This window comes from Streptomyces sp. NPDC044106, from assembly GCF_056433985.1.
Genome location: NZ_JBWKFZ010000011.1, coordinates 226385 through 284055, shown reverse-complemented (window position 1 = coordinate 284055; position 57671 = coordinate 226385). Strand labels below are relative to the sequence as shown.

At 71.2% G+C, this 57671-nt stretch carries 52 protein-coding genes (2 of these 52 running past the window's edge); 37 read left to right on the top strand and 15 right to left on the bottom strand.

All coding sequences use genetic code 11. The annotated features are described in order from the left end of the window. From AC07DI_RS22035 to AC07DI_RS22020, 4 genes are all read right to left on the bottom strand, one after another. Positions 1-1230: the 5' portion of a transglutaminase TgpA family protein gene (locus AC07DI_RS22035; protein ID WP_478905740.1), read on the bottom strand. The gene continues 1197 nt to the left of window position 1, outside the view; the window shows 1230 of its 2427 coding nt (coding positions 1-1230); its start codon is at positions 1228-1230; its stop codon lies off the left edge, out of view. A 79-nt stretch (positions 1231-1309) separates the two neighbouring features. Further along, positions 1310-2677, bottom strand: a complete 1368-nt coding sequence (locus AC07DI_RS22030; RefSeq protein WP_478905739.1) for a DUF58 domain-containing protein — start codon at positions 2675-2677, stop codon at positions 1310-1312. Next, positions 2677-3699, bottom strand: a complete 1023-nt coding sequence (locus tag AC07DI_RS22025) for an AAA family ATPase (RefSeq protein ID WP_384263092.1) — start codon at positions 3697-3699, stop codon at positions 2677-2679. The genes AC07DI_RS22030 and AC07DI_RS22025 overlap by 1 nt, the downstream gene beginning before the upstream one ends. A 222-nt stretch (positions 3700-3921) precedes the next feature. Beyond that, entirely contained in the window at positions 3922-4479 is a 558-nt protein-coding gene (locus tag AC07DI_RS22020) for a beta-class carbonic anhydrase (protein ID WP_384263090.1), read from the bottom strand. Positions 4480-4894: 415 nt separating this feature from the next. Between AC07DI_RS22020 and rsmH the strand changes: the two genes are divergently transcribed. The 16 genes from rsmH (at position 4895) to AC07DI_RS21940 (ending at position 22662) form a co-directional block, all read left to right on the top strand. Continuing rightward, on the top strand, positions 4895-5854 hold the full coding sequence (gene rsmH / locus AC07DI_RS22015; RefSeq protein ID WP_384263087.1) for a 16S rRNA (cytosine(1402)-N(4))-methyltransferase RsmH: 960 nt from the start codon (positions 4895-4897) through the stop codon (positions 5852-5854). A gap of 89 nt (positions 5855-5943) precedes the next feature. After that, positions 5944-6576 (top strand): cell division protein FtsL, encoded by a 633-nt coding sequence (ftsL, locus tag AC07DI_RS22010; protein WP_478905738.1) that lies wholly within the window; start codon positions 5944-5946, stop codon positions 6574-6576. A 5-nt stretch (positions 6577-6581) separates the two neighbouring features. Next, positions 6582-8540, top strand: a complete 1959-nt coding sequence (locus AC07DI_RS22005; RefSeq protein WP_478905737.1) for a peptidoglycan D,D-transpeptidase FtsI family protein — start codon at positions 6582-6584, stop codon at positions 8538-8540. Between the two features lie 19 nt (positions 8541-8559). Next, positions 8560-10248, top strand: a complete 1689-nt coding sequence (locus AC07DI_RS22000; protein WP_384263078.1) for a UDP-N-acetylmuramoyl-L-alanyl-D-glutamate--2,6-diaminopimelate ligase — start codon at positions 8560-8562, stop codon at positions 10246-10248. A gap of 4 nt (positions 10249-10252) precedes the next feature. After that, the gene (locus AC07DI_RS21995; protein ID WP_384263075.1) at positions 10253-11659 is read left to right on the top strand and encodes a UDP-N-acetylmuramoyl-tripeptide--D-alanyl-D-alanine ligase; all 1407 of its coding nucleotides are present in this window, start codon (positions 10253-10255) and stop codon (positions 11657-11659) included. Continuing rightward, positions 11656-12726, top strand: coding sequence for a phospho-N-acetylmuramoyl-pentapeptide-transferase (gene mraY / locus AC07DI_RS21990; RefSeq protein ID WP_384263072.1), 1071 nt, complete (start codon positions 11656-11658; stop codon positions 12724-12726). Before AC07DI_RS21995 ends, mraY begins: the two co-directional genes overlap by 4 nt. Further along, the gene (gene murD, locus AC07DI_RS21985) at positions 12723-14147 is read left to right on the top strand and encodes a UDP-N-acetylmuramoyl-L-alanine--D-glutamate ligase (protein WP_478905736.1); all 1425 of its coding nucleotides are present in this window, start codon (positions 12723-12725) and stop codon (positions 14145-14147) included. Before mraY ends, murD begins: the two co-directional genes overlap by 4 nt. 48 nt (positions 14148-14195) lie before the next feature. Continuing rightward, a complete protein-coding gene (gene ftsW, locus AC07DI_RS21980; RefSeq protein ID WP_384263066.1) occupies positions 14196-15506 on the top strand; it encodes a putative lipid II flippase FtsW in 1311 nt (436 codons plus the stop codon). Positions 15507-15512: 6 nt separating this feature from the next. Beyond that, positions 15513-16607, top strand: coding sequence for an undecaprenyldiphospho-muramoylpentapeptide beta-N-acetylglucosaminyltransferase (murG, locus tag AC07DI_RS21975; protein WP_384263063.1), 1095 nt, complete (start codon positions 15513-15515; stop codon positions 16605-16607). A gap of 14 nt (positions 16608-16621) precedes the next feature. After that, entirely contained in the window at positions 16622-17413 is a 792-nt protein-coding gene (locus tag AC07DI_RS21970; RefSeq protein WP_478905735.1) for a cell division protein FtsQ/DivIB, read from the top strand. Between the two features lie 275 nt (positions 17414-17688). After that, entirely contained in the window at positions 17689-18924 is a 1236-nt protein-coding gene (ftsZ, locus tag AC07DI_RS21965) for a cell division protein FtsZ (protein WP_478905734.1), read from the top strand. 17 nt (positions 18925-18941) lie between these two features. After that, complete coding sequence (pgeF, locus tag AC07DI_RS21960; RefSeq protein ID WP_384263055.1) at positions 18942-19652, top strand: peptidoglycan editing factor PgeF; 711 nt, start codon at positions 18942-18944, stop codon at positions 19650-19652. A gap of 6 nt (positions 19653-19658) precedes the next feature. After that, entirely contained in the window at positions 19659-20378 is a 720-nt protein-coding gene (locus tag AC07DI_RS21955) for a YggS family pyridoxal phosphate-dependent enzyme (protein WP_478905733.1), read from the top strand. A gap of 124 nt (positions 20379-20502) precedes the next feature. Further along, positions 20503-21129, top strand: coding sequence for a cell division protein SepF (locus AC07DI_RS21950; RefSeq protein ID WP_384263050.1), 627 nt, complete (start codon positions 20503-20505; stop codon positions 21127-21129). Between the two features lie 80 nt (positions 21130-21209). Beyond that, a complete protein-coding gene (locus tag AC07DI_RS21945) occupies positions 21210-21494 on the top strand; it encodes a YggT family protein (protein ID WP_150166801.1) in 285 nt (94 codons plus the stop codon). 55 nt (positions 21495-21549) lie between these two features. Next, a complete protein-coding gene (locus AC07DI_RS21940) occupies positions 21550-22662 on the top strand; it encodes a DivIVA domain-containing protein (protein ID WP_384263047.1) in 1113 nt (370 codons plus the stop codon). Between the two features lie 141 nt (positions 22663-22803). Here the strand turns inward: AC07DI_RS21940 and ileS are convergent, their stop codons facing one another. Continuing rightward, a complete protein-coding gene (gene ileS, locus AC07DI_RS21935) occupies positions 22804-25950 on the bottom strand; it encodes an isoleucine--tRNA ligase (protein WP_478905732.1) in 3147 nt (1048 codons plus the stop codon). Between the two features lie 592 nt (positions 25951-26542). Between ileS and AC07DI_RS21930 the strand changes: the two genes are divergently transcribed. From AC07DI_RS21930 to AC07DI_RS21910, 5 genes are all read left to right on the top strand, one after another. Then, the gene (locus AC07DI_RS21930; protein WP_478905731.1) at positions 26543-27580 is read left to right on the top strand and encodes a TraR/DksA family transcriptional regulator; all 1038 of its coding nucleotides are present in this window, start codon (positions 26543-26545) and stop codon (positions 27578-27580) included. A 79-nt stretch (positions 27581-27659) separates the two neighbouring features. Continuing rightward, entirely contained in the window at positions 27660-28295 is a 636-nt protein-coding gene (gene lspA, locus AC07DI_RS21925; RefSeq protein ID WP_478905730.1) for a signal peptidase II, read from the top strand. 64 nt (positions 28296-28359) lie between these two features. Then, positions 28360-29301 (top strand): RluA family pseudouridine synthase, encoded by a 942-nt coding sequence (locus AC07DI_RS21920; RefSeq protein ID WP_478905729.1) that lies wholly within the window; start codon positions 28360-28362, stop codon positions 29299-29301. After that, positions 29298-29768: a GNAT family N-acetyltransferase gene (locus AC07DI_RS21915; RefSeq protein ID WP_478905728.1), complete on the top strand. Its 471-nt coding sequence runs from the start codon at positions 29298-29300 to the stop codon at positions 29766-29768. Before AC07DI_RS21920 ends, AC07DI_RS21915 begins: the two co-directional genes overlap by 4 nt. Positions 29769-29927: 159 nt before the next feature. Further along, a complete protein-coding gene (locus AC07DI_RS21910; protein WP_478905727.1) occupies positions 29928-31514 on the top strand; it encodes a Na+/H+ antiporter in 1587 nt (528 codons plus the stop codon). An 18-nt stretch (positions 31515-31532) separates the two neighbouring features. On the opposite strand, the gene AC07DI_RS21905 is transcribed toward AC07DI_RS21910, so the two are convergent. Then, entirely contained in the window at positions 31533-32642 is a 1110-nt protein-coding gene (locus AC07DI_RS21905) for a mechanosensitive ion channel family protein (RefSeq protein WP_478905726.1), read from the bottom strand. Between the two features lie 43 nt (positions 32643-32685). Here AC07DI_RS21905 and AC07DI_RS21900 point away from each other — a divergent pair, with 43 nt between their 5' ends. Continuing rightward, positions 32686-33255, top strand: a complete 570-nt coding sequence (locus AC07DI_RS21900) for a dienelactone hydrolase family protein (RefSeq protein ID WP_478905725.1) — start codon at positions 32686-32688, stop codon at positions 33253-33255. A 13-nt stretch (positions 33256-33268) separates the two neighbouring features. On the opposite strand, the gene AC07DI_RS21895 is transcribed toward AC07DI_RS21900, so the two are convergent. The 4 genes from AC07DI_RS21895 to AC07DI_RS21880 form a co-directional block, all read right to left on the bottom strand. Then, positions 33269-34936, bottom strand: a complete 1668-nt coding sequence (locus AC07DI_RS21895; protein WP_478905724.1) for an alkaline phosphatase D family protein — start codon at positions 34934-34936, stop codon at positions 33269-33271. Positions 34937-35019: 83 nt separating this feature from the next. Continuing rightward, on the bottom strand, positions 35020-35820 hold the full coding sequence (locus AC07DI_RS21890; RefSeq protein WP_478905723.1) for a DsbA family protein: 801 nt from the start codon (positions 35818-35820) through the stop codon (positions 35020-35022). Between the two features lie 42 nt (positions 35821-35862). Then, positions 35863-36549, bottom strand: a complete 687-nt coding sequence (locus tag AC07DI_RS21885) for a hypothetical protein (RefSeq protein WP_384255931.1) — start codon at positions 36547-36549, stop codon at positions 35863-35865. 76 nt (positions 36550-36625) lie between these two features. Continuing rightward, positions 36626-37954, bottom strand: coding sequence for a DUF2252 domain-containing protein (locus tag AC07DI_RS21880; RefSeq protein ID WP_478905722.1), 1329 nt, complete (start codon positions 37952-37954; stop codon positions 36626-36628). A 201-nt stretch (positions 37955-38155) separates the two neighbouring features. On the opposite strand from AC07DI_RS21880, the gene dnaE reads away from it, so the two are divergent. Further along, a complete protein-coding gene (gene dnaE, locus AC07DI_RS21875; RefSeq protein ID WP_384255884.1) occupies positions 38156-41698 on the top strand; it encodes a DNA polymerase III subunit alpha in 3543 nt (1180 codons plus the stop codon). A 144-nt stretch (positions 41699-41842) separates the two neighbouring features. Here dnaE and AC07DI_RS21870 read toward each other — a convergent pair whose 3' ends face one another. Beyond that, positions 41843-42022: a hypothetical protein gene (locus tag AC07DI_RS21870; RefSeq protein ID WP_384255881.1), complete on the bottom strand. Its 180-nt coding sequence runs from the start codon at positions 42020-42022 to the stop codon at positions 41843-41845. Between the two features lie 359 nt (positions 42023-42381). On the opposite strand from AC07DI_RS21870, the gene AC07DI_RS21865 reads away from it, so the two are divergent. The 4 genes from AC07DI_RS21865 (at position 42382) to AC07DI_RS21850 (ending at position 46391) form a co-directional block, all read left to right on the top strand. Beyond that, complete coding sequence (locus tag AC07DI_RS21865; RefSeq protein WP_478905721.1) at positions 42382-43626, top strand: NYN domain-containing protein; 1245 nt, start codon at positions 42382-42384, stop codon at positions 43624-43626. A gap of 63 nt (positions 43627-43689) precedes the next feature. Then, positions 43690-44724, top strand: a complete 1035-nt coding sequence (locus tag AC07DI_RS21860) for an ABC transporter ATP-binding protein (RefSeq protein ID WP_384255875.1) — start codon at positions 43690-43692, stop codon at positions 44722-44724. An 85-nt stretch (positions 44725-44809) separates the two neighbouring features. Continuing rightward, positions 44810-45634 carry an ABC transporter permease gene (locus AC07DI_RS21855; protein WP_478905720.1) on the top strand — a complete coding sequence of 275 codons (825 nt, stop codon included), beginning with the start codon at positions 44810-44812 and terminating at the stop codon, positions 45632-45634. A gap of 34 nt (positions 45635-45668) precedes the next feature. Further along, entirely contained in the window at positions 45669-46391 is a 723-nt protein-coding gene (locus AC07DI_RS21850) for a DUF2567 domain-containing protein (RefSeq protein WP_478905719.1), read from the top strand. Positions 46392-46548: 157 nt separating this feature from the next. On the opposite strand, the gene ybaK is transcribed toward AC07DI_RS21850, so the two are convergent. From ybaK to AC07DI_RS21830, 4 genes are all read right to left on the bottom strand, one after another. Next, on the bottom strand, positions 46549-47049 hold the full coding sequence (ybaK, locus tag AC07DI_RS21845; RefSeq protein WP_384255866.1) for a Cys-tRNA(Pro) deacylase: 501 nt from the start codon (positions 47047-47049) through the stop codon (positions 46549-46551). A 54-nt stretch (positions 47050-47103) separates the two neighbouring features. Beyond that, on the bottom strand, positions 47104-47850 hold the full coding sequence (locus AC07DI_RS21840) for an LON peptidase substrate-binding domain-containing protein (protein ID WP_384255863.1): 747 nt from the start codon (positions 47848-47850) through the stop codon (positions 47104-47106). A gap of 2 nt (positions 47851-47852) precedes the next feature. Beyond that, positions 47853-48824 carry a hypothetical protein gene (locus AC07DI_RS21835; protein WP_384255929.1) on the bottom strand — a complete coding sequence of 324 codons (972 nt, stop codon included), beginning with the start codon at positions 48822-48824 and terminating at the stop codon, positions 47853-47855. Between the two features lie 226 nt (positions 48825-49050). Next, positions 49051-50565 carry an oxidoreductase gene (locus AC07DI_RS21830; protein ID WP_478905778.1) on the bottom strand — a complete coding sequence of 505 codons (1515 nt, stop codon included), beginning with the start codon at positions 50563-50565 and terminating at the stop codon, positions 49051-49053. A gap of 217 nt (positions 50566-50782) precedes the next feature. Here AC07DI_RS21830 and hisD point away from each other — a divergent pair, with 217 nt between their 5' ends. The 10 genes from hisD to AC07DI_RS21780 form a co-directional block, all read left to right on the top strand. After that, positions 50783-52114 carry a histidinol dehydrogenase gene (gene hisD / locus AC07DI_RS21825; protein ID WP_384255860.1) on the top strand — a complete coding sequence of 444 codons (1332 nt, stop codon included), beginning with the start codon at positions 50783-50785 and terminating at the stop codon, positions 52112-52114. Beyond that, positions 52111-53232 (top strand): histidinol-phosphate transaminase, encoded by a 1122-nt coding sequence (locus AC07DI_RS21820; protein WP_478905718.1) that lies wholly within the window; start codon positions 52111-52113, stop codon positions 53230-53232. The genes hisD and AC07DI_RS21820 overlap by 4 nt, the downstream gene beginning before the upstream one ends. Then, a complete protein-coding gene (gene hisB / locus AC07DI_RS21815; RefSeq protein ID WP_384255855.1) occupies positions 53229-53822 on the top strand; it encodes an imidazoleglycerol-phosphate dehydratase HisB in 594 nt (197 codons plus the stop codon). The genes AC07DI_RS21820 and hisB overlap by 4 nt, the downstream gene beginning before the upstream one ends. 3 nt (positions 53823-53825) lie before the next feature. Then, the gene (locus AC07DI_RS21810; protein ID WP_384255852.1) at positions 53826-53990 is read left to right on the top strand and encodes a hypothetical protein; all 165 of its coding nucleotides are present in this window, start codon (positions 53826-53828) and stop codon (positions 53988-53990) included. A 17-nt stretch (positions 53991-54007) separates the two neighbouring features. Then, the gene (hisH, locus tag AC07DI_RS21805) at positions 54008-54652 is read left to right on the top strand and encodes an imidazole glycerol phosphate synthase subunit HisH (protein ID WP_478905717.1); all 645 of its coding nucleotides are present in this window, start codon (positions 54008-54010) and stop codon (positions 54650-54652) included. Next, positions 54649-55386, top strand: coding sequence for a bifunctional 1-(5-phosphoribosyl)-5-((5-phosphoribosylamino)methylideneamino)imidazole-4-carboxamide isomerase/phosphoribosylanthranilate isomerase PriA (gene priA / locus AC07DI_RS21800; protein WP_478905716.1), 738 nt, complete (start codon positions 54649-54651; stop codon positions 55384-55386). Before hisH ends, priA begins: the two co-directional genes overlap by 4 nt. Then, a complete protein-coding gene (locus AC07DI_RS21795) occupies positions 55383-55784 on the top strand; it encodes a RidA family protein (RefSeq protein WP_384255843.1) in 402 nt (133 codons plus the stop codon). Before priA ends, AC07DI_RS21795 begins: the two co-directional genes overlap by 4 nt. Continuing rightward, on the top strand, positions 55781-56536 hold the full coding sequence (hisF, locus tag AC07DI_RS21790; RefSeq protein ID WP_384255841.1) for an imidazole glycerol phosphate synthase subunit HisF: 756 nt from the start codon (positions 55781-55783) through the stop codon (positions 56534-56536). The genes AC07DI_RS21795 and hisF overlap by 4 nt, the downstream gene beginning before the upstream one ends. A 116-nt stretch (positions 56537-56652) precedes the next feature. Continuing rightward, positions 56653-57234 (top strand): ArsR/SmtB family transcription factor, encoded by a 582-nt coding sequence (locus tag AC07DI_RS21785; RefSeq protein WP_384255838.1) that lies wholly within the window; start codon positions 56653-56655, stop codon positions 57232-57234. Positions 57235-57245: 11 nt separating this feature from the next. Continuing rightward, positions 57246-57671, top strand: the start of a protein-coding gene (locus AC07DI_RS21780) for an MFS transporter (RefSeq protein WP_478905715.1). 846 nt of this gene lie beyond the right edge of the window; only the first 426 of its 1272 coding nucleotides appear in the window; it begins with the start codon at positions 57246-57248; the stop codon falls past the right edge of the window.

Sequence of the window (57671 nt, the reverse complement as noted above, 5' to 3'; positions counted from 1 at the left end):
GAGCTGCTCGGCCGTCGGCTCCACGATCAGGCTCTTGACCTGGTACTGCGCACCGCGCGTGGTCTGGCCCCTGTCGCCGACGACGGAGCGGCCCACCGGCTCGTACCGCCAGCGCCCGTCGATCTTCACCTGGCTGGCCGGGAAGGGCATCGGCAGCCAGTTCTGCGCGTAGCTCTCGGCGGCCGCGAGGTTGGTCTGGATCTCGGTCCTGCGGACGTCGGGGCTCAGCCCCCTGGGGCTTGGCAGCGGTGTCTCCACGTCCTGGATGTGCCGGACGGTGGTCTTCCACGTGGTGCCGTCGAACTGGTCGAGCGAGACGATCCGCAGGTAGAGGTCGTCGGTGCCGTCGGCGTTCGTGCGGTACGACAGGACCTCGCGGTCCTCCGGCTGGTTCAGGCTGTCTTGGAGCGCGACCAGCGGATTGACCGCCGAGATCGTTCCGCCGCCGCCCGAGCCGTCGCCGCCGGGACCGCCGGAGCCGTGCAGCAGGCCGCCGTCCAGGGCGGGCAGCGCCAGCGGCACCACCAGGGCGATGCCGAGGGCGACCGCGCCGATGCGCCGTCCCGTACGGACCGGCGCGAGCGCCCCGCTGTTGCTCTCCAGGCCGCCGGAGACCCGCCCCGGCGCGCGCGCCGCGCCGCCGAACACCCGGCCCCACTGGGAGAGCCGGTCCCGCCCCTCCGCCAGGAGCAGCAGCAGGTAGCCGGCCGCCGCCAGCAGGAACCACAGCCAGCCGGCGCCGCCCTCGGAGAGCCCCGCCGCGACCGAGTACAGGGCGAGCAGCGGAAGCCCGGCCGGGGCCGCCGTACGGAACGTCACCGCGAGCGCGTCCACCGCGAGACCGACCACCAGGACGCCGCCGACCAGCATCAGCCGGATGCCGTCGCTGAGCGGCGCCGGGATCATGTACCGGCTGACGTCGTCGCCGCCCGCCTCGAGGAGCAGGCCGAACCGGCGGAACACGTCGGGGCCCGGCACGATCCCGGCGATGGCCTGCTCGCGGGCGAAGACCAGCGTGAGCAGGAGCAGCGTCACCAGTGCCTGCACCACCACGGTGACCGGCCTGGCCAGCGGCGCCCGCCGGGTCAGCGCGCCCACCCCGCTCTGGAGCACGAGCAGGATCACCGCCTGCAGGAACCACGTCGCCGGATCGACGAGCGGCAGCAGCGAGCCCGACGCCATCAGCGTGGCCGCGGTGGCGCACACCGCGAGCCGCGCGCGTCCGCTCATGACCGTCCCCCTGCTGTCTTGAAGCCCCACGTCGTCGTGCGCCCGCCCGGCCATCGCCCCGTGCCGCCGTCCCGGCCGTTCATGCCCATCCCCCGGTCGTCGTGCCCGCGGTGGGCGCGGGGCCCGCGCTCGTACGGGCGTGGTCCGCCTGCCGCCACAGTTCCTCAAGGCGCGCCCCCGGGACCACCACAAGCGCCGTCCAGCCCGCTTCGCGGAGCATCCGCGCACGCGCCTCCCCGGCTCCGGAGGGGCCGGCTCCGGGGCCCTGCGCCCAGGCCGCGCCGTCCAGCACGAAGGCGACAGCGGAACCGCTGCGCTGGCGCATCTTGGCGGCCACCGTCGCCTGCTCCTCGTCGAGGTCGCCGAGGAAGGCGACGAGGAGGCCTTCGTTCCCGCCGCGCAGCACGTCGTACGCCCGGGAGAGCCCGGTGCCGTCCGAGTGGTCGATCACCGCGAGGGTGTCCATCATCAGCCCGGCGGCGTCCGCCGACTCCTGGCTGGCGCCCGCGAAGCCGTCCGAGCCCTCGCCAGGCACGGAGGTGCCGGTATCGGTCAGCAGCCGCACCGAGAAGCCCCGTTCGAGCATGTGCACCAGGGCTGAGGCGGTGCCCGACACCGCCCACTCGAAGGCCGAGTCGGGCCCGGCGCCCCGGAAGCCGATGCCCCGGGTGTCCAGGAGCACCGTGCAGCGGGCCCGCTGCGGCTGCTCCTCGCGGCGCACCATCAGCTCGCCGTAGCGCGCGGTGGAGCGCCAGTGGACCCGGCGCAGGTCGTCGCCGTGACGGTACCCGCGCGGGATGACGTCGTCCTCGCCGGCCAGCGCCAGCGAGCGGTTGCGCCCGTCGCCGTACCCCTTGGCCTCGCCCGTGAGCCGCACCGGGGGCAGCGCCTCCACGCGCGGGATGACCGTCAGGGTGTCGTACGTCGAGAAGGACCGCGTCAGCTCGCACATCCCGAACGGGTCGGTCAGGCGCAGTTGCAGGGGCCCCAGCGGATAGCGCCCGCGCAGGTCGGAGCGGACGCGGTAGGAGACCTCGCGCCGTCCGCCCGCCTCGACCCGGTCGAGCACGAACCGGGGCCGCGGCCCCAGCACGTAGGGCACCCGGTCCTGGAGCATCAGGAGGCCGGTGGGCAGCCGCGAGATGTTGTCCATCCGCAGGTGGACGCGGGCCTCCGCGCCGGCGGGCACGCGCGAGGGGGAGAGCCTGCGGCTGCCCGCGACGCGGTAGCGGGTGCGGAACAGGACGGTGGCGCACACCAGCGGCAGCACGGCGAGCAGTAACCCGACGCGCAGCAGGTCGCCCTGGCCGAGGACGTAGGCGCAGATGGCGGCGGCCACACCGGCCGCGAGGAAGGAACGTCCGCGGGTGGTCAGGCCCGCGAGAGCCGTGCGAAGGCCGCCCTTCTCGTCCTCGGCGGGGCCCGGCGGCTGCCCCCCGGCCGTCATCAAAGCCTCCGGGCGCCGGGCGGCTGCTGGTTGAAGTAGGAGTTGGTGTTCGGCTGCGCCGCGGCGGGCACCGGGGTGCGCTGGAGGATCTCCAGGACGACGGATTCGGCCGTACGGCGGTTCAACTGGGCCTGCGCCGTGGGCAGCAGCCGGTGGGCGAGGACCGCGACGGCCAGAGCCTGCACATCGTCCGGCAGGGCGTACTCCCGGCCGCTGAGCGCGGCGGAGGCCTTGGCGGCGCGCAGCAGGTGCAGGGTCGCGCGCGGGGAGGCACCGAGCCTGAGGTCGGGGTGGTTGCGGGTCGAGGAGACCAGGTCCACCGCGTACCGCCGGACGGGGTCGGCCACGTGGACCGTGCGCACGGCGTCGATGAGCTTCACGATCTCGTGCGCGTGCGCCACCGGCTGGAGGTCGTCCAGGGGCGAGACGCCGCCGTGGATGTCGAGCATCTGCAGCTCGGCCTCCGGGCCCGGGTAGCCGATGGAGACGCGCGCCATGAAGCGGTCGCGCTGCGCCTCGGGCAGCGGGTAGGTCCCCTCCATCTCGACGGGGTTCTGGGTGGCCACCACCATGAACGGACTGGGCAGTTCGTAGGTCTGCCCGTCGATGGTGACCTGGCGCTCCTCCATGGACTCCAGAAGCGCGGACTGCGTCTTCGGAGAGGCGCGGTTGATCTCGTCACCGATGACGATCTGCGCGAAGATCGCGCCCGGCTTGAACTCGAAGTCCCTGCGCTGCTGATCGAAGATGGACACCCCGGTGATGTCCGACGGCAGCAGGTCCGGCGTGAACTGGATGCGTCGCACGGAGCAGTCGATGGACCGCGCCAGCGCCTTGGCGAGCATGGTCTTGCCCACGCCGGGCACGTCCTCGATGAGCAGATGCCCCTCCGCGAGGAGCACCGTCAGCGAAAGCCGTACGACCTCTGGCTTGCCCTCGATCACACCCTCCACCGACCTGCGGACACGCTCCGCTGTGGTGGTCAGATCTGTGAGGCTCGCTCGATCGTCATAGGTCGTCACCCGGCCCTCCTCGGCCCTTCCCCACACTCCAGAGGAGCGGGAAATACCCCATTCCCGGGCCGCCACTCAAGCGCACGGCCCGGTACACCCCAAATTCACGGACATCACGCCACAATGCTTCCGCGTGATGTCACTCCCGCATTGTTGTTGGGCATACCGGGTCGTGTCACTCGCCTGTGGATAACTGGCGCCGATTTGTCGGGTCTTACGCCTTTATGTCAGTCACGCAGGGTCGATCTCCCGCAGCAGACCCGAGGTCACGTCGAACACGAAGCCGCGGACGTCGTGGGTGTGCGGCAGGAACGGCGAGGTCCGCACGCGTGCCATGGACTGCCGCACGTCCTGGTCGACGTCGGCGAAGGACTCCACCGCCCAGGAGGGGCGCTGTCCGACCTCCATCTCCAGGTCGTGCCGGAACTCCTCGGTGAGGGTCTCCATGCCGCAGTTGGTGTGGTGGATCAGGACGACGCTGCGCGTGCCCAGCGCCCGCTGGCTGATGGCCAGGGAGCGGATCACGTCGTCGGTGACCACGCCGCCCGCGTTGCGGATGGTGTGGCAGTCGCCCAGTTCGAGGCCGAGCGCGCGGTGCAGGTCGAGGCGGGCGTCCATGCAGGCGACGACGGCGACCTGCAGGACGGGACGGGCGTCCATGCCGGGGTCGGTGAAGGCCGAGGCGTACTTCTCGTTCGCTTCGACGAGGCGGTCGGTGACCGTGCCGTCGGCTATGCCGCCGGTGGTCTCTGCGCGGGTGCGGTCCGAGGAGGCTGCGGATGTCGACATAGCCAAGACGTTAGTAGCCACTGACCGTCCGGGCTCGCTGTGAGAAGGGACAAAGAACGTCAAAGACCTTTGTTGTGAGCTAACCCACAGACGGCTGCGACCTGCGGCTGAACGGGTGACCGCGGCGGATTCCCGACCCGCGCGGGACCGGCCCACGACGCGCAGGCCGGTTGATTGACCGGGCCGGACCGTCGACTAAAGTGACGCGGAGCGGGAGACGACCTGCTCCCTGCTGGACCGCACATCCCGGAGATTCCCGGAATCTCCACCACGTGCGCGGCGCGAACGTACGGCTCGGCCTCCTCCCGCTCCCGGTCGGCTGACGCCACCTTCCCGGCGCCGGCAGCCCATTCCCCTTCACGGAGCGGGCGGGGACCCGGCGGTGCGTACGCCGCGCCGGACCTGAGAGGGCCCCTTGAGCGACAACAGCCGACACGTCCCGGTGATGCTCCAGCGGTGCCTGGACATGCTGGCCCCCGCGCTCGCCGAGCCGGGCGCCGTCGTCGTCGACTGCACCCTCGGACTCGGCGGCCACAGCGAGGCCCTCCTCGCCACCTTCCCGGCCGCCCGCCTCGTCGCCCTGGACCGCGACAAGGAAGCGCTGCGCCTGTCCGGCGAGCGGCTCGCCCCCTACGGCGACCGGGCCACCCTGGTGCACGCGGTCTACGACGAACTCCCCGACGTCCTCGAGCGCCTCGGCATCCCGCGCGTCCAGGGCGTCCTCTTCGACCTCGGCGTCTCCTCCATGCAACTGGACGAGGCCGACCGGGGGTTCGCGTACGCCCAGGACGCCCCCCTGGACATGCGCATGGACCAGACGACCGGCATCAGCGCCGCCGAGGTCCTCAACACCTACGCGCCCGGCGAACTGGTGCGGATCCTGCGGGCGTACGGCGAGGAGAAGCAGGCCAAGCGGATCGTCAGTGCCGTCGTCCGCGAGCGCGAGAAGGAGCCGTTCAGCAACAGCGCGCGGCTCGTCGAGTTGATCCGCGACTCGCTGCCGCAGGCCGCCAAGCGCACCGGCGGCAACCCCGCCAAGCGCACCTTCCAGGCCCTGCGCATCGAGGTCAACGGCGAGCTGAGCGTCCTGGAGCGGGCCATCCCCTCGGCCGTGCGGGCGCTCGCCGTCGGTGGCCGGATCGCCGTCCTGTCGTACCAGTCCCTCGAAGACCGGCTGGTCAAGCAGGTGTTCGCGGCCGGCGCCGCGACGACGGCGCCGCCCGGCCTGCCCGTCGTCCCCGAGCGCTACCAGCCGCGGCTCAAGCTCCTGACGCGCGGTGCCGAACTCCCCACAGAGGAGGAGATCGCCGAGAACCGCAGGGCGGCGCCCGCGCGGCTGCGGGGGGCGCAGCGCATCCGCGAGGACGTCGGGTGACGCCTCGCCCGGGCGCCGGCCCTGAGCAGAACCCGCTGAGCAGTATCCGCTGAGCAGAGTCCGCTGAGCAGAGTCCGCGAGGAGGCTCCATGAGAAAGAAGCCCGAACTGCGGGGGAGGGCCGCCCGCCTCGCGCGCCTGCTGCCCCAGGGCGCGAGCCAGGCCGCGCGCACCCCCTTCGTCCTCCTCGTCGTCCTGCTCCTCGGCGGTGGCCTGATCGCCCTGCTCATCCTGAACTCCTCCCTCAACGAGGGCTCGTTCCAGCTGAGCGAGTTGAAGAAGCAGACGAAGGACCTCACCGAGGAGAAGCAGGAGCTCCAGCGCGACGTGGACGGGTACGCGGCCCCCGAGGCCCTCCAGCGCCGCGCCCAGGAGCTCGGCATGGTCCCCGGCGGCGATCCGGCCTTCCTCTCCCCCGACGGCACCGTACGCGGCGTGCCGGGACCCGCGGCCGCCCGGCCCTCGGCGCTGAGCTACCTCGCGCCACGCCCGCAGGAGGTGGCGTCCCCGGCCGCCACCGCCTCGGTCCCCGCCGTGCCGTCGGTCCCGCCCCCGGCCTCGCCCCGGACCCCGGCCGCCGGCGCCCCCGCCGCGCAGCCCTCCGCCCAGGCCCCGGCCGATCCCGCCGCCCCGGCCCCCGCAGCCCCCACAGCCCCCGCGATCCCTCGGCCCGCCGACCCCGGCCCGTTGAACCCCGGCCCCACGACGACCTCCGGCAGGTGACGCAAGTGTCCGACAGGGAACCCCCGCGGCGCCGGGTGCCAGGACCCGCGAAGCCCACCGGCTCCGCACGGTCCGGCCCGTCCCGCCGCCCGGCGCCGGGCGCCCGCCCCGCCAACCGCCGCCCCGCGGCCGGGGGCAGGAACCGCACCATCCGCCTGGGCAGCCCCCGGCCGCGCCTGCGCATGGTCACCCTCGGCCTGACGCTGGTGATGCTGGCCTTCGTCGTACGGCTGCTTCAGGTGCAGGCCGTCGACGCGAGCGCGTACGCGGCCAAGGCCGAGAAGAACCGCTACTTCACGCACACCCTGGCCGCCGAGCGCGGACGCATCACCGACCGCGGCGGCGTCGAACTGGCCGCCAGCGTGGACGCGTACGACATCACGGCGGACCCCACGCTGTTCACGCCGAAGGAGACGAAGACCGAGGACGCGCCCGAACAGGCCGCCGCGCTCCTCGCCCCGATCCTCGGCAAGGACGTCGCCGAGCTGACCGGGAAGCTCAAGAAGGCCGACACGCGGTACGTCCTGCTCGCCCGCCGCCAGACCCCCCAGGTGTGGAAGCAGATCAAGGACCTGCGCGGCGCGCTCGGCGAGAAGGCCGCCGCGGACCCGAGCTCCCCGAACGTACTGGCCGGCGTCCTCGCGGACCCGAGCAGCAAGCGGGTCTACCCGAACGACGAACTGGCCGCCGGGATACTGGGCTGGGTCAACTCCGACGGCAAGGGCGCGGGCGGCCTGGAGCAGCAGCTCAACAAGAAGCTGGCGGGCGAGGACGGCAAGATCAAGTACGCCCAGTCCGGCGGCCGCCAGGTGCCGACCGCGGGCTCCACGGAGACGCCCGCCGTGCCCGGCTCCGACGTCGAACTCACCATCAACCGCGACATCCAGTGGGCCGCGCAGAGCGCCATCACCGAACAGGTCAGGAAGTCGAAGGCCGACCGCGGCTACGTCATAGTGCAGGACACCCGGACCGGTGAGGTCCTCGCGATGGCCAACGCCCCCGGCTTTGACCCCAACGACCTCACCCGGGCCGACGGCGCGGCGCTCGGCAACGCCTCCCTCCAGGACGCCTTCGAGCCCGGCTCCACCGCCAAGGTCATGTCGATGGCCGCCGTCCTCGAGGAGAACGCGGCCACGCCCGGCACCCATGTCACGGTGCCCAACCGGCTGCACCGCGGCGACCGGCTCTTTCAGGACGACATCGACCACCCGACCTGGCAGCTGACGCTCAACGGCGTGCTCGCCAAGTCCTCCAACATCGGCACGATCCTCGCCACCGGCGAGCTGGGCAAGACGCAGAAGGAGACCAACCGGATCCTCTACTCGTACCTGCGCAAGTTCGGCATCGGCGAGGAGACCGGACTCGGCTTCCCCGGCGAGACCCCCGGCATCTTCGCGCCCGCCGCCAAATGGTCGACCTCGCAGCAGTTCACCATCCCGTTCGGCCAGGGCTTCTCGATCAACGCCATGCAGGCGGCCTCGGTCTACTCGACCATCGCCAACGGCGGCGTACGCGTCGAACCCACGCTGGTGCGCGGCACGAAGGGCCCGGACGGCCGCTTCACGCCCGCGCCCAGGCCCAAGAAGACCCGGGTGGTCAGCGACAGGACCGCAAGGACCGTGTCGCGGATGCTCGAATCCGTCGTCGACGACGAAGAGGGCACCGGAGCCAAGGCCCGCATCCCCGGCTACCGCGTCGCGGGCAAGACAGGTACGGCCAACCGGGTCGACCCCGCGACCGGCCGCTACAAGGGCTACACCTCTTCCTTCGCCGGCTTCGCGCCCGCGGACAAGCCGCGCGTCACCGTCTACTGCGCGATCCAGAACGCCACAAGCGGCAGCTACTTCGGCGGCCAGATCTGCGGCCCCATCTACAAGGAAGTCATGGAGTTCGCCCTCAAGACGCTCCAGGTCCCGCCCACCGGCAGCGCCCCGGCCCGCCTCCCGGTGACCTTCAAGCCCTGAGACCCACCAGGAACCACGCGTGACAACGATCACCCCGGGCGCGGGGAACCACCCCGCGCCACGCCCCTCACTTCGCCCTGAGCCGGGTGCGCCCGGTACGCTCACCGCCGTGCCACACGCTGATCAGTCCCAAACCACCCAGAAGGGCGCTCCCGTGACATATCCGGGACCGCCGCGGCCCGTCCAGGTCTCACCGGCCTCCCTGACGGAGCTCGCAGCGCAGCTGGGCGTCGCCGAACCAGGAGAACCGGGCACCCCGGACACCTCGGGGAACGCCGGCACCACGGAGATCACCGGCATCACGCACGACTCCCGCGCGGTGCGCCCCGGCGACATCTACGCCGCGCTGCCCGGCGCCCGCATGCACGGCGCCGACTTCGTCGCGCAGGCCGCCGACCTCGGCGCCGCGGCCATCCTCACCGACCCGACAGGCGCCGAACGCGCGGCCGCGACCGGCCTGCCCGTCCTCGTCGTCGACAGCCCCCGCGCCGTCATGGGCGAGCTGGCGGCCACGGTCTACGGCCACCCCGGCCGCGACCTGCTCCAGATCGGCATCACCGGCACCTCCGGCAAGACCACCACCGCGTACCTGATCGAGGGCGGCCTCAAGGGCGTCCGCTCGACCGGGCTCATCGGCACGGTCGAGATGCGCATCGGCGACGAGCGCATCAAGTCGGAGCGCACGACACCCGAAGCCACCGACCTCCAGGCGCTGTTCGCGGTGATGCGCGAGCGCGGCGTCGAGGCGGTCGCGATGGAGGTCTCCAGCCACGCGCTGGTGCTCGGGCGGGTGGACGGCTGCGTCTTCGACGTCGCCGTCTTCAACAACCTCAGCCCGGAGCACATGGAGTTCCACTCCGGCATGGAGGACTACTTCCAGGCCAAGGCGCAGCTGTTCACCAAGCGGCGCTCCCGGGTCGGCGTGGTGAACTTCGACGACGAGTACGGACGCAGGCTCATCACCGAGTCGGAGGTGCCCGTCACCACCTTCTCCGCCGAGGGCCACCCCGACGCCGATTGGCGCGCCGAGGACGTCGAGGTCGGGCCGCTCGACTCGACGTTCGTCGCGGTCGGCCCCAAGGGCGAGCGGATCACCGCCAAGTCGCCGCTCGCGGGCCCCTTCAACGTCGCCAACACCCTGGCCGCGATCGTGTCGCTCGCCGTCGCCGGGATCGATCCGCAGCAGGCCGCCGACGGCGTCGCGGCGGTGCCCGGCGTCCCCGGCCGCCTGGAGCGCGTCGACGCGGGCCAGCCCTACCTGGCCGTCGTCGACTACGCCCACAAGACGGACGCCGTCGAATCGGTCCTGCGCGCGCTGCGCAAGGTCACCGAGGGCAAGTTGCACATCGTGCTGGGCTGCGGCGGCGACCGCGACAAGACCAAGCGGATGCCGATGGGCGCGGCCGCGGCCCGCCTCGCCGACACCGCCGTACTGACGTCCGACAACCCCCGCGGCGAGGACCCCCTCGCGATCCTCGCCACGATGCTCGCGGGCGCCGCCGATGTACCGGCCCACGAGCGCGGCGACGTCGCCGTGTTCGAGGACCGGGCCGCCGCCATCCGCGCGGCCGTCGTCCGCGCGCGGCCGGGTGACACCGTCCTCGTCGCGGGAAAGGGTCACGAGCAGGGACAGGACATCGCCGGGGTGGTGCGTCCCTTCGACGACCGCCAGGTGCTTCGCGAAGCTATCCAGCAAACCCAGGGATGAAGTTGTGATCGCCCTCTCCCTCGCCGAGATCGCAGACGTCGTCGGCGGGCAGACGTACGACATACCGGATCCGGCCGTCCAGGTCACCGGACCCGTCGTCCGGGACTCCCGTGAGGTGGAGCCCGGCAGCCTCTTCGTCGCCTTCGTCGGCGAGCGCGTCGACGGCCACGCCTACGCGGCCGACGTGGTCGCCGCGGGCGCGGTCGCCGTCCTCGCGTCGCGGCCCGTCGGCGTGCCGGCCGTCGTCGTCGACGACGTCCAGGCGGCCCTCGGAGCCCTCGCGCGCCACGTGGTGCGGCGGCTCGGCGCGACGCTGGTCGCGCTGACCGGATCCGTCGGCAAGACCAGCTCCAAGGACCTCCTCGCGCAGGTGCTGCGGCGCCACGCGCCCACCGTCTGGACGCCGGGCTCGCTGAACAACGAGATCGGCCTGCCGCTGACCGCGCTCAGCGCCACCGACGGGACACGGTTCCTCGTCCTGGAGATGGGGGCGCGCGGAATCGGCCACATCCGCTACCTCACCGAGCTCACCCCGCCGAGGATCGGCCTCGTCCTGAACGTCGGCACCGCCCACATCGGCGAGTTCGGCGGACGCGAGCAGATCGCACAAGCGAAGGGTGAGCTGGTCGAGGCGCTGCCCGCCGACGGCGCCGCGGTCCTCAACGCCGACGACCCCCTCGTCCGCGCGATGGCCTCGCGCACGAAGGCGCGGGTGCTCCTCTTCGGAGAGGCCGAGGACGCCGACGTACGCGCGGAGAATGTCCGGCTCACGGAGAACGGACAGCCTGCTTTTACGCTGCACACACCCTCCGGGTGCAGCGACGTGACGCTGCGGCTGTACGGTGAGCACCACGTGTCGAACGCGCTTGCCGCGGCCGCCGTCGCCCATGAGCTGGGCATGTCCGTGGACGAGATCGCCCTCGCGCTCTCCGAGGCGGGCACGCTGTCCCGCTGGCGGATGGAGGTCACCGAGCGCCCGGACGGCGTGACGGTCGTCAACGACGCCTACAACGCGAACCCCGAGTCCATGCGAGCGGCCCTGCGCGCGCTCGCGGCCATGGGCAAGGGGCGTCGTACGTGGGCGGTGCTCGGTCAGATGGCCGAGCTCGGGGACGAGGGTCTCGTCGAGCACGACGCGGTCGGACGCCTTGCCGTCCGGCTCAACGTGAGCAAGCTCGTGGCAGTCGGGGGCAGGGAAGCGTCCTGGCTCCAACTGGGCGCATACAACGAGGGTTCGTGGGGTGAGGAGTCGGTGCACGTGTCCGACGCACAGGCGGCGATCGACCTGCTGCGCAGCGAGCTGCGCCCGGGAGACGTCGTGCTGGTGAAGGCGTCCAGGTCGGTCGGTCTCGAGAAGGTCGCCGCGGCGCTGCTCGAGAACACCAACGAGGGCGAGGTCGCCGGCCGATGAGGCAGATCCTCTTCGCGGGTGTGATCGGGCTCTTCCTGACCCTGGTCGGCACCCCGCTGCTGATCAAACTCCTGGCCCGCAAGGGCTATGGCCAGTTCATCCGGGACGACGGCCCGCGTGAGCACCACAGCAAGCGCGGTACGCCGACCATGGGTGGCATCGCCTTCATCCTGGCCACGCTCATCGCGTACTTCCTCACGAAGATCATCACCGGTACGGAGACCACGCTCTCCGGCCTCCTGGTGCTCTTCCTGATGGCGGGCATGGGCCTCGTCGGCTTCCTCGACGACTACATCAAGATCGTCAAGCAGCGCTCGCTCGGTCTGCGCGCCAAGGCGAAGATGGCCGGACAGCTGATCGTCGGCATCGGCTTCGCCGTGCTCGCGCTGAACTGGCCGGACAACCGCAACCAGACCCCGGCCTCCACCAAGCTGTCCTTCGTCACGGACTTCGGCTGGTCGATCGGCCCGGTCCTGTTCGTGGTCTGGGCGCTGTTCATGATCCTCGCGATGTCGAACGGCGTGAACCTCACCGACGGCCTCGACGGCCTCGCCACCGGCGCCTCCGTCATGGTCTTCGGCGCCTACACCTTCATCGGTGTCTGGCAGTACCAGGAGTCCTGCGCCAACGCGGTCACGCTGACCAACCCGCAGGCCTGCTTCGAGGTCAGGGACCCGCTCGACCTCGCGGTCGTGGCCTCCGCGCTGATGGGCGCCTGCTTCGGCTTCCTGTGGTGGAACACCTCGCCCGCCAAGATCTTCATGGGCGACACCGGCTCGCTCGCCCTCGGCGGTGCGCTCGCGGGCCTCGCGATCTGCTCCCGCACGGAGCTGCTCATCGCGCTCCTCGGCGGCCTCTTCGTCCTGATCACCATGTCCGTCGTGATCCAGGTCGGCTCGTTCAAGATGACCGGCAAGCGCGTCTTCAAGATGGCGCCGCTGCAGCACCACTTCGAACTCAAGGGGTGGTCCGAAGTCCTTGTCGTGGTCCGCTTCTGGATCATCCAGGGCATGTGCGTGATCGTCGGTCTCGGTCTCTTCTACGCGGGATGGGCAGCCGAAAAGTGACCTCTGCGTCCGACTGGCAGGGCAAGAACATCACCGTCGCCGGTCTCGGCGTGAGCGGCGTCAGCGCCGCCCGCGCCCTGGCCGGCCTCGGCGCGTCGGTGACCGTCGTGGACGGCGGCTCGGGAGAGGCGCACCGCCAACGCGCCGCGGCTCTGGAGAGCGACGGCGTCGCCGTACGCCTGGGGGACGCCCAGACGCTTCCCGAGGGCACCGACCTGGTGGTCACCTCGCCGGGCTGGAAACCGTCGTCGCCGCTGTTCGCCGCGGCCGCGCGGGCGGGCGTGGACGTCATCGGCGACGTCGAGGTCGCCTGGCGCCTGCGCGGGCCCGGCGCGGCCCCCTGGCTCGCCGTCACGGGCACCAACGGCAAGACCACGACCACCCAGATGCTGGCGTCGATCCTGCACGCGGCAGGCCTGCGCACGGCCGCCGTCGGCAACATCGGCACCCCGATCGTCGACGTGATCCTGGAGGGCGACGACGCCTACGACGTGCTGGCCGTCGAGCTCTCCTCGTACCAGCTGCACTGGGCGCCCTCCCTGCGCGCCCACTCCGCGGCCGTCCTGAACCTCGCGCCCGACCACCTCGACTGGCACGGCTCCATGGAGGCGTACGCCGCCGACAAGGGCCGCATCTACGAGGGCAACCAAATCGCCTGCGTCTACAACGTCGCCGACCGGGCGACCGAGGACCTGGTCCGCGAGGCCGACGTCGAAGAGGGCTGCCGCGCCATCGGTTTCACGCTGAACGCGCCTGCGCCCTCGCAACTGGGCGTCGTGGACGGCATCCTGGTCGACCGTGCCTTCGTGCCGGACCGCCAGAAGCAGGCCCAGGAGCTCGCCGAGATCTCCGACGTCAAGCCGCCCGCGCCGCACAACATCGCCAACGCGCTGGCCGCGGCGGCCCTCGCGCGCGCCGTCGGCGTCGAGGCCACGGCCGTCCGCGACGGGCTGCGCGCCTTCCGCCCGGACGCCCACCGCATCGAGCACGTGGCCGACGTCGGGGGCGTCGCGTACGTCGACGACTCCAAGGCCACCAACACCCACGCCGCACAGGCGTCGTTGGCGGCGTACGACCCGATCGTCTGGATCGCGGGCGGCCTCGCCAAGGGAGCCACCTTCGACGAGCTCGTCGAAGGCGCCGCGAAGCGGCTGCGCGGGGTCGTCCTCATCGGCGCCGACCGCGAGCTGATCCGCGAAGCCCTGGCGCGACACGCCCCCGAGGTCCCGGTCGTCGACCTCGACCGGACCGACACTGGGGCGATGTCCGAGGCGGTACGGCGGGCGGCGGATCTCGCCCATCCGGGGGACACCGTGCTGATGGCTCCGGCCTGTGCGTCGATGGACATGTTCACCAACTACAACAAGCGTGGTGAAGCGTTCGCGGACGCCGTCCGCGAACTCGGCGCCACGCGCGCCTGACCGGGCTCCCCGCCCGGCGGGGCGCCGGGCACACCCTTGGGAGGGAACGTGGCCAGGTCTTCCGTGCGGGTCGCCAGACGACCGGCTCCGGTACGCGCCAGAGGAGCCGCCCACCCTCCGGGCGAGAGTGGGCTGCGACGGCTGCGCACCCGGGTCCGCCGGGCCTGGGACCGGCCGCTCACGGCGTATTACCTGATCTTCGGCAGTACCCTCCTGATCACCGTGCTCGGCCTGGTGATGGTCTACTCGGCCTCGATGATCCAGGCGTTGCAGCTGAACCTGCCCGCCTCGTACTTCTTCCGCAAGCAGTTCGTGGCGGCCGTGCTCGGCACGGTCCTGCTCCTGATCGCCATGCGGATGCCCGTCAAGCTGCACCGGGCGCTCGCCTACCCGATCCTCGCGGTGACCGTCTTCCTGATGGTCCTCGTACAGATCCCGGGGATAGGGCGCAGCGTCAACGGCAACCAGAACTGGATCTACCTGGGCGGCCCGTTCCAGCTCCAGCCCAGTGAGTTCGGCAAGCTCGCCCTGATCCTGTGGGGCGCCGATCTGCTCGCCCGCAAACACGACAAGCGGCTCCTCGCCCAGTGGAAGCACATGCTGGTGCCGCTCGTGCCCGTCGCCTTCATGCTGCTCGGACTCATCATGCTCGGCGGCGACATGGGCACGGCGATCATCCTCACCGCGATCCTCTTCGGGCTGCTCTGGCTCGCGGGCGCCCCCACCCGGCTCTTCGCCGGGGTGCTCGGCATCGCGGCCCTGCTCGGTGTGATTCTCATCAAGACCAGCCCCAACCGGATGGCCAGGCTCGGCTGCATCGGCGCCACCGATCCCGGCCCCGGCGACCAGTGCTGGCAGGCCGTGCACGGCATCTACGCCCTGGCCTCCGGCGGATTCTTCGGTTCCGGACTCGGCGCCAGTGTGGAAAAATGGGGTCAACTGCCCGAACCGCACACCGACTTCATCTTCGCCATCACAGGGGAGGAACTCGGCCTGGCAGGGACGCTGTCGGTGCTCGCCCTGTTCGCGGCTCTAGGCTATGCGGGTATCCGCGTGGCCGGACGCACGGAGGACCCCTTCGTGAGGTATGCCGCGGGAGGCGTGACCACCTGGATCACGGCGCAGGCCGTGATCAACGTCGGTGCGGTGCTCGGTCTGCTGCCGATCGCCGGTGTCCCGCTCCCGCTGTTCTCCTACGGGGGCTCCGCCTTGCTGCCGACCATGTTCGCCATCGGACTCCTCATCGCCTTCGCGCGATCGGACCCCGCGGCGAAGGCGGCCCTGGCCATGCGGCAACCTCGGGTGAGATGGAACACGATGAGACGGCGCGTCAAGGCGCGTTCGTCCGGAGAGCGGTGAATTTCGGTGCATGTCGTACTCGCCGGCGGGGGGACCGCCGGCCACATCGAGCCCGCGCTCGCCCTCGCGGACGCCCTGCGAAGGCAGGACCCGACCGTGGGCATCACGGCCCTGGGCACGGAGCGTGGACTCGAGACCCGACTCGTACCCGAGCGGGGCTACGAACTGGCGCTGATCCCTGCCGTCCCGCTGCCGCGCAAGCCCACCCCTGAGCTGATCACCGTCCCGGGACGGCTGCGCGGCACGATCAAGGCGGCCGAGCAGATCCTGGAGCGCACCAAGGCGGACTGCGTGGTCGGCTTCGGCGGCTACGTCGCGCTGCCGGGGTACCTCGCGGCCAAGCGGACAGGGACGCCGATCGTGGTGCACGAGGCCAACGCGCGGCCCGGCCTCGCCAACAAGATCGGTTCGCGGTACGCCCACGGGGTGGCCGTCGCCACCCCCGACAGCAAGCTGCGCAACTCCCGCTACATCGGCATCCCGTTGCGGCACACCATCGCCACGCTCGACCGGGCCCGGGTCCGCCCGGAGGCGCGCGCCGCCTTCGGCCTCGACCCCAACCTGCCGACGCTGCTCGTCTCCGGCGGCTCGCAGGGCGCCCGCAGGCTCAACGAGGTCGTCCAGCAGATCGCCCCGGTCCTGCAGCGCGCGGGCATCCAGATCCTGCACGCGGTCGGCCCGAAGAACGAATTGCCGCAGGTGCAGCAGATGCCGGGGATGCCCCCGTACATCCCGGTACCGTACGTGGACCGGATGGACCTCGCGTACGCCGCGGCCGACATGATGCTCTGCCGCGCGGGCGCGATGACCGTGGCCGAACTCTCCGCCGTCGGGCTGCCCGCCGCCTACGTCCCGCTGCCGATCGGCAACGGCGAACAGCGGCTCAACGCCCAGCCGGTGGTCAAGGCGGGCGGCGGACTCCTCGTCGACGACGCGGAACTGACGCCCGAGTGGGTCCAGGGCAACGTCCTGCCCGTGCTTGCCGACCCGCACCGGCTGTACGAGATGTCCCGCGCGGCCTCGGAGTTCGGCCGCAGGGACGCCGACGAGCTGCTCGTCGGCATGGTGTACGAGGCGATTGCGTCACGCCGCAACGCGTGAGAAGGCAGGGGACCGTGGCCGGACCGACCACCGCCGAACGGCAGCAGAAGAAGTCCGGCCCGGCCCGTCCGCCGCGCGTCCGCCGCTTCAGGCGGCCGCGTTCGCGCACTCTGATTGTCATTCTGGTCCTGGTCCTGTCGCTCGGTGCCGGCGGCAGCTGGGTGCTCTACGGCTCGCAGTGGCTCCGGCTGGAGCACGTGAAGACGTCGGGCACCCGGGTGCTGACGCCCCGGGAGGTGCGCGAAGCGGCGGATGCCCCCGTCGGGGCACCACTGATTTCGGTCGATACGGTCGCGATCGAAGACCGGCTGCGCTCAAAATTGCCCCGAATTGACTCGGTTGACGTCGTCCGGTCCTGGCCGCACGGAATCGGGCTCGAAGTGACGGAACGTAAGCCGGTTCTTCTCATCGAAAAGGGCGGAAAGTTCATCGAAGTGGACGGCAAGGGAGTGCGATTCGCCACGGTCGAGCGCGCCCCGAAGGCGGTGCCGCTGCTCGAATTGGCGCCGGACCGGGAGAGCGGCGCGGCGAGCCTGCGCCGGTTCGGCACCGACCGGTTGCTGCGCGAGGCGGTGCGGGTCGCCGGTGACCTGCCGGGGGCGGTGGCCAGGGACACCCGGAACGTGAAGGTCCGCTCGTTCGACTCCATCTCGCTGGAGTTGAGCGGCGATCGCACCGTCGCGTGGGGCAGCGGCGAGAGGGGGCGTACGAAAGCCACGACCCTCACCGCCCTGATGAAAGCGGCCCCCAAGGCGCGGCACTTCGATGTGAGCGTCCCCACCGCCCCTGCGGCGTCGGGGAGTTGACGCATATCGTCGCAGGCCAGCACCCTGGTTCGGCAGCGCTACGGCTGATCACATAGGGTGAAAAGAAAAACGGGAGGTTCGGCGTGTTCGTTGAACGTGCGCCACTTGTCGACTTAGTGTCCTGTTCGGAAGAGTCCAGGGAACAGACACACTGGTAACCCTAAACTTCAGCGTTAGGGTTCGGGTCGGCGTTCGGACCGTCCCATTCGGCATCAGTCGCCGCTTCGCATCGATGCGAAACGGCGACACGTAACTCGAGGCGAGAGGCCTTCGACGTGGCAGCACCGCAGAACTACCTCGCAGTCATCAAAGTCATCGGTGTCGGCGGCGGTGGTGTCAATGCCATCAACCGGATGATCGAGGTCGGTCTCAAGGGCGTCGAGTTCATCGCCATCAACACCGACGCGCAAGCCCTGTTGATGAGCGACGCCGACGTCAAGCTCGACGTCGGCCGTGAACTCACCCGTGGACTCGGCGCCGGCGCCAACCCGGCCGTCGGCCGGAAGGCCGCAGAGGACCACCGCGAGGAGATCGAGGAGGTCCTCAAGGGGGCCGACATGGTCTTCGTCACCGCCGGCGAGGGCGGTGGCACCGGCACCGGCGGCGCACCCGTCGTCGCCAACATCGCGCGCTCGCTCGGCGCCCTCACCATCGGCGTGGTCACCCGGCCGTTCACCTTCGAGGGCCGTCGCCGCGCCAACCAGGCCGAGGACGGCATCGCGGAGCTGCGCGAAGAGGTCGACACCCTCATCGTCATCCCCAACGACCGGCTCCTGTCCATCTCGGACCGGCAGGTCTCCGTCCTCGACGCCTTCAAGTCGGCGGACCAGGTCCTGCTCTCCGGTGTCCAGGGCATCACCGACCTCATCACCACGCCCGGCCTGATCAACCTCGACTTCGCCGACGTCAAGTCGGTCATGTCCGAGGCCGGTTCGGCGCTCATGGGCATCGGCTCGGCCCGCGGCGACGACCGTGCGGTGGCCGCAGCGGAGATGGCGATCTCCTCGCCGCTGCTCGAAGCGTCCATCGACGGCGCACGCGGCGTGTTGCTCTCCATCTCCGGCGGCTCGGACCTCGGCCTCTTCGAGATCAACGAAGCGGCCCAGCTGGTCAGCGAGGCGGCCCACCCCGAGGCCAACATCATCTTCGGCGCGGTCATCGACGACGCGCTCGGCGACGAGGTCAGGGTCACCGTCATCGCGGCGGGCTTCGACGGCGGGCAGCCGCCGTCCAAGCGGGACACGGTCCTCTCGGCGTCCTCCTCCGCCAAGCGCGAGGAGCCCTCGGCGCCGTCCGCCACCCCGTCCCGGCCCGCTGAATCGTCCCGCCCGGCCTTCGGCAACCTCGGCAGCGTCACACCGCGCGACGAGCCCCCGGCCCCGGAGCCCGCCGAGCCGGCCCCCGTGAGCGAGGCCCCGTCCGCGCCCACGGCCCCGCCGCAGGTCCCGCCGGCCCGTCCGTACTCGGACAGCGCCGCCGAAGAGCTGGACGTGCCGGACTTCTTGAAGTGATAAGCGAGCACAGCACCGTGAGCGGCGCGCACTTCGCCTTCACCGACAGGTGGGGCGGGGTGAGCGCCGTTCCGTACGAAGAGCTCAACCTCGGCGGCGCGGTCGGCGACGACTCCGAGGCGGTGCGCACCAACCGCGCGCTGGCCGCCAAGTCGCTCGGCATCGACCCGGACCGGGTCGTCTGGATGAACCAGGTGCACGGCCGCGACGTAGCGGTGGTCGAGGGGCCCTGGGGCTCCGACGCCGGGATTCCCGCCGTCGACGCGGTGGTGACCGCCCGCGAGGGCCTCGCCCTCGCCGTCCTCACCGCCGACTGCACGCCCGTCCTGCTCGCCGATCCCGTGGCCAGGGTCGCGGCCGCGGCGCACGCGGGCCGCCCCGGCATGCTGGCGGGCGTCGTGCCCGCCGCAGTCGAGGCCATGGTGGAGCTCGGCGCCGACCCGGGCCGCATCGTCGCCCGCACGGGACCCGCCGTCTGCGGGCGCTGCTACGAGGTGCCGGAGGCGATGCGCGCCGATGCCGCCGCCGTCGAGCCCGCGGCGTACGCCGAAACGAGCTGGGGCACGCCCGCGGTCGACGTGAGCGCCGGGGTCCACGCCCAGCTGGAGCGGCTCGGGGTGCGCGGGCGGCAGCAGTCGCCGGTGTGCACCCTGGAATCAGGTGACCACTTCTCGTACCGCCGCGACCGCACCACCGGTCGTCTCGCGGGCTATGTCTGGCTGGACTGATAGGACATGACGGAACGCAGGGCCCAACTCGCGGAGAATCTGGCGAAGGTGGAGGAGCGCATCGCCGCGGCGTGCGCGGCGGCAGGCCGCAAGCGGGAGGAAGTGACCCTCATCGTGGTCACGAAGACCTACCCCGCGAGCGACGTGCGGATCCTGGCCGAACTCGGTGTGCGGCACGTCGCCGAGAACCGCGACCAGGACGCGGCGCCGAAGGCGGCCGAATGTACGGATCTTCCTCTTACGTGGCACTTTGTCGGTCAGTTGCAGACCAACAAGGTTCGTTCCGTGGTCGGTTATGCCGATGTCGTGCAGTCCGTTGATCGTCCCAAACTCGTCACAGCTCTCTCGACGGCGGCGGTACGCGCCGAGCGTGAACTCGGGTGCCTGATCCAGGTCGCACTCGACGCCGAGGAGAACGGGCGGGGCGAGCGCGGGGGCGTCGGGCCCGGCCAAATCGAGGAGTTGGCCGGTCTCGTGGCGGCGACGCCGGGGCTGCGGCTCGATGGTCTGATGACCGTGGCGCCGCTCACCGGGGCGTATGCGGGGCGGCAACAGGCGGCGTTCGAGCGGTTGATGGAATTCTCAACCCTCATGCGCGCGGCTCATCCTGCTGCGAACATGGTGTCGGCAGGGATGAGTGCGGATCTCGAGCAGGCCGTTGCGGCCGGTGCGACACATGTGCGCGTCGGTACGGCGGTACTCGGAGTCCGCCCCGGGCTCGGGTAACGTCGCCAAGAAGTCGGACCACAGCAGAAAATATGGTCATTCTCGCTGTTGGGCGGGGAGACCCAGTGGATCGCGAGCGGTTGGTGACGACAGCCGATCCACCACAGAGCGGAGGACTCAGAGCATGGCCGGCGCGATGCGCAAGATGGCGGTCTACCTCGGCCTCGTGGAGGACGATGGGTACGACGGTCCGGGGTTCGACCCCGATGACGAGTTCGAACCCGAGCCGGAGCCCGAGCGTGACCGCAGAAGGCACGAACCGTCGCATCAGTCCCACCAGTTGCAAAGGGACGAATCGGTACGAGTGGTGCAGCCGCCGGCCCAGCGCGAGCCGGCGCCCCATTCCGCTCCGCAAGCCGCGGAATCCGGACGTCCGGCACGAATCGCCCCCGTGGCATCCATCACACCTGAACGCCAGAGCCTGGAGAAGAACGCACCGGTGATCATGCCCAAGGTCGTGTCCGAGCGGGAGCCCTACCGCATCACCACATTGCACCCGCGGACCTACAACGAGGCCCGTACCATCGGGGAACACTTCCGTGAGGGCACTCCGGTGATCATGAATCTGACCGAGATGGACGACACGGACGCGAAGCGACTTGTCGACTTTGCGGCCGGTTTGGTCTTCGGTCTGCATGGCAGCATTGAACGAGTGACGCAGAAGGTGTTCCTGTTGTCGCCTGCTAACGTCGATGTAACGGCGGAGGACAAGGCTCGCATCGCAGAGGGCGGGTTCTTCAACCAGAGCTGAGACGCAGTGATGCAGTAGTTGCCGTAGACGCAGTACCGGAACGACGAAGCGCGAGTAACAGGGGAGAGGGAACCGCGAACATGAGCGTGGTCGTGCAGGTGCTTTACATCGCGCTGATGTGCTTCCTCATCGTGCTGATCTTCCGACTGGTCATGGACTACGTCTTCCAGTTCGCCCGCTCATGGCAACCCGGCAAGCCGATGGTGGTCGTTCTGGAGGCCACCTACACTGTCACTGATCCACCGCTCAAGCTTCTGCGGCGGTTCATTCCGCCGCTGCGTCTCGGGGGCGTGGCGCTCGACCTGTCCTTCTTCGTACTGATGATCATCGTCTACATCCTGATCCACATCGTGAGTCAGCTGTGAGTGCGATGTCTAATACGGTCTTGCCGAATGCCGACGACTACGTTGAGGTGAAGAGATGCCGTTGACCCCCGAGGACGTGCGGAACAAACAGTTCACGACCGTCCGCCTCCGAGAAGGCTATGACGAGGACGAGGTCGATGCCTTCCTCGATGAGGTCGAAGCCGAACTGACCCGCCTGCTCCGCGAGAACGAGGACCTGCGCGCCAAGCTCGCCGCGGCCACCCGTGCCGCCGCGCAGAACCAGCAGCAGGGCGGGATGCGCAAGGGCCCCGACGGGCCCCAGGACCAGCGCGGTCCCGGCGCACCCGTGCCCGCCGCAATATCGGGTCCGCAGCCGGTCCCGCCGCAGCAGCAGCAGATGGGTGGCCCCATGGGCGGCCCGCCGCAGCTGCCCGGTGGCGCACCGCAGCTGCCCGCAGGCCCCAGCGGCCACGGCCAGGGCCACCCGCAGGGTGGTCCGCAGGGTCCCGGCCCGATGGGTCAGGGTCCGATGGGCCAGGGTCAGATGGGCGGCCCCATGGGCGGTCCCATGGGCGGCCCGCAGATGCCGCAGCCCGGTCAGGGCCCCGGTGGCGACAGCGCCGCCCGGGTGCTCTCGCTCGCGCAGCAGACCGCCGACCAGGCGATCGCGGAGGCCCGTTCCGAGGCCAACAAGATCGTCGGCGAGGCCCGCTCGCGCGCCGAGGGCCTCGAGCGTGACGCCCGCGCCAAGGCCGACGCCCTGGAGCGGGACGCGCAGGAGAAGCACCGTGTCGCGATGGGCTCCCTGGAGTCCGCTCGCGCCACGCTCGAGCGCAAGGTCGAGGACCTGCGCGGCTTCGAGCGCGAGTACCGCACGCGTCTGAAGTCGTACCTGGAGTCGCAGCTGCGCCAGCTGGAGACCCAGGCCGACGACTCGCTGGCCCCGCCGCGCACTCCGGCCACCGCCTCGCTGCCGCCGTCCCCGGCGCCTTCGATGGCTCCGGCCGGCGCGGGTGCCCCGTCCTACGGCGGCAACCAGTCGATGGGCGGCAACCAGCCGGGCAACGGCCCGTCGTACGGCGGCCAGCAGCAGATGTCCCCGGCGATGACCCAGCCGATGGCGCCGGTGCGGCCGCAGGGCCAGCAGCCGATGCAGCAGGCTCCGTCCCCGATGCGTGGCTTCCTCATCGACGAGGACGACAACTGACGGGCGTGAGCACGCCATAGGCGTCGGCGGCGTTCAGGGCCGGGCCCCCAGATATTTCTGGGGGCCCGGCCCTTTTGTGTACCGGCAGGCGATTACGCGAAAGGCCCGGCCCCATCGGGGCCGGGCCTTCGGTGCGAGCGCCTACGCCTTGCGGAGGCGGAACGTCAGCTTCAGGGAGTCGTCCGTGAACGGCTCCCCGAATGTGTCGTCCGCCTCACCCGAGGTGAACTCCGTGGCGAGGACCTCGTCGGCGATGAGCCCGGAGTGGTCGGACAGCGCCGTCACGACCTCCGCGTCCGGGGAGGTCCAGCGCAGGGCGATCCGGTCCGCGACGTCCAGGCCGCTGTTCTTGCGGGCCTCCTGGATGAGGCGGATCGCGTCGCGGGCCAGGCCCGCGCGGCGCAGCTCCTCGGTGATCTCCAGGTCGAGGGCGACGGTGGCGCCGGACTCGGACGCCACCGACCAGCCCTCGCGCGGGGTCTCCGTGATGATGACCTCGTCGGGCGCGAGCGTCACGCTCTCGCCGTCGACCTCGACCGAGGCCGTGCCCTCGCGCAGGGCCAGGGAGAGCGCGGCGGCGTCGGCCTCGGCGACGGCCTTGGCGACCGCCTGGACGCCCTTGCCGAAGCGCTTGCCGAGAGCCCGGAAATTGGCCTTGGCGGTGGTGTCGACCAGTGAACCGCCGACTTCGGAGAGCGACGCCAGCGAGGAGACGTTGAGTTCCTCGGTGATCTGGGCGCGCAGCTCGGGGCCCAGCGCCTCGAAGCCGGCCGCCGCGACGAGCGCGCGGGACAGCGGCTGACGGGTCTTGACGCCCGACTCCGCGCGCGTGGCACGGCCGAGCTCGACCAGGCGGCGCACCAGGACCATCTGCTTCGACAGCTCGGGGTCGATCGCCGACAGGTCCGCCTCGGGCCACGAGGTCAGGTGCACCGACTCCGGGGCGTCCGGGGTGACCGGCACGATCAGGTCCTGCCAGACACGCTCGGTGATGAACGGTGTCAGCGGGGCCATCAGGCGCGTGACCGTCTCGACGACCTCGTGCAGGGTGCGCAGGGCCGCCTTGTCGCCCTGCCAGAAGCGGCGGCGGGAGCGGCGCACGTACCAGTTGGAGAGGTTGTCGACGAAGACGGACAGGAGCTTGCCCGCGCGCTGGGTGTCGTAGCCCTCCAGGGCCTGGGTGACCTGGTCGGTGAGCGCGTGCAGCTCGCTGAGGAGCCAGCGGTCCAGGAGCGGGCGGTCGGCGGGCGCCGGGTCGGCGTCGCTGGGGGCCCACTTCGACGTACGGGCGTAGAGCGCCTGGAAGGCCACCGTGTTCCAGTACGTGAGGAGCGTCTTGCGGACGACCTCCTGGATGGTGCCGTGGCCCACGCGGCGGGCCGCCCAGGGGGAGCCGCCGGCCGCCATGAACCAGCGGACCGCGTCGGCGCCGTGCTGGTCCATGAGCGGGATGGGCTGGAGGATGTTGCCCAGGTGCTTGGACATCTTGCGGCCGTCCTCGGCGAGGATGTGGCCGAGACAGACCACGTTCTCGTAGGACGACTTGTCGAAGACCAGGGTGCCGACGGCCATCAGCGTGTAGAACCAGCCGCGGGTCTGGTCGATGGCCTCCGAGATGAACTGCGCCGGGTACCGGCTCTCGAAGAGCTCCTTGTTCTTGTACGGGTAGCCCCACTGCGCGAACGGCATCGAGCCCGAGTCGTACCAGGCGTCGATGACCTCCGGCACGCGCGTGGCCGTCGATCCGCAGCCCTCCTGCGGGCAGCTGAAGGTGATCTCGTCGATGAACGGGCGGTGCGGGTCGAGCTCCGACTGGTCCTCGCCGGTCAGTTCGGTGAGTTCGGCGCGCGAGCCGACGCAGGTCAGGTGGGACTCCTCGCAGCGCCAGATGGGCAGCGGGGTGCCCCAGTAGCGGTTGCGGGAGAGCGCCCAGTCGACGTTGTTGGTCAGCCAGTCGCCGAAGCGGCCGTGCTTGACCGAGTCGGGGAACCAGTTGGTCTTCTCGTTCTCCTCGAGGAGACGGTCCTTGATGGCCGTGGTGCGGATGTACCAGGACGGCTGCGCGTAGTAGAGCAGGGCCGTGTGGCAGCGCCAGCAGTGCGGGTAGCTGTGCTCGTACGCGATGTGCCGGAAGAGCAGGCCGCGGTCGTCGAGGTCCTTGGTGAGCGTTTCGTCGGCCTTCTTGAAGAAGACACCGCCCACGAGGGGGACGTCCTCCTCGAAGGTGCCGTCGGGGCGGACCGGGTTGACGACCGGCAGGCCGTACGCGCGGCAGACCTTGAGGTCGTCCTCACCGAAGGCGGGGGACTGGTGGACCAGACCGGTGCCGTCCTCGGTGGTGACGTAGCCGGCGTTGACGACGTAGTGCGCGGGCTCCGGGAACTCCACGAGTTCGAACGGACGTTGGTAGTTCCAGCGCTCCATTTCGGCGCCGGTGAAGGTCTCGCCGGTGGTCTCCCATCCTTCGCCGAGGGCCTTCTCGACGAGCGGCTGGGCGACGACCAGCTTCTCCTCGCCGTCCGTCGCGACGACGTAGGTCACGTCGGGGTGCGCGGCGACGGCGGTGTTGGAGACCAGGGTCCAGGGGGTCGTCGTCCAGACCAGGAGGGCGGCCTCGCCCGCGAGAGGACCGGAGGTGAGGGGGAAACGGACGTAGACGGAGGGGTCGACGACCGTCTCGTAGCCCTGCGCCAGCTCGTGGTCCGAGAGGCCCGTGCCGCAGCGTGGGCACCAGGGGGCGACGCGGTGGTCCTGGACGAGCAGGTCCTTGTTGAAGATCTCCTTCAGGGACCACCAGACCGAGTCCACGTACTCCGGGTTCATCGTCCGGTACGCGTCGTCGAGGTCGACCCAGTACCCCATGCGGGTCGTCAGCTCGGCGAAGGCGTCGGTGTGCCGGGTCACGGACTCGCGGCACTTGGCGTTGAACTCGGCGATGCCGTACGCCTCGATGTCCTTCTTGCCGTTGAAGCCCAGCTCCTTCTCGACGGCGAGCTCCACGGGGAGGCCGTGGCAGTCCCAGCCGGCCTTGCGGGCCACGTGGTAGCCCCGCATGGTGCGAAAGCGCGGGAAGACGTCCTTGAAGACGCGGGCCTCGATGTGGTGGGCGCCCGGCATGCCGTTGGCGGTGGGCGGGCCCTCGTAGAACACCCACTCGGGGCGGCCCTCGGACTGTTCGAGGCTCTTGGCGAAGATCTTCTGCTCGCGCCAGAAGTCGAGCACGGCGTGCTCGAGGGCGGGCAGGTCGACCTGGGCGGGCACCTGACGGTACTGCGGCGGCGTATTCAACGAGTCCTCCGGCGGATGTGCTGCCTTCCGTCGGAGGGACGAGAGCGTGTGCGCCTGTTGCGGCGCGCTCCCGCGGTACCACCCTCCTTGGCCCTCCGGTACGGGGTCCGTGCCGGTGAGCCCCCTCATTGGGGTCGCGATACCGGGTCTACTCGCCTCGCCTTGAGGGCCTCGGCTTTCTTCCGGCGGCTCCGGGGTGATCTTCACGTCGTGCCGGCCCCCGGGCTCACACCGTCCCCGGGTCGCTCATGGCTGCGTACGCCGCTACTCGTCCCCATCCACGCTTCTCGCTGCCGCCCAGTGTACGGCGCCCGGGAAGGCGGGGCCGACCGGTTTTCCGGGAGCCCGGCGGCGGCCGGGGACGGGGGAGCGGAGTGACCCGAATGGCGACATGCGGGCCGGACGGTTCCGGGCGTGCGGTGAGCGGCGGATTACCCGGCAGGGAGTTGGGCACAACGCATGCAGACTCGCCGTGCGGGGCCCGCGGGGCGGGCGGATCTGGCGGCGTGCCCCGTTGCCGCGGGCCCGGAGTCGATTTATCGTCCCAGCACGATTCGCGTGCAAGATCACAATATGTGAAGGGGCCGCGGCCATGGTGGCGAAGAAGACCGCCGAACAGCATTCGGCGTCCGGCAGATCCACCGGCGCCGCCGCGGTGACGTCCAAGGACGTGAGCGGCAAGAAGCGTGCGGGGGCCGCGGGGGCGCCCCGGAAGACCGCGACCGGGAAGGCCGCTGCCACCGCCGCCGCCTCTGCGGACGAGGCGGTCTCCGAGAGCGCCGCCAAGAAGGCCGCGGCGAAGAAGAGCCCGGCCAAGAAGACCGCCGCCAAGAAGGCCGTCCCGGCGAAGAAGGCGGCCGAGAAGAAGAGCGCCACGCACGAGGGCAGGAGCGCGGCAGAGGCGCCCGCGGCCAGGAAGCGCCCGGCCACGGAGGGTGCCGCCGAGGCGGGCGCGACCACCGAGCGCACGGCGAAGAAGACCACGGCCAAGAAGAGCGCGGCCAAGAAGAGCGCGGCCGAGGCGGGACCGGAGACGGACCGCACCGCCGCGAAGAGCACGAGCAAGAGCACGGGCAAGAGCAAGAAGACGGTCGCGTCCGCGGCCGAGGATGCGGCTGAGGCCGCGGAGACGACGGGAGCCACGACGGTGGTTGCGAAGAAGACTCCGGGCACGGCGACAGCAGCGAAGACGCCCACGGCGGTGCCCAAGGCGCGGGCGGGCGCGGCGGAGCCGGGTGAGCTCGCGGTCCGGCCCGGCGAGGACCCCTGGACTCCGCAGGAGGTCGACGAGGCCCGCACGGAGCTGCAGAGCGAGGCGCTGCGGCTGGGCAGCGAGATCGCGTCATCCGAGGAGGCCCTCGCCGGCCTCATGCGGGACTCCGGGGACGGCGCGGGCGACGACGACGCGGACACCGGCACGAAGAACATCACGCGGGAGCACGAGATGTCGCTCGCGGCCAACGCGCGGGAGATGCTGGAGCAGACCGAGCGCGCCCTGGAGCGCCTGGACGCGGGGACGTACGGCCTCTGCGAGAACTGCGGCAATCCGATCGGCAAGGCGCGGATGCAGGCCTTCCCGCGCGCGACGCTGTGCGTGGAGTGCAAGCAGAAGGAGGAACGGCGCTACTGAGAGCACGGCCTGGGCACCGGGGGCCGTACGGGTGTGCCGTACGCTCTCCCCAGTCAGGTACCTAGGTTGAGGGACTCACGTGGCAGAGGCGGAGCGCATCATCGGTACGCCGGACATCCCCGAGGCGGCTGGGACGGAGCCGGAGCCGGAGCAGTCCGGCCAGGACTCCGACGGAACGGCGGCGGGCACGCCCGGCGACGCCGCGGGTCAGGACGGGCAGCAGGGCAGGGGCAGGCGCAGGATCGCCGTGCTGTTCGTGGTGGCCGTCTTCGCGTACGCCCTGGACCTGATCAGCAAGATGCTCGTGGTGGCGAAGCTGGAGCACCACGAGCCGATCGAGCTCGTCGGGGACTGGCTGCGCCTCTCCGCCATCCGGAACGCGGGCGCCGCGTTCGGCTTCGGCGAGGCCTTCACCGTGATCTTCACCTGCATCGCGGCCGCCGTCATCGTGGTCATCGCCCGGCTCGCCCGCAAGCTGTACAGCCTGCCGTGGGCGATCGCGCTCGGCCTGCTGCTCGGCGGGGCGCTGGGCAACCTCACCGACCGCCTGTTCCGCGCGCCCGGCGTCTTCGAGGGCGCGGTGGTCGACTTCATCGCCCCGAAGGGCTTCGCGGTCTTCAACCTCGCGGACTCGGCGATCGTCTGCGGCGGCATCCTGATCGTGCTGCTCTCCTTCCGCGGCCTGGATCCGGACGGCACCGTCCACAAGGACTGATGCCGGGGCCGGTGCGACGGGCCTGTGGTGCGGGAGTGTCGGTGGCCTCCTGCATACTCAATGGGTGAGCACGATTCCCGAGATCCGAACCCTGCCCGTGCCGGACGGCCTGGAGGGCGAGCGCGTCGACGCCGCCATCTCGCGCATGTTCGGGTTCTCCCGTACGAAGGCCGCCGAGCTCGCCGCGGCGGGGAAGGTCTCGGTCGACGGCTCGGTGGTCGGCAAGTCCGAGCGGGTGCACGGCGGCGCCTGGCTGGAAGTGGAGATGCCGCAGGCGCCCGCTCCGGTGCAGGTCGTCGCCGAGCCCGTGGAGGGCATGGAGATCGTGCACGACGACGACGACATCGTCGTGATCGTCAAGCCGGTCGGCGTGGCCGCGCACCCGAGCCCCGGCTGGACCGGCACGACGGTGATCGGCGGTCTCGCGGCGGCCGGGTACCGGATCTCCACCTCCGGTGCCGCCGAGCGGCAGGGCATCGTGCACCGCCTGGACGTGGGCACGTCCGGCCTGATGGTGGTCGCCAAGTCCGAGCGCGCGTACACCTCGCTCAAGCGCCAGTTCAAGGAGCGCACGGTCGACAAGCGCTACAACGCGCTGGTGCAGGGCCACCCCGACCCGATGAGCGGCACCATCGACGCCCCGATCGGCCGCCACCCGAACCACGACTACAAGTGGGCGGTCACGGCCGAGGGCAAGCCCTCCGTCACGCACTACGACCTGATCGAGGCGTTCCGCGCGGCCTCGCTGCTCGACATCAAGCTGGAGACGGGGCGCACCCACCAGATCCGCGTGCACATGTCGGCGCACCGCCACCCCTGCGTGGGCGACCTGACGTACGGCGCGGACCCGACGCTCGCCAGGCGCCTCGGCCTCACCCGCCAGTGGCTGCACGCCGTGCGGCTCGGCTTCGAGCACCCGGGCGACGGGCAGTGGGCGGAGTTCGAGAGCGAGTATCCGGACGACCTCCAGCAGGCGCTCGACCGGGTGCGGGCGGAGAGTTCGTGAGCGGAGTGACGGTCCGGGTCGCAGAAGACACCGACGACCGGGAGGCCTGCTTCGCGGTCCGCGAGGACGTCTTCGTCACCGAGCAGCGGGTGCCCGCCGAGCTGGAGTACGACGCGTACGACGCCGGGGCGGTGCATGTCCTGGCCGTGCGCGAGGACGGCGTCCCGCTGGGCACGGGACGGCTCCTCACCGGCGAGGCGGCGGCCGTCAAGAACGGCGGGCAGGCCGGGGTGGGCGCGCTCGGCCGGCTCGCCGTCACGAAGTCCGCGCGCGGCCTCGGCGTCGGGGCCCTGCTGGTCGGCGCCATCGAGGACGCGGCACGAGCGCGTGGCCTGACCGCGGTGGACCTGCACGCGCAGACACACGCCCTGGGCTTCTACGAACGCCTGGGATACGAGGTGTACGGGCCGGAGTTCCCCGACGCGGGAATCCCGCACCGGGCGATGCGCAAGTCGCTGGACCGGTAGCGTCACCGAGCCCGCCGGAGCACTGGGAAAGGCATCGCGAGAGGCGTCGTGCCACGGCGCCGCGAGCACGACTCCGAGGGGCCATTGATCCGATTATTGGCCGACGCGTGGCAGGGTTGAGGTCTTGATCGTTCAAGTCTCGACGCCGGAGGGCACACCGTGGATCAACTGGCACTGGTGCTCATCTTGCTGCTCGGAGCCGTGCTCACCGTGCCACTGGGGGACCGGCTGGGGCTGCCCGCGCCGGTCCTGATGACGCTGGCGGGGATCGGCATGGCGCTGCTCCCGTTCGTGCCCAACGTCGAGATCCCGCCCGACTTCATCCTTCCGCTGGTCCTGCCGCCGCTGCTGTACGCCTCCGTGCAGCGCACCTCGTGGCGGCAGTTCACGGCCAACATCCGCCCCATCTTCCTGCTCGCCGTCGCGCTGGTGTTCGTGACGACGGCGGCGGTCGCCGCGATGGCCAACGCCATAGTGCCGGGGCTGCCGCTCGCGGCGGCCGTGGCGCTTGGGGCGCTCGTCGCGCCGCCCGACCCCGTCGCCGCGACCGCGGTCGCCGGGTCCCTCGGACTGCCGCGCAGGCTCGTGTCGATCCTGGAGGGCGAGGGGCTCTTCAACGACGTCACGGCGATCGTGCTCTACCACGTGGCGATCGCGGCGGCGATGAGCGGAACCTTCTCCCTGCCGTCCGCCGCCGGGCTGCTCGTCCTCTCGGGCGTGGTCGCCGTCGTCGTCGGCCTGGTGCTGGGCTGGCTCACCAACAAGCTGATGGGGCTGCTCGGCGACGCCACCCTGCAGACCGGCCTGACGCTCCTCGTCCCGTTCGTCAGCTATGTCCTCGCCGAGGAACTGCTCGGCTCCGGCGTGCTCGCCGTCCTGACCACCGCGCTCTACCTCGCGGAGAACGCCGTCGACGCCGACGACGTGCTCGGGCGGATCACCGGCCAGACCTTCTGGCAGATCGTCGACACCCTGGTCACCGGCATCGCGTTCGGGCTCATCGGCCTCGAACTGCACAACGTCTTCGGCATCGCCAAGGGCCACCAGTGGCAGATGTACGGGTGGGGCGCGGCGATCGTCGCGGTCGTGGTCGGCGTACGACTGCTCTGGCTGCTGCCCGCGACCTGGCTGGCCAAGCGGTTGCACAAGCGGCGGGACGTCGACGAGGAGATCCCGACCACCTGGCGCGAGACCGTCGTGATGTGGTGGGCGGGGATGCGGGGCGTGGCCTCCGTGGCGCTGGCGCTCGCCATTCCGCTCAAGACGGACGACGGCACTCCGTTCCCCGCCCGCGACGAGATCATCTTCATCGCGTTCTGCGTGATCATGGCGACCCTCGTCGTCCAGGGGCTCACCCTGCCCTGGCTGGTGCGCAAGCTCAACGTACGCGCCGACGCCGACGCGGAGCGCGAGCTGGAGCGCACGCTCGCGCTGCGCGCCGCCAAGGCCGCCAAGCGGCGCCTCAAGGAGATCGAGGACGTCGAGGAGCTGCCCGACGACCTGTCCGAGCGGCTGCACCGCGGCGCCCTCGACATCGGCGCCAGGATCAGCCCCGACCTGCTCGACGACGAGCGGCGCGCCCGGTACGCCAAGCGCGTCGACCGGCTGAAGGCCGTCCAGCGCATCCAGCGCGACATGATGTCGGCCGCGCGCCACGAGGTGCTCGCGGCGCGCAGCGAACCCGGCGCCGACCCCGAGGTCGTCGACCGGGTCCTGCGCCACCTCGACGTACGCAGCCTGCGGTGACCGGCGCGCGGACCGGTGTCAGCCCCGGCCCGTGCGCGGCGCCTGGGGCGGGAACGGCTCGCGCCTGCGGTGGCCGTTGGCCGCCGGCGGTTCGATGGGCTCGACGGCCGAGACGGTGGTGACCCGCGGCAGCGCGTAGGAGTGGTGCTCGGTGAGCCAGCGGACCAGCTGCTCGCGCACCGTGACCCGCACCGTCCATATGTCGTCCGCGTCCTTGGCGGTGACCAGGGCGCGGACCTGGATGGTGCTCGTCGTGGTGTCCGTGACCGCGAGGCCCCAGTCCCTGCCGTCCCACGCCGCGCAGTCGCGCAGGACGTCGTGGAGCTTCTCGCGCATCAGGTTGATCGGCGCCGAGTGGTCCAGCTGGAAGAAGACGGTGCCGGTCATCTCGGAGCTGCCCCGCGACCAGTTCTCGAAGGGCTTCGACGTGAAGTACGAGACCGGCATGGTGATCCGGCGCTCGTCCCAGGTGCGGACGGTCAGGAAGGTCAGGGTGATCTCGTCGACCGTGCCCCACTCGCCGTCCACCACCACCGTGTCCCCGAGCCGCACCATGTCGCCGAAGGCGATCTGCAGCCCCGCGAAGAGGTTGCCGAGGGTGGACTGCGCGGCGACACCGGCGACGATGCCGAGGATGCCCGCGGAGGCGAGCAGCGAGGCGCCCGCCGCCTGCATGGCGGGGAAGGTGAGCAGCATCGCGGCGACGGCCACGACGCCGACGATCGCGGTGACCACGCGCTGGATGAGGGTCACCTGCGTACGCACCCGGCGCACCCTGGCCGGGTCGCGGTGCATGGCGGCGTAGCGCGCGTACGACGACTCGACGACGGCCGCCGCGATCCGCACGATCAGCCAGGCCGTGGAGCCGATGAGGACGAGGGTGAGGGCCCGGCCGATCAGCATCGAGTGGTCCTTGGTGAGCTTGGCCTCACCGTAGGACCCTCTCAGCAGCGCGGTGCACAGGACGACTTGCAGGGGGACGCGGCCACGGCGCAGCAGGCCCCACAGCGGGGTGTCGTGGTGCCGCTCGTCGGCCCGGCGCAACAGCACGTCGACCATCCAGCCGACGACCAGCGTGAGCACGACCGAGCCGCCGATCACGATCAACGGACGCAGTACGTTCTCCATGCCTCCGAGAGTAGGGGTACCGGCCAAATGGCACGATGGCCCCATGAACATCATGCTTTTCCACTCGACGTACGGGCAGCGGCCCGCGGTGCACGCGGCGGCCGACCGGCTGCGCGCCGCGGGGCACGAGGTCTGGACCCCCGACCTCTTCGAGGGCCGCGTGTTCGACGACATCGAGGAAGGAAGGGCCTTCCAGGAGGAGCTCGGCAAGGACGAGCTCCTGAAGCGGGCGATCCTCGCCGCCGCGCCCTACTCGGAGCGCGGCCTCGTCTACGCCGGTTTCGCGCTCGGCGCCGCCACCGCCCAGACCCTCGCCCTCGGCGACGCGAAGGCGCGCGGGCTGCTGCTCCTGCACGGCACCTCCGACATCGCGGAGAACGCGTCCGTGGACGACCTGCCGGTGCAGCTGCACGTCGCCGAGCCCGACCCGTTCGAGTCCGACGACTGGCTGAGCGCCTGGTACCTGCGGATGGGCCGGGCGGGGGCCGATGTGGAGGTCTACCGCTACGCGGGCGCCGGGCACCTCTACACCGACCCGGACCTCGACGACTACGACGCCGAGGCCGCGGAGACGACGTGGCGCACGGCGCTCGGCTTCCTGGAGACGCTCTGACCGTCGCCGCGTATCAGCGCACCGGCGCGTCCACCCGCTCGACCTTCTGCGTGCCGCTGAGGGTGCGGTACGAGCGGAGCCAGGCCGAGGTCGCCCCGGGGTCGGTCCGGTCGGAGACGGCGTAGTAGTCCATCTGCGAGCGCTCGGCGGTGACGTCGAGCACTCCGTAGCCGTGCGCGTCCATGTCCAGCCACTTCACATGGCGGTTGGCGGCCCTGATGGCGCCCGCGGCCACCAGGGAGACCGTGTGCGGGGCGACGTGGAGCATGTCGTCGATGTTGTCGGAGCTCACCGAGGTGACCACGAACTCCGTGGCGGCGGAGGCCGAGAGCGGGTAGGTGGCCGCCTTGACCGGTACGTCGTTCGCCCAGGCCATGTGGATGTCACCGGTCAGGAAGACGGTGTTCCGGATCTTCCGGTCGCGCAGGTGGGCGATGAGTTCCTTGCGGTCGTCCGGGTAGCCGTCCCACTGGTCGGTGTTGACGGCGAGGCCCTCCTTGGGCAGGCCGAGCAGCTCGGCGAGGGGTTCGAGGAGGTGGGCCGGCAGCGAGCCGAAGGCGACAGGGGAGATCATCACCGAGGTGCCGACCAGTTTCCAGGCCGCGTCCGATGAGGCCAGGCCCGCCTTCAGCCAGTCGAGCTGGGCCCGCCCCGTGATCGAGCGGTCCGGGTCGTCGACCGCGCCGCTGCCGAATCCGGCCTGCTCGGAGCGGAAGGACCGCAGGTCGAGCAGGTGCAGGTCGGCGAGGCTGCCGTAGCGGACGCGGCGGTAGACGGTGCCCTCGGTGGAGGGGCGCACCGGCATCCACTCGAAGTACGCCTGCTTCGCCGCGGCCATGCGCCCGGCCCAGCCGCCCTCCGTCTCCGGGGAGTGGTTCACCGCCCCGCCCGACCAGGCGTTGTCGGCGAACTCGTGGTCGTCCCAGATCGCGATGACCGGATGCGCGGCGTGCATCGCCTGCGCGTCGGGGTCGGTCTTGTGGGCGCCGTGCCGGGTGCGGTAGTCGGCGAGCGTGGTGATCTCGTGCCGCGGCTCGTGCGGACGTACGACGTACTCGGCGGACGGGTACTCGCCGCTCCTGTACTCGTAGATGTAGTCGCCGAGGTGCAGGACGGCGTCGAGTTCGGAGCGGGCCGCGAGATGGCGGTACGCGGAGAAGTACCCCGCCTCCCAGTTGGCGCAGGACACCACTCCGAAGCGGACGCCGGGCGCCGCGGCGTCGTGGGCGGGGGCGGTACGGGTGCGGCCCACGGGTGAGTGGACCGGGGATCCGCCGCCCGCGGAGAAGCGGTAGTAATAGGTGGTCGCCTGGCGCAGGCCCCTTACATCGGCCTTGACCGTGTGGTCGCCGGCGGCCCGTGCGGTGGTGCTGCCGCGTCCGACGATCCGGGTGAACCCCTTGTCCTCGGCCATCTCCCAGCTCACCTCGGTGTCGGGACCCTTGCCGGATCCCGGCACGGCCTCGGCGGTGGGCGTCACGCGGGTCCAGAGCAGGACACCGTCGGGCAGCGGATCTCCCGAGGCGACGCCGTGGTGGAAGGCGGGGCCGTCGGCGGCGTGCGCGGGTATGGAGGTGAGCGGTGCGGCGAGCGCGGCGCCTGCGGCTGCGGCCTTGACGACCGTACGGCGGCTCGGGGCAGGGGAGTTGAGCGACGAATGAAGATCGTTTTGACTGGTCACGGATGATGACGATACGGACCGGTCATCGCGCGAGGGGGACGAACTCCTGAAGTTCGCCCCCCTCTTGAGTACTGTTCAGTCCGCTACTTCGTGACGCCCGCCTTCTTCAGGGCGGCCTTCCACGCGTCGGGGTTCTTCGGCGTCTCGACCACCTTCCCGTTGATCTTGATGGTCGGGGTGGACTCCACGCCCTTGGCCGACTGGAAGGAGTCGCTCATCGTGAGGGCCCAGCGGTCGAAGGTCCCCTTCTCGACGGCGCTCTTGAACTTGTCGTTGTTCTTGAGGGCGTCCACGGTGTTCGCCACCTTGATCAGGTACGTGTCGTCGGCGAAGTCGTCGGCGCTCTCCTGGGGGTGGTACTTCGCCGAGTACAGGGCGCTCTTGTACTCCAGGAACGCGTCGGGGCTGACGTTCAGGGCGGCGCCGAGCGCGCTGAGGGCGTTCTTCGACCCGACGCCCGAGAGGTTGTTGTCGAGGAACGTCCCGATGGTGAAGTTCAGCTTGTAGTCGCCGTCCTTCATGCCCTTGTCGATCGCGGAGCCGATGGACTGCTCCATGGCCGCGCAACCGGGGCAGCGCGGGTCCTCGTACAGGTGGACCGTGTTCTTCGTGCCGGACTTGCCGATCGTGACCGTCGTGCCGTCCTCGCCCGAGGTGTTCGCGGGCTTGACCAGCTTCTTGTCCTTGGCCTCTTCCCAGTAACCCGGCTTGTTGGACTGCATGACGGCGTAACCGACACCGCCGGCTATCGCGAGGACACCGACGATGGAGACACCGACGATGACGGCGCGCTTGCGCTTCTCCCGCTTGCGCTCGGCCTCCTGCTGGGCGCGGATGCGCTCGCGGGCGGCGGACTTGGCGGCCTGGCTGTTGCGCTTGCTCATGATCGTTCTCTCCGTGTACGTGACTGCGTGGGGTGGCTGTGCTCAGGCGTGGACGGCCGGGCAGGGCGGTCCACGCCTCCCCACGAAGTGCACGAGCAGCCGCGTGCGCGCCGCCGGCAGGACCCGGCGACCGGGGCGCGGCAGGCGGCGTACGGGCGGCCGGGACGTGGTGACCGCGGCGACCGCGATCAGCAGGGGCCGGAACGTGGCGGCGGCGACCGCGCGCAGCAGCTGGGCGAGGGCCCGCTCGCCGCGCCGCAGCCAGGCCGCCGCGACGAGGCCCACGCCGATGTGCGCCCCGAGCAGCAGCCAGGCGGCGCCGGGGTCCACGTCGGCGAGGAGCGCGGCGGCGTCGTGCCCCTCCGCGGTCATGCGGGACAGCGGGGTCCCGACGGGCGTCCCGCCGCACAGCACGTCGAGGCCGACGGAGCGCAGCGGGCCCGCGACGGGACCGCCGGCCTCCCCGTAGCAGACGTGCTGTCCCGCGGTGAACACCGTGTCGGCGGCCAGCTCAAGGGGGATCAGCAGGGCGGCGATCCGGCCGTAGCCGCGCTCGCGACCCGCCGTCGCGTACGCGACGGCGAAGACGGCGGCGGCGATCCCCGCGACGGTGGCCGGCGGCAGGGGGGCACGGGACAGCAGCACGTGCGACGCGGCGGAGAGCGTCACGACGAGTGCCGTGAAGAGCGCCGCGCGCACGGCTCTGAGCTGGATCCCGGACATGTCCATCGTCCAGGAGTGTGCCATGTCTTCCTGTGGGGGCTCCTTAAAGGTGCCTTTGAATCGCCCCGGGGCGGCCGGAGGGCTACAGGCCCGGAATACGGCCGTTGCGGAAGAGGTCGACGAAGATCTGGTGGTCCTCACGCGCACGCGCTCCGTAGAGGTGCGCGAAGTCCACGAGCAGCTCACCGAAACCGGCCTCGTCGGCCGCGATGGCGGCGTCGATGGCGCGCTCCGTGGAGAACGGCACCAGCTCCGAGTGGCCGCTCTCGTCGTCCGCGGCGGCGTGCATCGTGGCGGTGGCGCGGCCCAGGTCGGCGACGACCGACGCGATCTCGTCCAGGTCGTCGATGTCCGACCAGTCCAGGTCCACCGCGTACGGCGAGACCTCGGCGACCAGCTGTCCCGCGCCGTTCAGCTCGGTCCAGCCGAGCCACGGGTCGGCGTGCGCCTGCAGTGCGCGCTGCGAGATGACCGTGCGGTGGCCCTCGTGCTGGAAGTAGCCGCGGACGGCGGGGTCCGTGATGTGGCGCGAGACGGCGGGGGTCTGCGCCTGCTTGAGGTAGATCACGACGTCGTTCTCCAGGGCGTCGCTGTTGCCCTCGAGGAGGATGTTGTACGAGGGCAGGCCCGCGGAGCCGATGCCGATGCCGCGGCGGCCGACGACGTCCTTCACGCGGTAGGAGTCGGGGCGGGTGAGCGAGGACTCCGGGAGCGTCTCCAGATAGCCGTCGAAGGCGGCGAGCACCTTGTACCGCGTGGCGGCGTCGAGCTCGATGGAGCCGCCGCCCGGCGCGAAACGGCGCTCGAAGTCGCGGATCTCCGTCATCGAGTCGAGCAGGCCGAAGCGGGTCAGGGAGCGGGCGTCGCGCAGCGCGTCCAGGAGGGGGCCCTGGGCGGTGTCCAGGGTGAAGGGCGGCACCTCGTCGCTCTTGGCGCCGGTGGCCAGGTCGTGGATGCGCGCGCGGTAGGCCGCGGCGTAGACCCGCACCAGCTCGGTGATCTGCTCGTCGCTGAGCGCCTTGGAGTAGCCGATCAGGGCCACGGAGGCGGCGAAGCGCTTCAGGTCCCAGGTGAAGGGGCCGACGTACGCCTCGTCGAAGTCGTTCACGTTGAAGATCAGGCGGCCCTGGGCGTCCATGTACGTGCCGAAGTTCTCGGCGTGCAGGTCGCCGTGGATCCACACCCGGCCCGTACGGTCGTCGAGGTAGGGGCTGCCGTGCTGCTCGCGCTCCAGGTCGGCGTAGAACAGGCAGGCCGTGCCGCGGTAGAAGGCGAAGGCGGAGGAGGCCATCTTCCGGAACTTCACCCGGAACGCGGCGGGGTCCGCGGCAAGCAGCTCGCCGAACGCCGTGCCGAAGACGGCGAGGATCTCCTCGCCGCGCTGCTCAGCCGTGGGCTGCGGGACCGACATCGCTGGGTGCCTCCTGGTGCGGGGTGGTGCGTGACATGGGGGCGGACGCGCCGCCCACTGGGGACGGCTGTTCCGTCCCTTCCAACGCTCGACCGTACCCCCGAGTGCCCGTCGGCTGTCAGTGCGCGGGATTAGACTTCGGCGCTGTCCCCCCAGACTGCCCGCAGCCTGTCACCCCTCGTTCGCCGGAGGCCTTCAACCGTGACCAAGCCGCCCTTCACGCACCTGCACGTGCACACCCAGTACTCGCTGCTTGACGGTGCCGCGCGGCTCAAGGACATGTTCGCCGCGTGCAATGAGATGGGCATGACGCACATCGCGATGTCCGACCACGGCAACCTCCACGGTGCGTACGACTTCTTCCACTCGGCGCAGAAGGCGGGCGTGACGCCGATCATCGGGATCGAGGCGTACGTGGCGCCGGAGTCGCGGCGCAACAAGCGGAAGATCCAGTGGGGCCAGCCGCACCAGAAGCGCGATGACGTCTCCGGTTCGGGTGGTTACACCCACAAAACGATCTGGGCGGCGAACCAGAAGGGCCTGCACAACCTCTTCAAGCTCTCCTCGGACGCCTACGCCGAGGGCTGGCTGCAGAAGTGGCCCCGGATGGACAAGGAGACCATCTCCCAGTGGTCGGAGGGGCTGATCGCCTCCACCGGCTGCCCCTCGGGCGAGCTGCAGACGCGGCTGCGCCTCGGCCAGTTCGACGAGGCCCTGAAGTCGGCCGCCGAGTACCAGGAGATCTTCGGCAAGGACCGGTACTTCCTGGAGCTGATGGACCACGGCATCGAGATCGAGCGCCGGGTCCGTGACGGCCTCCTGGAGATCGGCAAGAAGCTGGGCATCCCGCCCCTGGTGACCAACGACTCGCACTACACGTACGCGCACGAGTCGACCGCGCACGACGCCCTGCTCTGCATCCAGACCGGCAAGAACCTCTCGGACCCCGACCGCTTCCGCTTCGACGGCACGGGGTACTACCTGAAGTCGACGGAGGAGATGTACGCCATCGACTCCTCGGACGCGTGGCAGGAGGGCTGCCGCAACACGCTCCTGGTCGCCGAGCAGATCGACACCACGGGGATGTTCGAGAAGCGCGACCTGATGCCGAAGTTCGACATCCCCGAGGGCTTCACCGAGGTCACCTGGTTCCAGGAGGAAGTCCGGCGCGGCATGGCGCGGCGCTACCCGGGCGGTGTCCCCGAAGACCGGCAGAAGCAGGCCGAGTACGAGATGGACATCATCATCCAGATGGGGTTCCCGGGGTACTTCCTTGTCGTCGCCGACTTCATCATGTGGGCCAAGAACAACGGCATCGCGGTCGGCCCCGGCCGTGGCTCCGCGGCCGGTTCGATCGTCGCGTACGCCATGGGCATCACCGACCTCGACCCGATCACGCACGGCCTGATCTTCGAGCGGTTCCTCAATCCCGAGCGCGTCTCCATGCCCGATGTCGACATCGACTTCGACGAGCGCAGGCGCGTCGAGGTGATCAGGTACGTGACCGAGAAGTACGGCGCCGACAAGGTCGCCATGATCGGCACGTACGGCAAGATCAAGGCGAAGAACGCCATCAAGGACTCCGCGCGCGTGCTCGGATATCCGTACGCGATGGGCGACCGCCTCACCAAGGCCATGCCCGCCGACGTCCTCGGCAAGGGCATCGACCTCTCCGGCATCACCGACCCCAAGCACCCGCGCTACAGCGAGGCGGGCGAGATCCGGGGGATGTACGAGAACGAACCGGACGTGAAGAAGGTCATCGACACCGCCAAGGGCGTCGAGGGCCTGGTCCGGCAGATGGGTGTGCACGCGGCCGGCGTGATCATGTCCAGCGAGCCGATCGTCGACCACGCCCCGCTCTGGACGCGGCACACCGACGGCGTGACGATCACGCAGTGGGACTACCCCCAGTGCGAGTCGCTCGGCCTGCTCAAGATGGACTTCCTGGGCCTGCGCAACCTCACCATCATGGACGACGCCGTCAAGATGGTGCGCAACGACAAGGGCATCGACCTGGAGATGCTCTCGCTCCCGCTCGACGACCCGAAGACCTTCGAACTGCTCTGCCGCGGTGAGACCCTCGGCGTCTTCCAGTTCGACGGCGGCCCGATGCGCTCGCTGCTCCGCCAGATGCAGCCCGACAACTTCGAGGACATTTCCGCCGTCTCGGCCCTGTACCGGCCGGGCCCGATGGGCATGAACTCGCACATCAACTACGCCGAGCGCAAGAACGGCCGCCAGGAGATCACGCCGATCCACCCGGAGCTCGAAGAGCCCCTGAAGGAGACGCTGGGCCTCACCTACGGCCTCATCGTGTACCAGGAGCAGGTGCAGAAGGCCGCGCAGATCATCGCGGGCTACTCACTCGGCGAAGCCGACATCCTGCGCCGCGTGATGGGCAAGAAGAAGCCCGAGGAGCTGGAGAAGAACTTCGTCCTCTTCCAGGCGGGCGCCCGGAAGAACGGCTACTCGGACGCCGCGATCCAGGCCCTGTGGGACGTCCTGGTCCCGTTCGCCGGATACGCGTTCAACAAGGCGCACTCCTCCGCGTACGGCCTCGTCACCTACTGGACCGCCTACCTGAAGGCGAACTACCCGGCCGAGTACATGGCCGCGCTGCTCACCTCGGTCAAGGACGACAAGGACAAGTCGGCCGTCTATCTGAACGAGTGCCGCCGCATGGGCATCAAGGTCCTCCCGCCGAACGTGAACGAGTCGGTGCACAACTTCGCCGCCCAGGGCGACGATGTGATCCTCTTCGGCCTGGAAGCCGTGCGCAACGTCGGCACGAACGTGGTGGACTCGATCATCCGCTCACGCAAGGCGAAGGGGAAGTTCACCTCCTTCCCCGACTACCTCGACAAGGTCGAGGCCACCGCCTGCAACAAGCGCACCACGGAATCGCTCATCAAGGCCGGCGCCTTCGACACGATGGGGCACACCCGCAAGGGCCTCACCGCGCAGTACGAGCCGATGATCGACAACGTCGTCGCGGTCAAGCGCAAGGAGGCCGAGGGGCAGTTCGACCTCTTCGGGGGGATGGGCGACGAGTCCGCCGGCGACGAGCCGGGCTTCGGGCTCGACGTGGAGTTCTCCGAGGACGAGTGGGAGAAGACGTACCTGCTCGCCCAGGAGCGGGAGATGCTCGGCCTGTACGTCTCCGACCACCCGCTGTTCGGCCTTGAGCACGTGCTCTCCGACAAGGCGGACGCGGGCATCGGGCAGCTCACCGGTGGTGACTTCTCCGACGGGTCCGTCGTCACCATCGGCGGCATCATCTCCGGCCTCCAGCGCAAGATGACCAAGCAGGGCAACGCCTGGGCGATCGCCACCGTCGAGGACCTGGCCGGCTCCATCGAGTGCATGTTCTTCCCGGCGACGTACCAGCTGGTGTCGACCCAACTGGTCGAGGACGCCGTGGTGTTCGTCAAGGGACGCCTCGACAAGCGCGAGGACGTGCCGCGCCTCGTCGCGATGGAGCTCCAGGTCCCCGACCTGTCGAACGCGGGCGCCAACGCGCCGGTGGTGATCACCATCCCGACCGTCAAGGTGAGCCCGCCGATGGTCACCCGGCTCGGCGAGGTCCTCAGCCACCACCGGGGCAACAGCGAGGTGCGGATCAAGCTCCAGGGGGCGCAGAAGACCACCGTGCTGCGGCTCGACCGGCACCGCGTGAAGCCGGACCCGGCGCTCTTCGGCGATCTCAAGGTGCTGCTCGGCCCGTCCTGCCTCACGGGGTGAGGGGCCCGCGGACCGGTCCGCACGTGCCCGGCAGGACCGCACGCGCCCGGCAGGCCAAAGACAGACTCTGAGAGCCTGTGTCATGAGGGGCGCATCCGTCACCGGGTGCGCCCCTCATGTGTGCCTCAATACGCGTCAGTTGCCTCAGTTGTGACCGAAGCGACGCTGGTGCTTACGGGCAACATCCGCCGGGCTGCCCTGGGCCTGCGACTGCAAAGGCGACTGGGCCTCCGTGGCGGTCGACTTGGCCTGCTCCTGCGCCTGCTCGGCCTGCGAGGCGCGGTCCTGCTGGCTGCCCTGTCTGCGGTTCTTGTTCTTGGCCATAGTGATCTTCCTCCTGAAGGGGATCTGGGGGCCAGGTTGCGACCAGATTCACATATGGCAACAAAGTGCGCATTTCGGGGAATTACCGTGCGTCATAAGGCCCGTCGGGGAGCGAACCGCCGATGCGCCACGCCGAAGATCGAGTTCCGGCCGTTAACCTTCGCCGGGTCGGGCAGACTCGAAGGGAACCCGACGCGGACCCGCCCCCCTGATTTGGTTGCCCTCACAGGGTGTCTTCGCGGGTCTTCGAGGGAACGTCCAGAGACCTCCGGGCACTGTTCTGGAACCACCAGGCACGTCGCACTGTTCTGGAACCTCCGGGCACGCCAGGGAACCTCCAGGGAAAGAGGGTGGACCGCGTGGATCGCTGCATCGTCCTGGTGGACGCCGGGTATCTGCTGGGTGCCGCCGCGAGCCTCCTCGCCGGCGAGCCGTCCAGGTCACGGATCACCGTCGACCACACCGCCCTCATCCAGGGCCTGCGCGAGCGCGCGGAAGCGGACACCGAGCGCCCCCTGCTGCGCATCTACTGGTTCGACGGCGCCCCCGACCGGGTGCCGCAGCCCGAGCACCGGCGGCTGCGCGTCATGCCGCGCGTGACGGTCCGGCTCGGCGCCCTGACCCGCAGCGACGGACGGTGGGCGCAGAAGGGCGTGGACGCCGCGATGCACGCGGAGCTCACCGAACTGGCCCGCAACCGCGCCTGCTCCGACGTGGTGCTCGTCACCGGCGACGGCGATCTGCTGCCCGGCATGATGGCCGCCAAGGAGCACGGCGTCGCCGTCCACCTCTGGGCCGTGCAGGCCGCCGACGGCGACTACAACCAGTCCGAGGACCTGGTCGCCGAGGCCGACGAGCGCCGCGTGCTCGACCGGGCCTGGATCACCGAGGCCGTCCGCCCCAAGGAGCTCACCGGCAGCTGCGCGCCGCCGCCCGTGCCGCGCCCCGAGATCGCCGCGATCCTCTCCGCGCCGCTGCCGGAGTCCGCGCTCGCCGCCGCCGCGCAGCACGCCGAGGCGGAAGGCCCCGAACGGCACGCCGAACCCGCCGCCAACGGGCGGCAGGACGGCGAGCACCGCATCTCCGCGGCGGCCGCCAAGGGCGTGCCCACCCCCAAGGACCTGGCCGCGCTGCGCGGCCCCGGCACCCAGGCCGCCCAGCCCCCCGCCAACGCGACGCTGCGCTGGTCCTCCGACAAGGGCTGGGTCGAGCGCCCCGGGGGCGCGGCCGAGGGCCCCGAGGCCGCCGCCCTGCCGACCCTGGCCCAGCTGACGACGGCCGAGCAGCGCTGGGCCGACCGCGAGGAGGACATCACCACCGTCGGTGGCGACCCCTTCGAGGTCGGACAGGTGTTCGCGCGGCGCTGGATGTCGCGCCTCCCCGAACAGCACAACCTGCAGAAGCTGTCGACGATGTACCCCCGCATCCCGCACCGCGTCGACGGGGAACTGCTCCGCTACGCGGCACGCTTCGGCCTCCTCGCCCACAAGGACGACCAGATCGACGAGCACGACCGTTACGCGATCAGGGCCGGTTTCTGGCGCGAGGTCGACTCGCGGACGGCCGCCGAGCACGCGCCCGCCGGGGACCGTGCCGGTGACTGACACGGGGCGTACGGGGCGCCCCGGACGTCGCGCGTGCCCGCCGACCCCGTAGGCTCGTCCTTCGTGAGTACGCGCCCCGCACCGGCAGTCCGACAGGGACTCCGTCAGGAACACGGCAACGACGCCGTCTGCGCGGTGCGCGACCTGGTGAAGACCTATCCGGCCGCCCGCGCCCGGCGCGGCAGGCCCGCGACCCCCGAGGTCCGCGCCACCGACGGCATCGGCCTGACGGTCGAACGCGGCGAGATCTTCGGCCTGCTCGGCCCCAACGGCGCCGGCAAGTCCACCCTCGTACGCCAGCTGACCGGCCTGATGCGGCCCGACAGTGGCAGCGTCGAGATCCTCGGCCACGACATCGTGCGCCACCCCGAGCGGGCCGCCCGCATCCTCGCCTACCTGGGCCAGGAGTCCACCGCCCTCGACGAGCTGACCGTGTCGCTCGCCGTCGAGACGACGGCACGGCTGCGCGGGCTCGAACTGCCGCAGGCGCGGGCCGAGCGGGACGCCGTACTTGAGGAGCTCGACCTCACGGCGCTGGCGTCGCGGCCGCTGAAGAAGCTCTCCGGCGGGCAGCGACGGCTCGCCTGCTTCGCCACCGCCCTGGTGGGGGAGCGCCCGCTGCTCGTCCTCGACGAGCCGACCACCGGCATGGACCCCGTCGCGCGGCGCGCCGTCTGGGCGGCGATCGACCGGCGCAGGGCCGAGCGCGGGACGACGGTCGTGCTGGTCACCCACAACGTCATCGAGGCCGAGACCGTCCTCGACCGGGTCGCCGTGCTCGACCGGGGCAAGGTCATCGCCTGCGACAGCCCGGCCGGGCTGAAGGAGCAGGTCGCGGACGAGGTCAGGGTGGAGCTGGTGTGGCGGGAGCGGGCGCCGCTGCACGTCCCCGAGGTGGCCGCGCTGCGCTCCCTCGCCGTCGAGTCGGGCCGGCGCTGGTCCCTGCGCCTCGCGCCCGACGCGGCGCGGGCCGCGGTGGCGGCGGTCACCGGCGGGGCCGCGTTCGCCGCGCTCGACGACTTCACGCTGGCCACGCCCAGCCTGGAGGACGTCTACCTCGCGCTGGGCGGAAGCGGGCGGGGGCTGGTGAAGGCATGACTCTACGTGCGACTTCCGTCCACCGGGCACCGAGCGGCGGGCGAACAGACAGCTGTCCGATCAGTCCGATCAGGAGGGGCATTCGGTGAGTGCGGTTCCCTTGGAGGCCGCCGTGCGGGCCGGCACCGCCCGTGCGGAGCAGGAGGCCGGCGGGCCCGCGCCCCTCGGCCCCCCGGCCCGGCTGTTCCCGGCGCTCTGTGCCGTGTACCGGGCCCAGCTGTCCCGGGCCCGGGTCGCCCGGATCCCGCTGCTGTTCGTGGCGACCTTCCAGTCCGTCGGGATCATGATCCTGATGCGCGGCGTCGTCGACGGGGGCGGTGAGGCGCGGGCCGTGGTCGCAGGATCATCCGTGCTCGTCGTCGCGTTCGTCGCGCTCAACCTGCTCGCGCAGTACTTCGGACAGCTCCGCTCCGACGGCGGCCTCGACCACTACGCCACACTGCCCGTGCCGCCCGCCGCCGTGGTCCTCGGGGCGGCGGCCGCGTACGCCTCCTTCACGGTGCCCGGCACCTTCGTCACGGCGATCGTCGGCTGCGGGCTCTTCGGCCTGCCGCTCACCCACCTGTGGGTGCTCGTCGCGGTGATCCCGCTCGCCGGCGCCGCCCTCGCGGGGCTCGGCGCGGCCCTCGGCCTGCTCGCGCCGCGGCCCGAACTGGCCACGCTCCTCGGCCAGATGGGCATGTCGGCGGCGCTGCTGCTCGGGGTGCTTCCGGCCGACCGGATGCCCGCGCCGCTGCAGTGGGCGAGGGACCTGCTGCCCTCGACGTACGGCGTGGAGGCCTTCGCCCGTACGTTCGGTCCGGATCCGGACTGGGCCGTGGTCGCTCTCGACCTGGCGGTCTGCGCGGGCGTCGGCGTGGTCTCGCTCGCCGTCGCCACCTGGGCCTTCCGCCGGGCAGCCGTCCGATGACGCGCCGCACAGGGAGTGCTGGCACGATGTGAGGGTGACCGCACCGCTGACACCCTCACAACCGCCGCACGACCACACCCCGCATGACAGGACCGCGCACGACCGGAGCCCGTACGACCCCTGGCAGGCAGCCGCGCAGCCGCCGGGAGCGACGTCCGCGCACGGTCCTCACGGATACGAGGAGGACGGTCCCGGCATGAAGAGCGAAGTGCGGCACGCCGCGGTGATCCTGGTCGTGGTGGCCGTCAGCGGCCTGCTGCTCGGGGCGCTGTGGACATGGCTGGCGCCGCGGGTGCCGCTCATCTCCGACGGCAGGGCGGTGTACCTCAGGGACACCGAGGGCGAGCAGGCGATAGGCGTGGACGGAACGTTCACACTGCTGGCGCTCGGCTTCGGCGTCGTCTGCGGCGTCGTCGTGTTCCTGCTGCGCAAGCGCGGCGGCATCCCGCTCGTCGTCGGGCTCGCGCTCGGCAGCCTGCTCGGCGCGCTGCTCGCGTGGCGGGTCGGCATCTGGCTCGGTCCCGAGACGGACGTCGTGGCGCACGCCAAGTCACTCGGCAAGGGCGTCGTCTTCGACGCGCCGCTCGAACTGAAGGCCAAGGGGACGCTCCTGGCCTGGCCGGTGGCGGCCCTTGCCGTGCACCTCGGCCTCACCGCGCTGTTCGGTCCGCGGGACCCCGAGCCGTATCCGGCGCCCTACGACGGACAGCACTACGCGGGGCCCCGCGGCGGTCACCCCGAGGGTATGAACCCCTAGCCGGTGTCCTGGGCCTAGGCGGGACGCTTCCCGTGGTTGGCCTTGCGCTTCTTCGCCCGCCACTTCCGCATGCGCGTCTTCTTCGACATGCCCTCGGTACTAGTCCCGTGCGGGGCAGGTGTCGAGGGCGCTTTCACGTCGCCGTGGGCGCCCGGCCCTACGCCCGGCCGATCGGCGCGAGTACCGCGCCGGTCAGCTCCGCCAGGTCGCCCGGCGCCAGCTCCACCTCCAGGCCGCGGCGGCCCGCCGAGACGCAGATCGTGGCGTGCGCCGACGCCGAGTCGTCCAGGACCGTGCGCAGCCGCTTGCGCTGGCCGAGCGGGGAGATGCCGCCCAGCACGTACCCCGTCGTGCGCTCGGCGGCCACCGGGTCGGCCAGCACGGCACGCTTGCCGGACACCGCGGCGGCCAGCGCCTTCAGGTCCAGGGAACCGGCCACCGGGACGACGGCCACGGTGAGCTCGCCGTCGACCTCGGCGACCAGCGTCTTGAAGACCCGGTCGGGGGAGACGCCCATGGCCTCGGCGGCCTCCTCGCCGTACGAGGGGTGGGCGGGGTCGTGCTCGTAGGCGTGGACGGTGAAGTCGGTGCCCGCGGCGGTGAGCGCCACCGTCGCCGGGGTGCCGCCGGACTGCTGCTTCTTCTGCTTCTTCGCCAAGGTGCTCGCGCCTCGTGCCTCGTGTTCGGATGCGGGCCTACGTACGTACGTGCGTCAGTTCAGGCTGGTCGTCCCGCGCGTGAGGTCCGTCGCGGGCAGCGACGGCAGGTTCCGGATGATCGCGGTCTCGGAGCGCAGCAGTCCCAGCTCGTCCCGCAGCCGAGATGCGGCGTCCGGGGCCTCGAGGAGCCGCTGCTTGGTGCCGGTGTCCAGGACGGCCGCCGCGGCGACCAGGTACGACACGACGGACGGGTCGTCGGGCAGCTCCGCGCCGGTCGACAGCGAGCGCTCCCGTGCCCCGGCCAGCCGCTTCTGGTAGGAGCGGAAGGCCCGCAGCACCCCGTCGGCCAGCGCGCCCGCGCCGTCGCCGAGCTCGTCGGGCACCTCCTCGACCTCGGCGGTGAGGAACGCGCCCGAGGCGTCGACCGAGTGGATCCGGACCCGCGTGGTGCCGGTCGCGAGGACCTCGAAGCCGCCGTCGGCGCGCTCCCTGATGGTCGCCGCGTCCGCGACGCAGCCCATGGTGTGGAAGGCCTTGAGCGGTTCTTCGCCGAAGCCCGCGGCCGGGCCGTGGTCGGGCAGCGCCGTCGGATCGGGGAGGCCGGGCGCGCTCGGCGCCACCTCCAGGCCGTCGCGGATCGCGACGACGGCGAATTGACGCTGGTCCTCCTCGGAGGTCTTGAGCAGCTCGCGCATCATGGCGCGATATCGCTCCTCGAAGACGTTCAGCGGCAGCACGAGGCCGGGAAACAGCACCGAGTTGAGCGGAAAGAGCGGAAGCCGGGTGGTCACGACCGGCAAGCCTAATGCTCGCCGGAGCGGTGCGGTCCGCGCGGAGTGCGCAGCGGCGTCATCGACGCCACTTCGATGCGTACGCCGTCGCGCAGCTCCAGGAACTGGGCGAGCGGGTCGTCGGCCATCCGGTCCCAGGGAAAGGACGTCGCGTACGGCCCGATCAGACGCAGCTGCTCCAGGGCGTCGTCCCAGCGCTCCAGGCGGACCAGGACGTACACCAGGAGGTTGCGGACCTCGGCGGGCCAGGGGTCCCCGGCCGCGTACTCCCGCGACAGGGCGATCGCGAGGTCGGCCGCCGCGTCGAGCCGCTCGCGCGGGACCTTCCCCGAAGGACTGGTGAGGTAGGCGAAGGCGGCCCGCGCGGGCAGGACCTGTATCAGCGAGCCGGGCAGCGCGTCGGCCGCGGCACGCTCGGCGAAGTCGAAGCACTCGCGGTGCGAGCCGTACCAGGCGGCCGACAGGTACTGCAGGGCGGAGGCGTGACAGCCGTAGTGGTACGAGGAGCGGCGCACCGCCTCCTCCCACAGCTGCTCGAAGACGGTGTGGGAGGCGTGGGTGCCGCGGGCGTGGTCGAGGGCGATGCGCCAGGGCACCGGGTCGCGCTGGTCGGCCTCGGCGGCGGCGTTGAGCAGCGGGCCCGCCTCGCGGAGCAGCTCGGCGCGGGCCGGTGACTCCCAGCCGCGCACGATCGCGAGCTCGGCCTTGACGAGCAGGGCGTCCGGGTCGTGCGGGCACGCGCTCAGCCAGTCGTCGAACCATTCGGGACGGGAGCGGGCGAACGCGGCCAGCCGCACGGTGTAGCGGTCGCGGTTCTCCCACTCGGCGGCCTCGCGAGTGGTGGCGAGGACCTTCGACGCGGGCCCGTAGTCGCCGCGGCCCGCGGCGACGAGCGCGGGGGCGAGCCGCTCGTCGGGCACGTCGAGGAGCACCTCGTCGTCCGGCGGCAGCCCGGTGGCAAGGCGCGGGGTGTGCCGGACCATGCGGGCGGTACGGATGAAGGCACGCAGCACCGTGCCCTCCTTTACGCCTCAACCGGCGCCGCTCGCGCGGGCTCGCCGGTCACCGTCGTGGTTGCTCGATCGTGGTCGCTGGGATGACGGTCCAGGGGCGGGGAAGGTTGCCTGCCGTCGCGTAACGGTTCGGCCGCCGGGCGCCGGATTCCGGCCGCGGGGCCCGCTCGGCGCGCCCCATCTCAGAGACAGGCTCTCAGTTGCGGCGCAGCAGCCGGGTGGCGCCCGCCGCCACCGTCGTGGCCAGGATCCAGCCGAGCAGGATCAGCACGGTCGAGAACCACTGCCAGCCGCCGTTCAGCTGCCAGGCGGTGTCCTGGCCGAGGTTGATGACGGGCAGCAGCAGGTCGAGGGAGAACAGGGCGGGGTCCCAGTTCGGGTGCTCGCCCTCGTTGATCGCCGGGTGGTCGGCGCGCGAGAACGCCACCGCGCTGACCGCCCAGAGCACGGCCATCCAGACCGCGGCCCGGCCCGGCCGGTAGCCGTAGGCCACGGTCCAGTCCTGGGCGTACCCCCAGAGCTTCGCCGCCAGCGGCAGCGTCTCGCGGCGCCGGCGCTGCTTGGCGAGGAGCACCTCGCGGGCGTCCGCGTCCTCGCCGCCGTTGCGCAGGACGGTGGCGAGCTTCTCGTACGGCTCGGGGTTGTACTCGGCCGTCGCGGCCGCCACCCAGGCCAGGCGCCGGGCGAGCGGGAAGCTGCCCTGCGGCACGAGATTCTCGTAGGTGAACCCGCCCATCTGGAGGCCGCCGGGCCCCGGCCAGCTCGCCGCCCGGTCGATGAGGTTGACGACCCTGGAGCCGGACAGCACCACCTTCCCGCACTGCGGCGCCTCGCCGAGGAAGCGCAGCTCGGGCGTCTGGACGCGGCGCAGCGAGAGCTCCTGGTCGTTGTGGAGCGTGAAGCGGGCCTGCGCGAAGTCGATGGCGTCGCCGAAGCGGCCGTCGTCCAGACGGATGCCGCCCTCGCACTCGAAGCGCTGCACGCGGGTGCCGCGGGCCGGTGTCGTGCCGCTGGTCTGCGGCGGATTGCCGACGGCCGCCGGGGTCAGGTAGAGGGTGCGCTCGACGGTCAGCTGCGGGGCGTTGAGGGCGTGCCGCCCGTACTGGTTGATGAGCTTGCTGCCGCGCAGGCTGAGCGAGACGCCGATCTTCGCGCCGCGCAGGCTCAGCTCGCCGTGCGACTCCATCATCTCGGCCTGCAGGTCCTGCCCGACGGTGAGGCCGTCGCCGGTGATGGAGCGGCTGCGCCGGTCGCGGTAGACGATGGCCTGGTTCAGGAGCAGGTCGGTGCCGATGTGGGCGTCGGTGAGGCGGATGCCGTTGTGGATCCGGCAGCGCGGCAGGTGCAGGTCGCCCTCGGTGTGCAGCCGGGCGGCCTCGACGCGGGGGATCGAGCAGTCGACGAGCCGCAGCGTGGCGAAGCGCGTCTCGGGCAGCAGCACCTCCTTCTCGAAGCGGCAGTGCTTCATCTCGGTGTACGGCACGATCGTGCCGCCCGCGAGATCGAGCACATCGGTGATCTGCACGCCCGCGAGCTTCAGCGCGGAGACCCGTCCGGCGAGCGCGGGCGGCCCGTCGAGCAGCAGCCAGCAGACGATGCGCGCCCGCACGCTGCGCTCCGGGCCCCAGGGGTGGCCGCCGTGCGGATCGTCGGCGGCGGGGTCGCCGGACCTGAGGTCGTAGACGCTGCCGTTGCGGAAGGCCTGCCACATGCCGATCTCCGCGGCGGTGAGCCCGTCCGGCGGGTCGCCGGTGGCGTCGTCGACCACTGCTTTTGTCCTCCGCTCCGAGTGCGCGTCTCTCGCACACCTGTTTCATGCCCGCTCTGTGACCGGCTGAACGCTAGTGGTGAACGCTGTCTTGCGGGGTGCATATCAGCCAGTGATACGGGCGACCGGTACGGAAAGAACGTCTGAGAGAATTGGCCATGTGATCTCTCGAATCGATCTGCGCGGCGATGCCCTCACGGAGTTTCCGTCGGGTCCCGCCCTGCGCGCCCTGCTGCCCCGTGCCGACTTCGACGTCGCGGCCGCCCTGGAGAAGGTGCGGCCCATCTGCGAGGACGTGCATCATCGTGGCGACGCGGCCCTGATCGACTACGCGGAGAAGTTCGACGGCGTCCGCCTGGACCAGGTGCGGGTGCCCGCCGCCGCCCTCACGGAGGCCCTCGACGGTCTCGACCCGGCCGTGCGCGCGGCCCTGGAGGAGTCCATCCGCCGCGCCCGCGCCGTCCACCGCGAGCAGCGCCGCGCCCCGCACACCACGCAGGTCGTGCCGGGCGGCTCGGTCACCGAGAAGTGGGTGCCCGTCGAGCGCGTCGGCCTGTACGCGCCGGGCGGCCGGTCCGTCTACCCCTCGTCCGTGATCATGAACGCGGTCCCGGCGCAGGAGGCGGGCGTCGAGTCGATGGCGCTCGCGTCCCCGCCCCAGGCCGATTTCGGCGGCCTTCCGCACCCGACGATCCTCGCCGCCTGCGCGCTCCTCGGCATCGACGAGGTGTACGCGGTCGGCGGCGCCCAGGCCGTCGCGATGTTCGCGTACGGCACCGAGTCCTGCGCCCCCGCCAACATGGTGACCGGCCCCGGCAACATCTGGGTCGCCGCCGCCAAGCGCTACTTCACCGGCCGCATCGGCATCGACACCGAGGCGGGCCCGACCGAGATCGCGGTCCTCGCCGACGACACCGCCGACCCGGCGCACGTCGCGTCCGACCTGATCAGCCAGGCCGAGCACGACCCGCTCGCGGCCGCGGTCCTCGTCACCGACTCCCTCGCGCTCGCCGACGCGGTCGAGAAGGAGCTGGCGCCGCAGGTCGCCGCCACCAAGCACGTCGAGGACCGGATCGTGCCCGCGCTGAGCGGCCGCCAGTCCGCGATCGTCCTGGTCGACGGCCTGGAGCAGGGCCTTCGGGTCGTCGACGCGTACGGCGCCGAGCACCTGGAGATCCAGACCGCGGACGCCACCGCCGTGGCGCAGCTCGTGAAGAACGCGGGCGCGATCTTCGTCGGCCCGTGGTCCCCGGTCTCCCTCGGCGACTACTGCGCGGGCTCCAACCACGTCCTGCCGACCGGTGGCTGCGCCTGCCACTCATCGGGGCTCAGCGTCCAGTCGTTCCTGCGCGGCATCCACATCGTGGACTACTCCCGCGAGGCCCTCGCCGACGTCGCCCACCACGTCGTGACGCTCGCAGAGGCGGAGGACCTGCCGGCGCACGGCGCGGCCGTGAAGGCGCGGTTCGACTGGAAGGTGCCGGGCCAGTGAGCGACGTACGCATCGACGACCTGCCGGTCCGCGACGAACTGCGCGGCAAGTCCCCCTACGGCGCGCCCCAGCTCGACGTCCCCGTGCGCCTGAACACCAACGAGAACCCCTACCCGCTCCCCGAGCCGCTCGTCGAGCGCATCGCCGAGCGGGTCCGCGAGGCCGCCCGCGACCTCAACCGCTACCCCGACCGGGACGCCGTCGAGCTGCGCACCGAGCTGGCCCGCTACCTCACCCGCACCGCGGGCCACGAGGTCACCCTCGCCAACGTCTGGGCGGCCAACGGCTCGAACGAAGTCATCCAGCAGCTCCTGCAGACCTTCGGCGGCCCGGGGCGCACGGCCATCGGTTTCGAGCCCTCGTACTCGATGCACGGCCTCATCGCCCGCGGCACCGGCACCGGCTGGCTCTCGGGCCCGCGCCACGACGACTTCTCGATCGACGAGGAGGCCGCGCGCCGGGCCATCGCCGCGCACCGGCCCGACGTCGTCTTCATCACCACGCCCAACAACCCCACGGGCAACGCCGTCCCCGCCGAGACCGTCCTCGCGCTGTACGAGGCCGCGCAGGCCGCCAAGCCGTCGATCGTGGTCGTCGACGAGGCGTACGTCGAGTTCAGCCACGGCGACTCGCTGCTCCCGCTGATCGAGGGCCGGCCGAACCTCGTCGTCTCGCGCACCATGTCGAAGGCGTTCGGCGCGGCCGGGCTGCGCCTCGGCTACCTCGCCGCCCACCCGGCGGTCGTCGACGCGGTGCAGCTGGTGCGCCTGCCGTACCACCTGTCGGCCGTCACCCAGGCCACCGCGCTGGCCGCCCTCGAACACACCGACACGCTCCTGAAGTACGTGGAGCAGCTCAAGGGCGAGCGTGACCGCCTCGTCACCGAGCTGCGCGCGCTGGGGTACGAGGTGACCGACTCCGACGCCAACTTCGTGCAGTTCGGGCGGTTCGAGGGCGAAGGGGCCTCCCACGAGGTCTGGCGGAAGATCCTCGACCGGGGCGTCCTGGTGCGGGACAACGGCGTGCCGGGATGGCTGCGCGTGTCCACCGGAACCCCCGACGAAAACGACGCGTTCCTCGATGCGGTACGCGAACTCAAAAAGGAGCGAGACGCATGAGCCGCGTAGGACGGGTCGAGCGCACCACCAAGGAGACGTCGGTCGTCGTCGAGATCGACCTCGACGGCACCGGCAAGGTCGACGTGTCGACCGGGGTCGGCTTCTACGACCACATGCTCGACCAGCTCGGCCGCCACGGCCTCTTCGACCTCACGGTCAAGACCGAGGGCGACCTGCACATCGACTCCCACCACACCATCGAGGACACCGCGCTCGCGCTCGGCGCCGCCTTCAGGCAGGCGCTCGGCGACAAGGTGGGCATCTACCGCTTCGGCAACTGCACGGTCCCGCTCGACGAGTCGCTCGCCCAGGTGACGGTCGACCTGAGCGGCCGCCCGTACCTCGTGCACACCGAGCCCGAGAAGATGGCGCCGATGATCGGCGAGTACGACACGACGATGACCCGGCACATCCTGGAGTCCTTCGTGGCGCAGGCGCAGATCGCCCTGCACGTGCACGTGCCCTATGGGCGCAACGCCCACCACATCGTGGAGTGCCAGTTCAAGGCCCTGGCCCGCGCGCTGCGTTACGCGTCCGAGCGCGACCCGCGCGCGGTCGGCATCCTCCCCTCCACGAAGGGTGCGCTGTAACCCATGACCGGTCTGAACACCATCCTGATCGTCGTCGGCCTCTTCCTGATCGGCGGCATCATCTCGTTCGTCAAGCAGGGCATGCCGAAGAGCCTCATCACGCTGCTCTCCATCGGTGCCGCGATGTGCCTGGCGGCGGGCATCATGCGGCTCGACTACTGGAACTGACGGGAGGCGTACGCGACATGAGCACTCCTCGTAAGAAAGTGGTCGTCTTCGACTACGGCTTCGGCAACGTCCGTTCCGCCGAGCGCGCCCTGGCGCGTGCGGGAGCCGACGTCGAGATCACCCGCGACTACGACACGGCCATGGGCGCCGACGGCCTGCTCGTGCCGGGCGTCGGCGCCTTCGCCGCCTGCATGAAGGGGCTCAGGGAGGCGCGCGGCGACTGGATCGTCGGCCGGCGCCTGGCCGGCGGCCGCCCCGTCATGGGCATCTGCGTGGGCATGCAGATCCTCTTCGAGCGCGGCATCGAGCACGGCGTGGAGACCGAGGGCCTGGACGAGTGGCCCGGCACGGTCGAGCCGCTGAAGGCCGAGATCGTCCCGCACATGGGCTGGAACACCGTCCAGGCCTCCGCCGGGTCCCCGCTCTTCAAGGGTCTCGACGACGACGCCCGCTTCTACTTCGTGCACTCCTACGCCGTGCACGGCTGGTCCCTCGAAGTGGCGAACCCGGCGATGCGCGCCCCGTACGTGCACTGGTCCACGCACGGCGAGCCGTTCGTGGCCGCCGTCGAGAACGGCGCGCTGAGCGCCACCCAGTTCCACCCCGAGAAGTCCGGCGACGCCGGCGCCCAGCTCCTCACCAACTGGATCGGAACCCTGTGAGCATCCTCGAACTCCTTCCCGCCGTCGACGTCCGCGACGGCCAGGCCGTACGTCTCGTCCACGGCGAGTCCGGCTCGGAGACCTCCTACGGCTCCCCGCTGGAGGCCGCCCTCGCCTGGCAGCGGGCGGGCGCCGAGTGGCTGCACCTGGTCGACCTGGACGCGGCGTTCGGGACCGGCGACAACCGGGAGCTGATCGCCGAGGTCGCCGGGAGCATCGCGGGTGACGGCGTCAAGGTCGAGCTGTCCGGCGGCATCCGCGACGACGCCTCGCTGGCCGCCGCCCTCGCCACCGGCTGCACCCGCGTCAACCTCGGCACGGCCGCCCTGGAGACCCCGGAGTGGGTCGCCAAGGTCATCGCCGAGCACGGCGACAAGATCGCGGTCGGCCTCGACGTGCGCGGCACGACGCTGCGCGGCCGCGGCTGGACCCGCGACGGCGGCGACCTCTACGAGACCCTGACGCGCCTGGACGCCGAGGGCTGCGCGCGCTACGTCGTCACCGACATCGCCAAGGACGGCACGCTCCAGGGCCCCAACCTGGAGCTCCTGCGCAACGTCTGCGCGGCCACGGACCGGCCCGTCGTGGCGTCGGGCGGTGTCTCCTCGCTGGACGACCTGCGCGCCATCGCCGAGCTCGTCCCGCTCGGCGTCGAGGGCGCGATCGTCGGCAAGGCGCTGTACGCGAAGGCGTTCACCCTCGAAGAGGCGCTCGCCGCGGTGGCGTCGTCATGAGCGACGTCGTACGCCGGGTGGGCTCGGGCGGCCCGTGGGAGGACGCCATCGGCTACTCCCGCGCCGTCGAGCTGCCCAACGGCCTCGTCCTGGTCTCCGGCTGCACCTCCGTGGTGAACGGCGTCATCGACGCGGGCACCCCGTACGAGCAGACGGTCAACGCCTTCCGGACCGCGTTCGACGCGCTGAAGAAGCTCGGCCTCGGCCGAGAGCACGTCGTCCGCACCCGGATGTACCTGACCCACGCGCGGGACGTCGAAGAGGTGGGCCGCGCCCACAAGGAGCTCTTCGACGACGTACGGCCCGCCGCGTCGATGCTGATCGTCTCCGGCTTCATCGACCCGAGCCTCGTCGTCGAGGTCGAGGTCGAGGCGTACCGGGGAGCCGAGGCGTCATGACACTCTCCGTACGCGTCATCCCCTGCCTCGACGTGGACAACGGCCGCGTCGTCAAGGGCGTCAACTTCCAGAACCTGCGCGACGCGGGCGACCCCGTCGAGATGGCCAAGGTGTACGACGCCGAGGGCGCCGACGAGCTCACCTTCCTGGACATCACCGCCTCCTCCGGCGACCGCGAGACCACGTACGACGTGGTCCGCCGCACCGCCGAGCAGGTCTTCATCCCGCTCACGGTGGGCGGCGGCGTCCGCACCGCCGAGGATGTCGACAAGCTGCTGCGCGCGGGCGCGGACAAGGTGGGCGTGAACACCGCGGCCATCGCGCGGCCCGAGCTGATCCGGGAGATCGCGGAGCGGTTCGGGCGTCAGGTGCTCGTCCTCTCGGTGGACGCCCGGCGCACCGCGTCGGGCTCCTTCGAGGTCACCACCCACGGCGGCCGCAGGTCCGCAGGGATCGACGCCGTCGAATGGGCACACCGGGCGGCCGAGCTTGGCGCGGGCGAGATCCTGCTCAACTCGATGGACGCCGACGGCACGAAGGACGGCTACGACATCGAGATGATCGAGGCGGTCCGCAAGCACGTCACCGTTCCGGTCATCGCCTCCGGCGGCGCGGGCAGGCTCGAGCACTTCCCACCCGCCATCGCGGCGGGCGCGGACGCGGTGCTCGCGGCATCGGTCTTCCACTTCGGCGATCTGCGGATCGGCGAGGTCAAGGGGACGCTGCGCGAGGCCGGGTACCCGGTCCGGTAGACGAACTCTCCGCCGCCACGGCCTTCGGGCCGTGGCGGCGTTCTCTTGCCGAGATGCGAAAGATGTGTTGCGAAAGATCTGTTGCGCAATCATTCTTTCGTACCTACGTTGGGGGCATGGAGAACCGTCGCCGGATCACGGACATCGGCACCCTCAAGGCCTTCGGCCACCCGCTGCGGCTGAAGCTGTACAGCGCCCTGCGCGTGGCAGGCCCCGCGACCGCCTCGCAACTGGCCGCACAGGCCGACGAGGTCGTCTCGCTCGTCAGCTACCACCTGCGCAAGCTCGCCGAGCACGGCCTCATCGAGGAGGCCGGGACGCAGAGCGAGGATGGGCGGGAGCGGTGGTGGCAGGCGGCACAGGACACCCTCAGCTTCCGGCACGAGGACTTCAAGGACACCCCGGAGGGGGCCGCCACGCACGCGGCCGTCGTCCGCGGCCTGCTCGCCCACCGCAGGGAGCAGTACGAGACCTACCTGGACCAGCAGGCGGCCTGGGGCGCCGAGTGGCGCACCGCGGCGGACCAGTCGGACTTCCTCGCCCGCCTCAACCCCGCCGAACTCACCCGGCTCAACGCCGAGATCCACGCGCTGGTCATGAAGTACGAGGAGCAGGGCAAGGCCGCCGAAGCGGCGGGCGACACCGAGGGGCGCGAGAACGTCGCCGTCCACCTGGCCAGCTTCCCCTTCCGGATCTGAGCGGCCGACCCGTGACCGCCGCGACACCGCTCGCCCCGGCCGAACGCCCCGCCCACCGCGACACCAACGTCCTGCGCTGGCTGAGCGCCTACACCGCCTCGATGGTCGGCGACGGCGTCTACTTCATCGCCCTCTCCTGGGCCGCGACCGCCGGCGGAAGCGCCGCGCAGGCCGGTCTGGTCCTCGCCGCCGGAGCCGTCCCCCGCGCCGCCCTCATGCTCGGCGGGGGAGTCGTCGCCGACCGCTTCGGACCGCGCCGCGTGGTCATCGCCAGCGACGCGGTGCGCTGCGCCGTGATCCTCTCCGCCGCCCTGCTGCTCCTCCTGACCACGCCCGCGATCTGGCTGCTCACCGCCCTCGCACTGGTCTTCGGCGCGGTCGACGCGCTCTTCCTGCCGAGCGTCGGCGCGCTGCCGCCGCGCATCACCCGGCGCGGA

Excerpts from the sequence above, each read along its gene's own strand:
- AC07DI_RS21835 (WP_384255929.1), bottom strand. The coding sequence starts at position 48,824 with ATGGTCCGGCACACCCCGCGCCTTGCCACCGGGCTGCCGCCGGACGAC.
- AC07DI_RS21880 (WP_478905722.1), bottom strand. The coding sequence starts at position 37,954 with ATGTCGGTCCCGCAGCCCACGGCTGAGCAGCGCGGCGAGGAGATCCTC.
- AC07DI_RS21955 (WP_478905733.1), top strand. The coding sequence starts at position 19,659 with ATGACGGAACGCAGGGCCCAACTCGCGGAGAATCTGGCGAAGGTGGAG.
- AC07DI_RS21905 (WP_478905726.1), bottom strand. The coding sequence starts at position 32,642 with ATGGAGAACGTACTGCGTCCGTTGATCGTGATCGGCGGCTCGGTCGTG.
- AC07DI_RS21795 (WP_384255843.1), top strand. The coding sequence starts at position 55,383 with ATGAGCGACGTCGTACGCCGGGTGGGCTCGGGCGGCCCGTGGGAGGAC.
- ftsL (WP_478905738.1), top strand. The coding sequence starts at position 5,944 with ATGAGAAAGAAGCCCGAACTGCGGGGGAGGGCCGCCCGCCTCGCGCGC.
- AC07DI_RS22020 (WP_384263090.1), bottom strand. The coding sequence starts at position 4,479 with ATGTCGACATCCGCAGCCTCCTCGGACCGCACCCGCGCAGAGACCACC.
- AC07DI_RS21870 (WP_384255881.1), bottom strand. The coding sequence starts at position 42,022 with ATGGCCAAGAACAAGAACCGCAGACAGGGCAGCCAGCAGGACCGCGCC.
- hisH (WP_478905717.1), top strand. The coding sequence starts at position 54,008 with ATGAGCACTCCTCGTAAGAAAGTGGTCGTCTTCGACTACGGCTTCGGC.
- AC07DI_RS21930 (WP_478905731.1), top strand. The coding sequence starts at position 26,543 with ATGGTGGCGAAGAAGACCGCCGAACAGCATTCGGCGTCCGGCAGATCC.
- AC07DI_RS21945 (WP_150166801.1), top strand. The coding sequence starts at position 21,210 with ATGAGCGTGGTCGTGCAGGTGCTTTACATCGCGCTGATGTGCTTCCTC.
- AC07DI_RS21830 (WP_478905778.1), bottom strand. The coding sequence starts at position 50,565 with ATGTGGCAGGCCTTCCGCAACGGCAGCGTCTACGACCTCAGGTCCGGC.
- AC07DI_RS21890 (WP_478905723.1), bottom strand. The coding sequence starts at position 35,820 with ATGAGCAAGCGCAACAGCCAGGCCGCCAAGTCCGCCGCCCGCGAGCGC.
- hisB (WP_384255855.1), top strand. The coding sequence starts at position 53,229 with ATGAGCCGCGTAGGACGGGTCGAGCGCACCACCAAGGAGACGTCGGTC.
- hisF (WP_384255841.1), top strand. The coding sequence starts at position 55,781 with ATGACACTCTCCGTACGCGTCATCCCCTGCCTCGACGTGGACAACGGC.
- AC07DI_RS21810 (WP_384255852.1), top strand. The coding sequence starts at position 53,826 with ATGACCGGTCTGAACACCATCCTGATCGTCGTCGGCCTCTTCCTGATC.
- AC07DI_RS21950 (WP_384263050.1), top strand. The coding sequence starts at position 20,503 with ATGGCCGGCGCGATGCGCAAGATGGCGGTCTACCTCGGCCTCGTGGAG.
- AC07DI_RS21885 (WP_384255931.1), bottom strand. The coding sequence starts at position 36,549 with ATGGACATGTCCGGGATCCAGCTCAGAGCCGTGCGCGCGGCGCTCTTC.
- AC07DI_RS22030 (WP_478905739.1), bottom strand. The coding sequence starts at position 2,677 with ATGACGGCCGGGGGGCAGCCGCCGGGCCCCGCCGAGGACGAGAAGGGC.
- AC07DI_RS21900 (WP_478905725.1), top strand. The coding sequence starts at position 32,686 with ATGAACATCATGCTTTTCCACTCGACGTACGGGCAGCGGCCCGCGGTG.
- AC07DI_RS21940 (WP_384263047.1), top strand. The coding sequence starts at position 21,550 with ATGCCGTTGACCCCCGAGGACGTGCGGAACAAACAGTTCACGACCGTC.
- mraY (WP_384263072.1), top strand. The coding sequence starts at position 11,656 with ATGAGGCAGATCCTCTTCGCGGGTGTGATCGGGCTCTTCCTGACCCTG.
- AC07DI_RS21785 (WP_384255838.1), top strand. The coding sequence starts at position 56,653 with ATGGAGAACCGTCGCCGGATCACGGACATCGGCACCCTCAAGGCCTTC.